The organism is Roseateles sp. DB2 (genome assembly GCF_051857535.1).
Classification (GTDB): Bacteria; Pseudomonadota; Gammaproteobacteria; order Burkholderiales; family Burkholderiaceae_C; genus Roseateles_B.
Genome location: NZ_JBPZGY010000014.1, coordinates 56,304 through 111,020, shown reverse-complemented (window position 1 = coordinate 111,020; position 54,717 = coordinate 56,304). Strand labels below are relative to the sequence as shown.

Annotated in this window: 52 protein-coding genes (2 of these 52 running past the window's edge); 21 read left to right on the top strand and 31 right to left on the bottom strand. The window is 68.6% G+C overall.

Going from position 1 to position 54,717, the window contains the following annotated elements:
* Positions 1-90, bottom strand: partial view of an FAD-binding oxidoreductase gene (locus tag ACS5PK_RS18635; protein ID WP_439441765.1) — the 5' end (the start) only. 1,341 nt of this gene lie to the left of the window's left edge; only the first 90 of its 1,431 coding nucleotides appear in the window; its start codon is at positions 88-90; its stop codon lies beyond the left edge, outside the window.
* A 176-nt stretch (positions 91-266) separates the two neighbouring features.
* Here ACS5PK_RS18635 and ACS5PK_RS18630 point away from each other — a divergent pair, with 176 nt between their 5' ends.
* Positions 267-500 carry a hypothetical protein gene (locus tag ACS5PK_RS18630; protein ID WP_439441764.1) on the top strand — a complete coding sequence of 78 codons (234 nt, stop codon included), beginning with the start codon at positions 267-269 and terminating at the stop codon, positions 498-500.
* 65 nt (positions 501-565) lie between these two features.
* Positions 566-1,159 carry a cob(I)yrinic acid a,c-diamide adenosyltransferase gene (locus ACS5PK_RS18625; RefSeq protein ID WP_439441763.1) on the top strand — a complete coding sequence of 198 codons (594 nt, stop codon included), beginning with the start codon at positions 566-568 and terminating at the stop codon, positions 1,157-1,159.
* Positions 1,160-1,266: 107 nt separating this feature from the next.
* Here ACS5PK_RS18625 and ACS5PK_RS18620 read toward each other — a convergent pair whose 3' ends face one another.
* On the bottom strand, positions 1,267-2,322 hold the full coding sequence (locus ACS5PK_RS18620; RefSeq protein ID WP_439441762.1) for a helix-turn-helix transcriptional regulator: 1,056 nt from the start codon (positions 2,320-2,322) through the stop codon (positions 1,267-1,269).
* 89 nt (positions 2,323-2,411) lie between these two features.
* On the opposite strand from ACS5PK_RS18620, the gene ACS5PK_RS18615 reads away from it, so the two are divergent.
* A complete protein-coding gene (locus ACS5PK_RS18615) occupies positions 2,412-3,455 on the top strand; it encodes a hypothetical protein (RefSeq protein ID WP_439441761.1) in 1,044 nt (347 codons plus the stop codon).
* A gap of 316 nt (positions 3,456-3,771) precedes the next feature.
* Positions 3,772-4,497 (top strand): acetoacetyl-CoA reductase, encoded by a 726-nt coding sequence (gene phbB, locus ACS5PK_RS18610; RefSeq protein ID WP_439441760.1) that lies wholly within the window; start codon positions 3,772-3,774, stop codon positions 4,495-4,497.
* A 40-nt stretch (positions 4,498-4,537) separates the two neighbouring features.
* Here phbB and ACS5PK_RS18605 read toward each other — a convergent pair whose 3' ends face one another.
* From ACS5PK_RS18605 to ACS5PK_RS18595, 3 genes are all read right to left on the bottom strand, one after another.
* On the bottom strand, positions 4,538-4,723 hold the full coding sequence (locus tag ACS5PK_RS18605; RefSeq protein WP_439441759.1) for a hypothetical protein: 186 nt from the start codon (positions 4,721-4,723) through the stop codon (positions 4,538-4,540).
* A gap of 78 nt (positions 4,724-4,801) precedes the next feature.
* Positions 4,802-5,272 (bottom strand): putative toxin-antitoxin system toxin component, PIN family, encoded by a 471-nt coding sequence (locus ACS5PK_RS18600; RefSeq protein ID WP_439441758.1) that lies wholly within the window; start codon positions 5,270-5,272, stop codon positions 4,802-4,804.
* Positions 5,269-5,940, bottom strand: a complete 672-nt coding sequence (locus tag ACS5PK_RS18595) for an AbrB/MazE/SpoVT family DNA-binding domain-containing protein (RefSeq protein WP_439441757.1) — start codon at positions 5,938-5,940, stop codon at positions 5,269-5,271. Before ACS5PK_RS18595 ends, ACS5PK_RS18600 begins: the two co-directional genes overlap by 4 nt.
* A 332-nt stretch (positions 5,941-6,272) precedes the next feature.
* Here ACS5PK_RS18595 and ACS5PK_RS18590 point away from each other — a divergent pair, with 332 nt between their 5' ends.
* Complete coding sequence (locus ACS5PK_RS18590) at positions 6,273-6,593, top strand: hypothetical protein (protein ID WP_439441756.1); 321 nt, start codon at positions 6,273-6,275, stop codon at positions 6,591-6,593.
* A gap of 72 nt (positions 6,594-6,665) precedes the next feature.
* Here the strand turns inward: ACS5PK_RS18590 and ACS5PK_RS18585 are convergent, their stop codons facing one another.
* From ACS5PK_RS18585 to ACS5PK_RS18575, 3 genes are all read right to left on the bottom strand, one after another.
* Positions 6,666-7,184 (bottom strand): GNAT family N-acetyltransferase, encoded by a 519-nt coding sequence (locus ACS5PK_RS18585; RefSeq protein WP_183102481.1) that lies wholly within the window; start codon positions 7,182-7,184, stop codon positions 6,666-6,668.
* 157 nt (positions 7,185-7,341) lie between these two features.
* Positions 7,342-8,013, bottom strand: a complete 672-nt coding sequence (locus ACS5PK_RS18580; RefSeq protein ID WP_439441755.1) for a 3'-5' exonuclease — start codon at positions 8,011-8,013, stop codon at positions 7,342-7,344.
* A 32-nt stretch (positions 8,014-8,045) separates the two neighbouring features.
* Positions 8,046-8,372, bottom strand: a complete 327-nt coding sequence (locus ACS5PK_RS18575; protein ID WP_439441790.1) for a nucleotide pyrophosphohydrolase — start codon at positions 8,370-8,372, stop codon at positions 8,046-8,048.
* A gap of 439 nt (positions 8,373-8,811) precedes the next feature.
* Here ACS5PK_RS18575 and ACS5PK_RS18570 point away from each other — a divergent pair, with 439 nt between their 5' ends.
* Positions 8,812-10,140 carry a dicarboxylate/amino acid:cation symporter gene (locus tag ACS5PK_RS18570; protein WP_439441754.1) on the top strand — a complete coding sequence of 443 codons (1,329 nt, stop codon included), beginning with the start codon at positions 8,812-8,814 and terminating at the stop codon, positions 10,138-10,140.
* A 190-nt stretch (positions 10,141-10,330) separates the two neighbouring features.
* Here the strand turns inward: ACS5PK_RS18570 and queE are convergent, their stop codons facing one another.
* Together queE and ACS5PK_RS18560 are read right to left on the bottom strand one after the other, a co-directional pair.
* Positions 10,331-10,978, bottom strand: a complete 648-nt coding sequence (gene queE, locus ACS5PK_RS18565) for a 7-carboxy-7-deazaguanine synthase (protein ID WP_439441753.1) — start codon at positions 10,976-10,978, stop codon at positions 10,331-10,333.
* Positions 10,979-10,988: 10 nt separating this feature from the next.
* Positions 10,989-12,095 carry a 6-carboxytetrahydropterin synthase gene (locus tag ACS5PK_RS18560; RefSeq protein ID WP_439441752.1) on the bottom strand — a complete coding sequence of 369 codons (1,107 nt, stop codon included), beginning with the start codon at positions 12,093-12,095 and terminating at the stop codon, positions 10,989-10,991.
* A gap of 378 nt (positions 12,096-12,473) precedes the next feature.
* Here ACS5PK_RS18560 and ACS5PK_RS18555 point away from each other — a divergent pair, with 378 nt between their 5' ends.
* The 6 genes from ACS5PK_RS18555 to ACS5PK_RS18530 all read left to right on the top strand — a co-directional run bounded on the left by ACS5PK_RS18555 (position 12,474) and on the right by ACS5PK_RS18530 (position 15,623).
* Entirely contained in the window at positions 12,474-12,620 is a 147-nt protein-coding gene (locus ACS5PK_RS18555; RefSeq protein ID WP_439441751.1) for a hypothetical protein, read from the top strand.
* A gap of 505 nt (positions 12,621-13,125) precedes the next feature.
* Positions 13,126-13,563 (top strand): hypothetical protein, encoded by a 438-nt coding sequence (locus tag ACS5PK_RS18550; protein ID WP_439441750.1) that lies wholly within the window; start codon positions 13,126-13,128, stop codon positions 13,561-13,563.
* 115 nt (positions 13,564-13,678) lie between these two features.
* Entirely contained in the window at positions 13,679-14,182 is a 504-nt protein-coding gene (locus ACS5PK_RS18545) for a hypothetical protein (RefSeq protein WP_439441749.1), read from the top strand.
* Between the two features lie 5 nt (positions 14,183-14,187).
* Complete coding sequence (locus ACS5PK_RS18540; protein ID WP_439441748.1) at positions 14,188-14,667, top strand: GFA family protein; 480 nt, start codon at positions 14,188-14,190, stop codon at positions 14,665-14,667.
* Between the two features lie 43 nt (positions 14,668-14,710).
* On the top strand, positions 14,711-15,175 hold the full coding sequence (locus ACS5PK_RS18535; RefSeq protein ID WP_439441747.1) for an SRPBCC domain-containing protein: 465 nt from the start codon (positions 14,711-14,713) through the stop codon (positions 15,173-15,175).
* A 64-nt stretch (positions 15,176-15,239) separates the two neighbouring features.
* Entirely contained in the window at positions 15,240-15,623 is a 384-nt protein-coding gene (locus ACS5PK_RS18530) for a VOC family protein (protein WP_439441746.1), read from the top strand.
* 15 nt (positions 15,624-15,638) lie between these two features.
* Here ACS5PK_RS18530 and ACS5PK_RS18525 read toward each other — a convergent pair whose 3' ends face one another.
* Complete coding sequence (locus tag ACS5PK_RS18525) at positions 15,639-17,894, bottom strand: aminotransferase class V-fold PLP-dependent enzyme (RefSeq protein WP_439441745.1); 2,256 nt, start codon at positions 17,892-17,894, stop codon at positions 15,639-15,641.
* 235 nt (positions 17,895-18,129) lie between these two features.
* On the opposite strand from ACS5PK_RS18525, the gene asd reads away from it, so the two are divergent.
* The gene (asd, locus tag ACS5PK_RS18520; RefSeq protein WP_439441744.1) at positions 18,130-18,972 is read left to right on the top strand and encodes an archaetidylserine decarboxylase; all 843 of its coding nucleotides are present in this window, start codon (positions 18,130-18,132) and stop codon (positions 18,970-18,972) included.
* Between the two features lie 18 nt (positions 18,973-18,990).
* On the opposite strand, the gene ACS5PK_RS18515 is transcribed toward asd, so the two are convergent.
* Positions 18,991-19,995 carry an aldo/keto reductase gene (locus tag ACS5PK_RS18515; protein ID WP_439441743.1) on the bottom strand — a complete coding sequence of 335 codons (1,005 nt, stop codon included), beginning with the start codon at positions 19,993-19,995 and terminating at the stop codon, positions 18,991-18,993.
* Positions 19,996-20,119: 124 nt separating this feature from the next.
* Between ACS5PK_RS18515 and ACS5PK_RS18510 the strand changes: the two genes are divergently transcribed.
* Positions 20,120-21,034 carry a LysR substrate-binding domain-containing protein gene (locus ACS5PK_RS18510; protein WP_439441742.1) on the top strand — a complete coding sequence of 305 codons (915 nt, stop codon included), beginning with the start codon at positions 20,120-20,122 and terminating at the stop codon, positions 21,032-21,034.
* Positions 21,035-21,054: 20 nt separating this feature from the next.
* Here the strand turns inward: ACS5PK_RS18510 and ACS5PK_RS18505 are convergent, their stop codons facing one another.
* Complete coding sequence (locus ACS5PK_RS18505; RefSeq protein ID WP_439441741.1) at positions 21,055-23,343, bottom strand: putative bifunctional diguanylate cyclase/phosphodiesterase; 2,289 nt, start codon at positions 23,341-23,343, stop codon at positions 21,055-21,057.
* Positions 23,344-23,565: 222 nt separating this feature from the next.
* Between ACS5PK_RS18505 and ACS5PK_RS18500 the strand changes: the two genes are divergently transcribed.
* The gene (locus tag ACS5PK_RS18500) at positions 23,566-24,870 is read left to right on the top strand and encodes a tryptophan--tRNA ligase (RefSeq protein ID WP_439441740.1); all 1,305 of its coding nucleotides are present in this window, start codon (positions 23,566-23,568) and stop codon (positions 24,868-24,870) included.
* Between the two features lie 267 nt (positions 24,871-25,137).
* Complete coding sequence (locus ACS5PK_RS18495; protein WP_439441739.1) at positions 25,138-26,826, top strand: AMP-binding protein; 1,689 nt, start codon at positions 25,138-25,140, stop codon at positions 26,824-26,826.
* Positions 26,827-26,838: 12 nt separating this feature from the next.
* Here ACS5PK_RS18495 and ACS5PK_RS18490 read toward each other — a convergent pair whose 3' ends face one another.
* The 5 genes from ACS5PK_RS18490 to ACS5PK_RS18470 form a co-directional block, all read right to left on the bottom strand.
* Entirely contained in the window at positions 26,839-27,987 is a 1,149-nt protein-coding gene (locus ACS5PK_RS18490) for an acyltransferase family protein (protein ID WP_439441738.1), read from the bottom strand.
* Positions 27,988-28,059: 72 nt separating this feature from the next.
* Positions 28,060-28,548, bottom strand: a complete 489-nt coding sequence (locus ACS5PK_RS18485; protein ID WP_439441737.1) for a GNAT family N-acetyltransferase — start codon at positions 28,546-28,548, stop codon at positions 28,060-28,062.
* Positions 28,545-28,940, bottom strand: coding sequence for a VOC family protein (locus tag ACS5PK_RS18480; RefSeq protein WP_439441736.1), 396 nt, complete (start codon positions 28,938-28,940; stop codon positions 28,545-28,547). Before ACS5PK_RS18480 ends, ACS5PK_RS18485 begins: the two co-directional genes overlap by 4 nt.
* Before the next feature lie 27 nt (positions 28,941-28,967).
* Positions 28,968-29,534 carry a GNAT family N-acetyltransferase gene (locus ACS5PK_RS18475; RefSeq protein WP_439441735.1) on the bottom strand — a complete coding sequence of 189 codons (567 nt, stop codon included), beginning with the start codon at positions 29,532-29,534 and terminating at the stop codon, positions 28,968-28,970.
* 81 nt (positions 29,535-29,615) lie between these two features.
* Entirely contained in the window at positions 29,616-29,960 is a 345-nt protein-coding gene (locus ACS5PK_RS18470; RefSeq protein ID WP_439441734.1) for a hypothetical protein, read from the bottom strand.
* Between the two features lie 187 nt (positions 29,961-30,147).
* Here ACS5PK_RS18470 and ACS5PK_RS18465 point away from each other — a divergent pair, with 187 nt between their 5' ends.
* On the top strand, positions 30,148-31,644 hold the full coding sequence (locus tag ACS5PK_RS18465; protein WP_439441733.1) for an FAD-binding oxidoreductase: 1,497 nt from the start codon (positions 30,148-30,150) through the stop codon (positions 31,642-31,644).
* 399 nt (positions 31,645-32,043) lie between these two features.
* A complete protein-coding gene (locus ACS5PK_RS18460) occupies positions 32,044-33,729 on the top strand; it encodes a hypothetical protein (RefSeq protein ID WP_439441732.1) in 1,686 nt (561 codons plus the stop codon).
* Positions 33,730-33,742: 13 nt separating this feature from the next.
* On the opposite strand, the gene ACS5PK_RS18455 is transcribed toward ACS5PK_RS18460, so the two are convergent.
* The 4 genes from ACS5PK_RS18455 to ACS5PK_RS18440 all read right to left on the bottom strand — a co-directional run bounded on the left by ACS5PK_RS18455 (position 33,743) and on the right by ACS5PK_RS18440 (position 39,296).
* Positions 33,743-34,033 carry a helix-hairpin-helix domain-containing protein gene (locus tag ACS5PK_RS18455; RefSeq protein WP_439441731.1) on the bottom strand — a complete coding sequence of 97 codons (291 nt, stop codon included), beginning with the start codon at positions 34,031-34,033 and terminating at the stop codon, positions 33,743-33,745.
* An 11-nt stretch (positions 34,034-34,044) separates the two neighbouring features.
* Complete coding sequence (locus ACS5PK_RS18450; RefSeq protein WP_439441730.1) at positions 34,045-34,578, bottom strand: GFA family protein; 534 nt, start codon at positions 34,576-34,578, stop codon at positions 34,045-34,047.
* Positions 34,579-34,651: 73 nt separating this feature from the next.
* The gene (locus ACS5PK_RS18445) at positions 34,652-35,299 is read right to left on the bottom strand and encodes a glutathione S-transferase N-terminal domain-containing protein (RefSeq protein ID WP_439441729.1); all 648 of its coding nucleotides are present in this window, start codon (positions 35,297-35,299) and stop codon (positions 34,652-34,654) included.
* Between the two features lie 22 nt (positions 35,300-35,321).
* Complete coding sequence (locus ACS5PK_RS18440; RefSeq protein WP_439441728.1) at positions 35,322-39,296, bottom strand: two-component regulator propeller domain-containing protein; 3,975 nt, start codon at positions 39,294-39,296, stop codon at positions 35,322-35,324.
* Between the two features lie 210 nt (positions 39,297-39,506).
* On the opposite strand from ACS5PK_RS18440, the gene ACS5PK_RS18435 reads away from it, so the two are divergent.
* Positions 39,507-40,166 (top strand): LysE family translocator, encoded by a 660-nt coding sequence (locus tag ACS5PK_RS18435; RefSeq protein ID WP_439441727.1) that lies wholly within the window; start codon positions 39,507-39,509, stop codon positions 40,164-40,166.
* A 15-nt stretch (positions 40,167-40,181) separates the two neighbouring features.
* Here ACS5PK_RS18435 and ACS5PK_RS18430 read toward each other — a convergent pair whose 3' ends face one another.
* The 7 genes from ACS5PK_RS18430 to ACS5PK_RS18400 form a co-directional block, all read right to left on the bottom strand.
* Positions 40,182-41,825, bottom strand: a complete 1,644-nt coding sequence (locus ACS5PK_RS18430; RefSeq protein ID WP_439441726.1) for a SulP family inorganic anion transporter — start codon at positions 41,823-41,825, stop codon at positions 40,182-40,184.
* 14 nt (positions 41,826-41,839) lie between these two features.
* A complete protein-coding gene (locus tag ACS5PK_RS18425; RefSeq protein WP_439441725.1) occupies positions 41,840-42,712 on the bottom strand; it encodes an MBL fold metallo-hydrolase in 873 nt (290 codons plus the stop codon).
* Between the two features lie 63 nt (positions 42,713-42,775).
* On the bottom strand, positions 42,776-44,857 hold the full coding sequence (locus tag ACS5PK_RS18420) for a diguanylate cyclase domain-containing protein (RefSeq protein WP_439441724.1): 2,082 nt from the start codon (positions 44,855-44,857) through the stop codon (positions 42,776-42,778).
* Entirely contained in the window at positions 44,854-46,929 is a 2,076-nt protein-coding gene (locus ACS5PK_RS18415; protein WP_439441723.1) for a diguanylate cyclase domain-containing protein, read from the bottom strand. The genes ACS5PK_RS18420 and ACS5PK_RS18415 overlap by 4 nt, the downstream gene beginning before the upstream one ends.
* A 93-nt stretch (positions 46,930-47,022) precedes the next feature.
* Positions 47,023-48,312, bottom strand: a complete 1,290-nt coding sequence (locus ACS5PK_RS18410; protein WP_439441722.1) for a solute carrier family 23 protein — start codon at positions 48,310-48,312, stop codon at positions 47,023-47,025.
* A 237-nt stretch (positions 48,313-48,549) separates the two neighbouring features.
* On the bottom strand, positions 48,550-49,434 hold the full coding sequence (locus ACS5PK_RS18405) for an alpha/beta hydrolase (protein ID WP_439441721.1): 885 nt from the start codon (positions 49,432-49,434) through the stop codon (positions 48,550-48,552).
* 211 nt (positions 49,435-49,645) lie between these two features.
* Positions 49,646-50,257 (bottom strand): TetR/AcrR family transcriptional regulator, encoded by a 612-nt coding sequence (locus ACS5PK_RS18400; protein ID WP_439441720.1) that lies wholly within the window; start codon positions 50,255-50,257, stop codon positions 49,646-49,648.
* Positions 50,258-50,354: 97 nt separating this feature from the next.
* On the opposite strand from ACS5PK_RS18400, the gene ACS5PK_RS18395 reads away from it, so the two are divergent.
* Together ACS5PK_RS18395 and ACS5PK_RS18390 are read left to right on the top strand one after the other, a co-directional pair.
* A complete protein-coding gene (locus ACS5PK_RS18395) occupies positions 50,355-50,852 on the top strand; it encodes a GrpB family protein (protein ID WP_439441719.1) in 498 nt (165 codons plus the stop codon).
* Positions 50,853-50,888: 36 nt separating this feature from the next.
* Entirely contained in the window at positions 50,889-51,359 is a 471-nt protein-coding gene (locus ACS5PK_RS18390; protein WP_439441718.1) for a carboxymuconolactone decarboxylase family protein, read from the top strand.
* Positions 51,360-51,375: 16 nt separating this feature from the next.
* Here ACS5PK_RS18390 and ACS5PK_RS18385 read toward each other — a convergent pair whose 3' ends face one another.
* The gene (locus tag ACS5PK_RS18385; protein WP_439441717.1) at positions 51,376-53,226 is read right to left on the bottom strand and encodes an ABC transporter substrate-binding protein; all 1,851 of its coding nucleotides are present in this window, start codon (positions 53,224-53,226) and stop codon (positions 51,376-51,378) included.
* Positions 53,227-53,334: 108 nt separating this feature from the next.
* Positions 53,335-54,717 carry the 3' portion of an ABC transporter substrate-binding protein gene (locus ACS5PK_RS18380; protein WP_439441716.1) on the bottom strand. The gene runs 471 nt beyond the window's last position, so the window shows 1,383 of its 1,854 coding nt (coding positions 472-1,854); the start codon falls outside the window, past its right edge — the gene reads right to left on this strand; it ends in the stop codon at positions 53,335-53,337.

Here is a 54,717-nt window from a genome sequence, read left to right as displayed (position 1 = left end):
GCCAAAGCGTTCGCGGCAGGACTGCTTCAGCGCCTGCGGCACGGCACGGCGCGGACCGTTCAGGGCAGCGGGCAAGGGGGCATGAGACATGGCGGAACTCCGGCTTGGCGTCGAGGACCATTCTAGGAAGCGGTGCTGAACGCAGCCCGAACAGCCGGAAGCCAGGATCGAACTGCACCGGACCTGCGCTGGCGCAATCACCTGGGCTTGAAGCCCCGGCGCGCCCGTGCCACCATGGTCGCACGACAGCCGCACGAGGAGCTTCCATGACCACATCGAGTTGGATCCTGCTGATCGTCGTCGTGGCCCTGGCCCTGCTGGGTCTGTGGCGGCGCGACATGCTGGCCTTGCTGGTCCAGAACATCATGAACGCCTTCCGTGCGCCCGCCACGCCCGCTGCACCGCCCGGACATGAACCCACACCCCATGGCGAAGGCGCACAGGCGCATCCGGCCCGTCCCCAGCGGCCAGACTTTCACCGCAGCGGACGCAGGGGCTAATCCGGGACCGTCGCCGGACTGAGGCAAGATGCGGGCCTCATCAACAAGACCCGCCCGCTGTCATCATGGCCAACCGACTTTCCCAGATCGCCACCCGCACCGGAGATGACGGCACCACCGGCCTGGGCGATGGCACCCGCGTGCCCAAGGACCACCTGCGCGTCCAGGCCATGGGCGATGTGGACGAGCTCAATTCCAACATCGGCGTACTGCTGGCCGAGCCCCTGCCAGAGGATGTCCGCGAACTCCTGATCACCATCCAGCACGAGCTGTTCAACCTCGGCGGCGAGTTGTGCATGCCTGGCTACAGCCTGCTGAAGGAGGACGCCGTGCTGCGCCTGGATGAGGCCCTGGCCCACTACAACGCCGCCCTGCCACGTCTCAAGGAATTCATCCTCCCCGCCGGCACCCGCAGCGCCGCCATTGCGCATGTATGCCGCACCATCGCCCGCCGTGCTGAGCGTGCGGTGGTCCATGCCCTGCACGAGGGCGAACAGATCGAGGCCGCACCCCGCCAGTACCTGAACCGCCTCTCCGACCTGCTCTTCGTGCTGGCCCGCGTACTCAACCGCGCCAACCTGGACGGCAAGGGCGGCGACGACGTCTACTGGCACAGCGAACGCCTGCAACGCCAGCAGAACGAGCCCGAGCAGGCCTGAGCACGGCCATCAGGGCCTCTGCTGCGCATCCTGCCCTTCGCCCTCGGCGCTAAGGGCTTCCGGGCCCTGCAGATCCCGGCAGGCCTGCCCAGCCTGGCCCCGTGCCCCTATTTCCTGCTGCGAGGCAGGCGCTGAAGTGCCTGACGCAGGCGTTCCTCGTAGGCTTCAGCCAGGGCCGCGGGGGCCATCACCTCCACCTCGCCGGCGTGGCGCAACAGGTCCATCAGCAGCTCCGTGGCATCCACATAGGGCACTTCCAGCTCCCAGCGACCATCGACCAACCAGCGACTCTGCTGCGCGGGATGCCATTCCTCGCGGGACACCCACTGCGCAGCCTCGGCACTGAAGACCAGACGCGCCCGCTGCGGCCGCCCCCCGGCGAAGATGCCATAGCCCTGGTCCAGCTCCGCCTCCAGCTGCTTCACCGCAACCGCGCGGGCCTTGTCCTGCGTGGCCTGCGCCGCCTCCACCGCATCCAGTGCAAAGCGACGAAGACCCTCGCTCTTGTGACACCAGGCATCCAGATACCAGGTGTTGCGATAGTGGACCAGGCGCTGCGGCGACACCACGCGCTCGCCCAGGGAACCAGCCTGGCCACCCCGCCCTCTCTTGCGGTAGGACAAGCGCAGCCGCTGGCGCTTCACCAGCGCACTGCCCACGGTCTCGAAGTGCTCGGAGGGCACACGACGACGCGCGGTTGAAATGAGCTTGACCCGCCGCGTCAGCTCGCGGGCCTCGGCCTCGTCACTGCCCAGCATGCCACTGAGCTTGTCCAGCATGGGCTGCAGGTGACGCGTCAACAGGCCGTTCTCGTCCAGGCTGGACAGCAGCTGGTTCATGGTCAACAGGGCGTGCAGCTCCTTTTCGCTGAACCAGACGCCCGGCAACTCGTGCTTCTGTCCGCGCCAGTCCTGGCTGAAGCGGTAGCCGTTGTCCAGGACGTCGTACTCGATAGGCGCATCCATGCGCTCACGCAGGTACTGCAGATCGCGCTTGAGCGTGGCCGGCGAGACTTCCAGCGCCTCCAGCAGCGCCGCAAAGCTGACGCACTCGTGAGCACGGATCAGCATTTCGATTTTGTAGAAGCGCTCGGTACGGTCCATGGCCTGCGGCCCCCCTGTCGTGGTTTTCCCCGGCTCTCGCAAGGATTCCAGGTAGCTCATGCCTTGAGCTACCTGCAACGCACACTGTGCCACAAGGTCGCTGACAGATTTGTGGCGGCCAGCACTCCCTACCTTTGCAGGAGATGACCATGGCCCAGCTCACCGTTCCGAACCCTCGCACCGCACCGGCCCAGCTTGATCTGGCCATGGACGATGCCCCCACCCTGCCTGCAGGCAAGCAGGTTGGCTTCGAACTCGGCTGGGACCACGCCCGGCACGGCCTGACTCCGGCGGTGGAGCATCTCTTCAGTGCCTCGCCCCTGCGCCAGGGCTGGCAGGCCGGTCAGGCCACCTTCGGCCGTCGAACGCTCAAGGCCGGCGCCCATACCCAGCGCTGGCTGCAGCTGCGCACCCATGCCTGGGCCCGTGGTCGCAGCTTCGAGACCACGCTGCTTACGCCCAACTACCTGCAGCAGTTGGACACGGAGCACTGCCCCATCAGCCGGCTGCCCCTCAACGATGTCCCCGGGGATCCCTGCCAGCGCAGCCTGGACCGCGTACGCGACGACGCCGGCTATGCAGCCGGCAATCTGGCCATGATGAGTCGCCAGGCCAATACGGCCAAGGGCCGACGCGACCTGGCCTCCCTGCAGGCCGCAGCACAAAGCCTGCAGCAGGGCCCCATACGTCACATGGGTGGCCTGGACGCCTCCGCCTGGCAGCGCCTGGCCCTGCTGAGCAGCTTTGTGACCCCGCTCTCCCACGAGGAAGCGGCCACCCTCCCCCTGCATGTGCTGCCACCCAATCGCCTGCGCCTCTTCAACCCCATCCAGGCCTTGCAGGCCCTGGTCACCCGCCAGTTCGCCACCGCGGGCTGGAGCCAGCGGCTCGCGCGCCTGGAGGCCCTGCTGCCCGCAGACCAGCAAGCGGACTTCAACCGCTTCGTGCTGGCCTTTGTGCCTCGCGTGATGCAACGCCAGCAGCTCCAGGCTGCGCACGAGATCCGCTGGACGCTGGAAGATGCCTGGGGCCACGACCTTGTGCAGCGACGCTGGACCCGATTTTCCCTGCGCCTGACGGCTGCGCAGGCCGAGCAACTGGTGCAGCGTGCCGCCGCCAAGCGTCTGTGCCCGGTCCACGTCCAGCAGCATGAAAACCCCGCCGCGACCGAGGGCTGGGGACTGGCGGTCTGAACCTCGCAAGCCCCGCAGACTCTGCCGACACAGCCCCTGCCTTTTCAGGGGCGTCATGTCGGCGTCATCCGATGCTGGCACAGTACTGGCCGTCGACTCACCGGTCCCGTGCCGGTGCCAGACGGAGCAACACATTCGCTCTTGCCTTCTTGGCCCTGCCCCACACATGTCGGGCGGGGCCATTTTTTTGCGCGACAGCATCGTCCCTGCTGCCCTCATGCCGGGGGGCCTCGACGGTTGACGCCCGGCGGCGTCCCGCGAATGATGACGCGTTGGCGCCCAGGCGCCATTTGCATCACACCAGGAGACACCAACTATGCAAAGAGTGGCCATCGTGACTGGCGGCACCCGCGGCATCGGCGCCGCCATCGCCCTGGGCCTGCAGGCAGCAGGCTACCGCGTGGCCAGCGTCTATGCAGACAACGAAGCCGCCGCCCAGGCCTTCCACCAGCAGAGCGGCATTCCCGTCTACCGCTGGGATGTCTCGGACTACACGGCCTGCGAGCACGGCGTGGCACAGGTCGAGGCGCAGCTGGGACCAGTGGACGTGCTGGTCAACAACGCCGGCATCACCCGCGATGGCATGCTGCACAAGATGACCCTGGCCCAATGGCAGGCAGTGATCAACACCAACCTGAATTCGGTCTTCAACATGAGCCGCCAGGTGATCAACGGTATGCGCGAGCGCAGCTTCGGCCGCATCGTGAACATCTCGTCCATCAATGCCCAGAAGGGCCAGTTGGGCCAGACCAACTACGCTGCCGCCAAGGCTGGCGAGATCGGCTTCAGCAAGGCCCTGGCCCTGGAAAACGCCAGCAAGGGCATCACGGTGAACGTGATCTGCCCTGGCTACATCGCCACGGACATGGTCAAGTCCATGAAGCCCGAGGTGGTCAGCAGCATGATCCTGCCCCAGATCCCGGTCGGCCGCCTGGGCACGCCGGAGGAAATCGCGCGTTGCGTATGCTTTCTGGTGGCAGACGAAGCCAGCTTCATTACCGGAGCCACGATCAGCGCCAACGGGGGTCAGTACCTGGCCTGAAGGTGCAAAACCGGGGACGCGTGCAAGGCGCCCCTGGCGCTCAGGCCGGCAACCCCTTGCTGAAGCGCTCCAGCGTGCCGGCGGAGTCCTGCAGGGCCACGTGGTAGCCCCGCTCCAGGAACCACAGGGCCCAGTTGCGCGCCAGCTGCTTGTCCGGCAGCCAGGGTCCGGTTCTGTCAACGTGGACACGATTCGCGCGGCGTTCATAGAACACCACGCGCCACATGCTTCCACTCGAACCAAAGTTATAGCTGCTCATAAGCGGGCGTGAATCTATCAGATCGCTCGACCCCGCATCAGCCGCTCAGCTTCTCGATTCGTCAACCCATTCACGCAGCGTGAGCACACGCAGGTCGGGATAGCGCGCTGCCTGCCTGGCCACATGGTTGCGCAGGGCCAGTGATTCACTCAGGAGCAGTCCTGCCCCCGCGGCCTGCGCCAGACTCAGAGCCAGCAAGGGTCCTAGTGGCAAGCGGGCGGGCGCCCGCTGCGCCAGCGGCTTGCAGACCTGCGCATAGGGCAGCACATCCGCCAGCAGCTCCTGCTGCTGGGCAGCCTTGAGCTTCAGTGCGGGTGCCGCCAGGCTCAGCATCAGCAACTGGGCGGTCTCTGCACAGACCAGCAAGGGCAGGCGCCCGTCCTGCCAGGCCTGTCTCAGCAAGGCGCCCTCGGCATCGTTGTGAAGCAGGGCTTGCAGCAGCAGGGCAGTGTCCAGCACGGCGCTGCGGGGTCGGGTCTTGCGCGCGCACGCCGGCACGCCTGACTTCGCCTTCATGCGGCGCGACGCGTGCCGGCAGAACCGGGTGCAACCCGGCTGCGCGCGGTGGCGGGGGTGGCCGCCTTGCTTCGCTTGGCCACGGCACTCAATGGTTTTGCAGCGGTCTTGCGCGCGGGCGTGGCAGCAGCGCCGCCCGCGGAACGGGCACTCGATGGTTTTGCACGCAGGCCGCTTGCCGATTTCTTGGGAGTCTCAGTGGCTTTGACAGCAGCCCGGGACTGCATGTTCTTGGCCCCCACCTTTCTGGCCGTCGATTTTTTCGGGCCGAGGGTACTCGATGGTTTTGCGGGCTTGGCGGCCCCCGCCTTTTTGGGGGTCTCGATGGTTTTGACAGCCCCCATCTGCGTCTCGGCCCAGTGCAGGGCGGCCTCCAGCGTTTTTTGCGACAGGGCCAGTTCGGCCAGCTTGGCGCGCAAGGCATCGCCTCGCTGGATTCGGACGGGGGTCAGCACGATCTGGCCACCCCGGGTCTGCACGTCGAAGTACTGCACGGGCCCCAAGGGCTCGGTCACGCTCTTTGGCAATGTCAGTTGATTCTTGGCGGTAATCTTCGCGAGCACTTTTTGGAAATTCTGAAAGTAAGGAACCCTTACTTTACCCTGTCTCATGCGGTGATCCACCCAAGACACAAAGACACCGCGATCGACGGAATCATCGATGAACACGTGCAACGCGCTCGTCGGTACGGATGAGTGGCGTTTGCAGGGCAAGGCTCCTCGCGAAGGTGACTCAACGCCAGTTCAAGGCGCTGCAATTGCCGCTGTTGTCACCGCTGTTGTTGCCGCTGTTGTTGCAGATGGCCCGCAGTCACGGCGAGTCCCCTCAGGCCGTGTCTCGTTGAAACGCAACAAAGCGCTGGCCCGGCAGATGGTGGCAACGGTTCAGGGCGGGTCATGCCAAGCTGCCACAGCACAGCGAATCCGACATCCGGGATGAGATCCCGCTGACTCCCGCTGGCGCAGGCCCTGCTGGAAGCTGCGGGACCCACAGGGCCGGCATGCCGCAGCCTGTTCCGCGCGCCCCGTGGTGCCGTCAGCAAGGTGGTGTAGGCGGACACACAGAGCACCAGCAATTGCGGCGGGTGCTGTGGAGTATCGATTCCCTGGTCTGGGCCGACTCTTCTGCGCCCTCCATCGTGAAGCGCGTGATGGAGGGGCCAAAGGTGGCGGGGCGCGGCATCGTCCTGATGCAGGACATCCGTGCCCATAGCGCCGAGGCGCCATCCTTGCTGATCGAATCGCTGAGGGCTCCGGGTTACCGTTTTGCCCGCAGGGATGGCCAGGGACTCAGCCTGAGCCCGGCCTGTTCATGGAACTGAGCCCCACAGGGAGCTGCAGCACCTGTCCCGGCAGCAACGCGTCTCACGACGGAGGCTGCCGGCGCTCCGGACTCAGACCAGCGAGCGATGCAGGCGCAGCTCTTCCAGGCGCACCGAGCCAACCTCGGTGGTCTTGGTGGTGTTGAGCTCGCGCTTGAAACCAGCCAGCTCGAAGAACCGCAGGGCGCGCTCGTTGCGCAGATAGGTCCACAGGGTGACCTTGGTGCAGCCTTCTTCCTGCAGGCCGTCGCGGGCCGCGTCCCACAGGGCCAGGCCCACGCCCTTCTCCCAGTGCTTGGGCGCTACGTACAGCGCCCAGATCTCGCCGGTGCTGGAGGGCGTGCCCTTGTCGCGCGAGCGATCGAAGCCGACGAAGCCCATCATCTCGTTGTCGATGTGCGCCACCATCACCTGCGGTTCGCACAGATCGATGGCTTCACGCCAGAAGGCCTGACGCTTCTGCACGGACCAGCTGTCCAGCACGGACACCGGCAGCAAGTCCTTGTAGGCGTCTTGCGCAGCGGCGACGTGGATCTCAGCAATGGCCTTGGCGTCACGCAGCGTGGCCGGACGGACCTGAATACTCGACATACAAAGAAACCAGCGGCAAAAGGAAAGACGAAGGGCGGGATTGTGGCGGGCAAATCGCTGAAACCGGCCGCTTGACAAGGCGATATTTTCGGGCCTGTTTTTGGTGCGAAGGCCGCAGCCGCGGGGCTTTGAGCTGCCCCCAGGGGCCATCGAGGACTCAGGCCTGCAGGGGCAGCACTTGCTGGGCTCGCCTGCGCCAGACATTGGCGTAGTCGCTGACGCAGCGCTTCAACGCCGTCTTGTTGGCCTTCTGCAGCCGTGCCAGCAGCTCGTGACGCACGGGAGCCAGACCCAGCTCCAACTCGAACTGCCGCTCGATGTCCCGCTCCATGCGGATCAGCAGATGGGCCGTGGTCTTGGCATCGGCCAGGGCGCGGTGGGCACGGCCCATGTCGGGCAACTCATGCCAGCGCGCGAGCTGGCCCAGCTTGCAGGAGGGCGCCTCCGGGTACAGGCGCCGCGCCAACAGCACTGTGCAGGCGAACTCGTGGGCCGGATCCGGATCGACCTCGGCCTTGCGCATCTCGAACTGCCAGAAACCACGGTCGAAGCCGGCGTTGTGCGCCACCATGGGGCAGCCGCGGGTGAACTCGGCCACCTCGCGCATCACCTGCTCTGCAGGAGGCGCGCCTTCCAGCATCTCATTGCTGATGCCAGTCAATTGCTCGATGAAGGGAGGCACATGCACCCCGGTATGCATGAGGCTCTGGTACTCGCCGACGATGCAGCCGCCCCTTACCAGCACGGCGGCGATCTCGGTCGCGCGTCCGCCATTGGCCGGGCCCAGGCCCGAGGTTTCGAAGTCGATGACGGCGACAGTCTCGCTCACGCCCAGCAATCCATTCACAGCAGGTTCAGCCTTCAATCGCCCGCGCCAGGAGCCAGGGGCGGGTACTTCTTCGCATTGAGCGCCAGTTTGCGTTCCACCGCAGCCGCCACGTCGACCTGGCAATGGTCGGCGATCTGCAGCAGGTAGAGCATCACGTCGGCAATCTCTTCACCCAGATGAACCTGCGTGGCCTCGTCCAGGGCCTGGGACTCTTCGGCGGTCTTCCATTGAAAGATCTCCACCAGCTCGGCCGCCTCCACCACCATGGCCATGGCCAGGTTCTTGGGCGTCTGGTAGGGCTCCCAGCGCCGCTCGGCGGCAAAGGCGCGCAGACGGGTCTGGAGATCGGCAATGTTCATCATGGGCCGCGAGTGTGCCCGCTGGCCTTGGCCGCGCCAAGCCTCGGCAGGGTCGTCAGAGAACGTCATGCAACAGCGCAGGATTTTTTGCCGGGCTGATATCAACAAGACAAGATAGAAATCTTTACTTGGTAGTCTTAGTAGAGGGTGCCACTTTCTGTGGATAAGTCAATTTTTCATTTGTTAATCAATAACTTGTGATCCAGACAACTGTGTGATCGGTACCCGGGTTTGCGGGCGGACGGTTTGACAACAAGTGCAACCGACCTGCCCTGCCCTGTGCATAAGCATCGCCTTGCTCAAAAGTTGTCCACAGCCTTGTGCCTTTACAGCGGCCAGCCTCCTGAGCTAGGGCCCTCGAATCTGCAATTCCACGTACAGATTTGTGAGATTTCGGGGCGCACCATGAGCGCATCAACCCGATTCACGAGGTGCTGCGATGGCGACCGTGTCCAAACCCCCCTTCTACAAGTCCCTGTACCTGCAGGTGATCCTCGCGATCCTCGTGGGTGTCTGCCTGGGTCATTTCGTGCCCGAGACGGGCGCGGCCATGAAGCCACTGGGCGACGGCTTCATCAAGCTGATCAAGATGCTGATCGCACCCATCATCTTCTGCACGGTGGTGGTGGGCATTGCGGGCATGGAGGACATGAAGAAGGTCGGCAAGACCGGCGGCCTGGCTCTGCTGTACTTCGAGATCGTTTCGACGCTGGCCCTGGTCATCGGCCTGGTGGTGGTCAATGTGTTCCAGCCTGGCGTGGGCATGAACGTGGACCCGGCCCACCTCGATACCAAGGGCATCGCCGCCTACACCGGCCCGGGCAAGATGCAGAACACGACGGAGTTCCTGCTGGCCATCATCCCCAGCAGCATGTTCGACGCCTTCGCCAAGGGCGAGATGCTGCAGGTGCTGCTGGTGGCCGTGCTGTTCGGCTTTGCCCTGCACCGCTTCGGCGGCCGCGGCACCCTGGTGTTCGACTTCATCGAGAAGAGCTCACACGTGCTCTTCGTGATCGTGGGCTACATCATGAAGCTGGCTCCCATCGGTGCCTTCGGCGCCATGGCCTTCACCATCGGCAAGTACGGCCTGGGCTCCCTGGTGCAACTGGCCAAGCTGATGGGCAGCTTCTACCTGACCTGCCTGCTCTTCATCTTCATCGTGCTGGGTGGCATCGCCCGGGTCCATGGCTTCTCCATCCTGAAGTTCATCAAGTACATCAAGGAAGAGCTGCTGATCGTGCTGGGCACCTCCTCGTCGGAATCGGTGCTGCCGCGCATGATGGCCAAGATGGAGAACCTGGGCGCCAGGAAGTCCACCGTCGGTCTGGTCATCCCCACCGGCTACTCCTTCAACCTGGACGGCACCTCGATCTACCTGACCATGGCCGCCGTCTTCATCGCGCAGGCCACCAACACGCCCATGAGCCTCACGCAGCAACTGACCCTGCTGGCCGTGCTGCTGCTGACCTCCAAGGGCGCCGCCGGCGTCACGGGCTCGGGCTTCATCGTGCTGGCGGCCACGCTGTCGGCCGTGGGCGGCGTGCCGGTGGCGGGCCTGGCGCTGATCCTGGGTATCGACCGCTTCATGAGCGAGGCCCGCGCCCTGACCAACCTGATCGGCAATGGTGTGGCCACGGTGGTCGTCGCCAAGTGGACGGGTGACCTCGATACGGCGCAGCTGCAGGCCCGCCTCAATGCCGAGACCGAGCAGGAGGCCGAATCTCCCGAAGCCGTGCTGGACCAGAAGACGGCGCATCTGTCGGCTTGACGACAAGCTGAAGAGACCGAGCGATCGCTGCGGTACGGATACTCGTGATTGCTCCGTGTCCTCCGTCCCGTTTCGCGGGTCTCCCCCTTTTACCTGCGCAATCACGGGTATCCGCACCACAGCTCAACGGCTGATGTGTCCCTGCGCAGAAGTGACAAGCCCCGCGGCCAACGGCCCGGGGCTTTTTCGTTCAGGCAATGCCGACCACCTTGTGCATCTGGACGGACAGCCGCCACTGCGGGTGGCTCATGCAGTAAGCCACCGCCTCGCGCGTGTGCTGCTTCTGCAGGAGGGAATCGAGGGGCTGCAGGAAGAAGTGCTGGAAGTCGAGCTGCTCGAAGCGCTCAGGCATGGCCAGCGGCTGAGGATAGACGAGCTTCAGCTCATGCCCCTTGGTGAGCACGAGCTCGGCGTCCGCCTTTGGGCTTACGCAGATCCAGTCCAGGCCTTCCGGCGCGGGCTGGGTGCCGTTGGTCTCGACGGCGATCTCGAAGCCGCGCGCATGCAAGACCTCGATCAGCGGCGTGTCCAGCTGCAGCAGCGGCTCGCCGCCGGTGCACACCACGTAGGGCCGGCCCAGGCGCTGGCCTTGTGTGTCGCGCGGCCAGAGGCTGTCGATGGCATCGGCCAGGGCCTCGGCCGTGGCGAACTTGCCGCCGCCCTCGCCATCAGTGCCCACGAAATCGGTATCGCAGAAATTGCAGACGGCGCTGGCGCGGTCCTGCTCACGGCCGCTCCAGAGGTTGCAGCCAGCGAAGCGGCAGAACACGGCCGGGCGCCCGGCCTGTGCGCCCTCGCCTTGCAGGGTGTAGAAGCGTTCCTTGACGGCGTAGCTCATGGCAGCGGCCTCAGACGGGAATCAGTTCATCGGCTGCCGCGGCGCTGACCAGGGCACCCGAGCCCCGGGTCTCGTAGAGGTCCACGCGGTCGATCTGGGGCAAGACCTGGCACCCTTCGCGCAGGATCCACGCGGCCAGCGAGGCCGTGTCGCTGTCGGCCAGCGAGGGGATCTCGTGCAGCGGGTGGTGGTCCAGGGCCTTGAACAGCGGGTTGAACAGCGTCTTCACGTCGCCGAAGTCCACCGTCCAGCCCATCACCGCGTCCAGCGGCGCCGAGAGATGCAGGCGCAGGGTGAAGGTGTGGCCATGGATGCCGCGCTGCGGGTGACCGTCCGGCGCGCGCTTGAGCTGCACGGCGCTGTCCAGGGTCATCTCCTTCCAGATGCGGTAGTTCGTGCCATCGAAGTTGGCGCCGCTGGAGCCCGTCTCGTAGACCGTCACCCAGGACAGCTCGGGCAGCTGCGGCCGGATGCGTTCCCACAGCCAGGCCGAGATCACCTCGCTGGTGGGATTGCGCAGGCCCTCGATCTCATTGAGGCAGTGGTAGTTGAGCTGGGCATGGAAGGGCGCCCAGATTTCGTCGAGGTGGTCGTAGTCGATGCTGAGGTCGCGCTCGCCCAGGTCCTGATTGGCATGCAGGATGACCTCGAAGCCATGGCCGTGCATGCGCCCGCACTTGTGGCCCAGCGGCACATTGGGCAGTTGGTGCGCGGCCTGAAAGCGGTAGCGGCGCCAGACATGGGCCTTGCCCGACACGTCCAGATCCACGCCCGAGTGCGTGGTGCTCTGGATGCCGACCTGCTGGATGCCCGGCACGCCGAACTCGGTTTCCAGGCGTTGACGGATCCAGCGCGCGATGTTCTCGTCCGTAGGGTTGTCGATCTGCTCATTGAGCAGGCCATGGTCCAGCGGCGTGACGCAGGCGGCCAGGCGCTCGCGCAGGGCTTCCACCTCGCCGCCCGGGAAGGGTGCCCAGCCAGCCGGCAGATCGGCCCGCACGGTGGCGAAATAGCTGTGGCCATGCAGACCATGGGCGCGATGCGTGGCCGGCAGGCCGGGAATGCAGCAGGCAGACTCGAAGCCCGCCGAGGCGCAGAAAAGCGAGGTGGTGTTCATCAGGAAGATGCCAGCAAGGCGGCAAGAAGCGGGCCGGGAGCGGTCTTGAGGCGCGCTAGAAGGCCAATCCCCGATTTTTTCACGTCCCGTCTTTCAACAACAGTAGTTAAAGATCTTTATCTGGTAGGAGTAGTAGAGGGCTGCAAGTTCTGTGGATAAGTGCTCAAAGCCCTTGACTGACAAGCACTTGCATCGCCCCAAAGCCTGTGCGCGCCACCCGGGATTGCGTCCGCGCTGTTCGACAACAACTTCTGAAAACTGGCCTGGCCTGTGGATAAACAGGCGCTTGTTCAAGAATTGTCCACAGCCTTGTGCCTTGACCCGCCTGCCCTGGCCGGGCATCGTGCCGACCGTGGCAGAACAAGAAGGGGGCGGGGCATGGCGTGGCTGGCGGAACTGATCATGGAACTGGAGGGCGAATTCCTGCTGGCGCCCTTCCGTGCGGAACCTCTGCCTGGGATCAGCCGTGCCGGCAGCCTGATGGCGCTGAGCCTGGGTTTGGTGCCTTGCCTGGACGTGCAGTGACGGGGAGTCGCCAGATGCCAGACAGGTCCCTCGATACCTTGAGCCCAGCCCGAAAGCTTGCTCTGGGCAGCGCGGTGGCGGGGATGGGCATGCTCACGGCGCTGCTGGTCCAGCTCCATCCGGAGCTGGCTGCGAGCCCCCGCCTGGGTTGCTCTCCTGGCCTGCGCCTGCTTTGTCTTTGCTGGCCTGGCAATCGCGCTTCACGCCTGGCTCTCCCGGAAGGCCTATGCCTGGATCATGGCCTTGTTGCTTTTGGTCATGACCCTGGTTCCCGCCTGGCTGGCCCTGGGTTCGGGTCCGCGGCATTGCAGCATCGCCTTGCCGTGGCTGGCCAATGAGACTGCCTGCCGTGGCGCCTTTGGGGCGGGCGCGCTGCTCCTGCTTGCCATGGTGCTTCTTGCGTTCAGGATGGCACGGGCATCGCTACCTTCGGCAAGAGCAGGATCGGCAAGCGGTATTTAGAGAAATACTGCCAGGACCTTCGAATCACCACGCTCTGCCCCTCATGACTGCACACATCCCCCTCTCCACCCTGGGCACCACGAACTACGAACGCGTCATGGGCCATGCGCCCCATGTGCTGGCGCCCTGGTCCGCCCTGGAGGAGACCTTCTTTGCACGCTCGCTGCTGCCTGCCGATCTGCTGGAGCAGGTGCGCCGCACCCTGGCCACCAGCCACGGCTGCGCCTATTGCCAGGCCAAGGCCGGACCGCCCGATCGCAGCCATGCGACCCTGCGCACCTCGCTGGCCGTGGCCTATGCAGAGGCCTTTGCCGCGGACCACAAGGCCATCGAGGCGAGCCAGATCCACATGCTTCGCGAGCACTTCAGCGACGCCGAGCTGGTGGAGCTGGTCGCCTTCGTGAGCTTCATGTGGGCGGGGGGCAGCTTTGGCCGGGTGCTGGGTGTCCAGCCACCGCCGGCCGAGGGCCTGGCCGTCTGAAGTGCCGCTGCCATTGCCGGCAGCCTGCGATGGCTGGGGACAGAGGTCCGCTAGACTTTCGGACGCGCTTTGATGGCGCTATTCGAAGAACGAATGAGGCGGCTGACCCAAGCGCATGAACACCATCAAGAAGGCGCCGGACAGCTGGGCGATCGGCCATGAAGGCGATCTTGGCGGGGGCCCAGCCGCCCCGGCGGGCCGCCAACGAGTCATGCCGGCGCTTGCCGTCGCCATCGCAGCGGCCGGTGTGCTGATCCATGTGGGTGCAATCCTGGGCGGGCCCGCCTGGTTCATCTTCTTTGGCGCTCCCCCTGCCATTGTCCGGTCCGCCGAGGTCGGCACCTGGCTGGCACCCGTGAGTTCGCTCCTCATTGCGGCGGCGATGGGGCTGTGCGGGCTCTATGCCGCGTCTGCGCTGGGCTGGGTGCGCCGTCTTCCGTTGCTGCGCATGGGCCTGGCCGCGATGGCGGCAGTCTGCCTGCTGCGCGCCGTGGTGCTGGTGCCGCTGGCCTGGCGGCATCCAGCGCTGGTCAATACCTTTGAAGTGACGGCGGCTCTGGTGTGGGGTCTGGCGGGTCTCGGCCTGGCCCAGGCCTTCCGTATCGTCCGCAAGACCTGACCCCCATGAGAGGAACAGAAAATGGCACGGTGCAATCAATGACAGGGATGACACGCTCAGGTCGCTGCCACTGCGGCGAAGTAACGCTTCATGTCAATGGCCTGTTGCGGCCCCCGATCAACTGCCATTGCGGCCTGTGCCGGCGATTGAGCGGTGCTGCCTTCACCACCTGGCTCAGCGTGCCTGTGGATGATTTCGTGCTGCAGGGCGAGGAGCAGCTCTGCTGTTACAGCCCGACGCCCCATCTGCAGCGCTTCTTCTGCCGCCATTGCGGTACCCATGTGCTGACGCGTGACGCTCGCTGCAGCCATATCGTGGGTCTGCCTGCCGGCGTGATGGCTGATGCCGACGTGCCGCCACCCAGTGGCGAGTACTTCGTCAGCCACAAGGCCTCCTGGCACACCCTGCCGGCAGCGGCGGCCTGCTTTGGGGGGGATACCGGCTTCGAGCCTATCCCTGGCCCGGCAGGCGGCCACGGCGCTTGAGGCTGGGGCTACCATCGCTGCCATGTACCCTGGCGCCAGGGCCATGGCCAGCACAGCCCCTTTCGAGGACCTCACGATGACGTCTTTCCATCACCAACGCCTGCTGCCGGCCACGCCTGCGCAGGTCTTTGCCGCCATCGCCGATCCTGCCCGCCTGGCGCGCTGGTGGGGCCCGGCCGGCTTTCGCAACAGCTTCCAGCACTTCGATTTCCGCGTCGGCGGGCGCTGGCAGTTCACCATGCACGGGCCGGACGGGCGGGACTATCCCAATGAGTCGGCCTTCCTGCACATCGCTCCGGACCTGGTGAAGCTGCGCCATGTCTGCGCCCCCGTCTTCGAACTGAGCATCGGGCTGCAGCCCCGGGGTCAGGGCACCCTGGTCGACTGGCTGCAGGTCTTTGACGATCCGCAGGTGGCGGCAGCGGTGCGGTCCATCGTCGAGCCTGCCAACGAGCAGAACCTGGACCGCCTGGCCGCTGAGCTGGTGTCTGGCCGCGCGTCCGCCTGAAGCCTTCCGTCCCCGCGCAGGCCGCTGTGGCCGCGCCCTCCATGACCTTGCCAAGGAGCATCCCATGAAACGAGTGACCGGCCTGGGCGGCCTTTTCTTCAAGGCCCAGGACCCTGCGGCCCTGGCGGCCTGGTACGAGCGCCACCTGGGCATGAAGGTGGAGCCCTGGGGCGGCGTGGTGTTTCGCTGGGGTGACGATCCCGCCGGCAACGAGGGCACCACGATCTGGAGCCCCTTCGCTGCCGACAGCGGCTACTTTGCCCCCGGCACCGCACCCTTCATGCTGAACCTGCGCGTGGCGGACCTGCACGCCCTGCTCGCCGTCCTGCGCGCCGAAGGCTGCCAGGTGGAGGACAAGCTCGACGAGTCCGAGTACGGCAAGTTCGGCTGGGTCATCGACCCGGAAGGCAACAAGGTCGAGCTGTGGGAGCCGCCCGCAGGGCGTTGAAGCGCGCTCGCTCCCTCAGACGTACAGCGCCGCCTCCAGCCCTGGCTCGCACTGCGGCCACAGGGCCAGGCCACCGGCCAGGGTGTAGGCGGCCTCGTGACCCAGGCGGCGCAGGGCGCGGGCAGCCTGCTCGCTGCGGTTGCCGCTGCGACAGAAGAAGACCACCGGCGTCTCGGCCGGCAAGGCCAGCCATTGCGGCAGGTGGTCGACGAGGATGGACAGCGGCACCGCCTGCAGCTGCACCTCGCCCAGCTCGGGCAGCAGGCTCAGGCGCTGCTCGTAGGGTTCGCGCACATCCACCAGCAGCGCCTCGGGATGCTGGCGCAGCAGCTGGCGCAGGCCCTTGGCATCCAGCTCAGGCGCGAGCTCGGGCCCGCTGCAGACCCGTGCGCCACAGGCCATGGTCTGGTACTCGGTCAGGCCCAGGCCACGTTCGAACTCGGCTTTGGCGCTGGCCAGAGCCAGGGCGTCCAGGCTGCCGTTGAGAGCGCCGGCCAGCAGCGGCTGGTGGGCGGCCTCTGTGCCCAGGGTGGTGGCGAAGCGGTTCTCGTAGTCATGGCCCGGGGCCAGCAGGGTGCCGGGCTGCAGAGCCTCGGCCAGCCGCCGCAGAGAGTCGCGCAGCGCCAGGGGCTCGCTGACGGGGAAATCCGTGCGGCCCAGGGCGCCGGGCATGACTGTGTCGCCCACGAAGGCCACGCGCACCTGGGTGCCCTGGCCCAGCAGGTAGGCGGTGGAGTCCGCCGTGTGGCCAGGCAAGGGCAGGCGTCGCAGGGTCTGGCTCCCCAGATGCAGTGTGTCCAGGCCCAGGGGCCAGCCCAGGGCATCGACCTCGGCATGCAGCAGGCGGTCCGGCAGCGCCGCCCGCAGGCCTTCCGCGGAAGAGGCGTGGTCGCCGTGGCTGTGAGTGTCCAGCGCGGCCAGCAGGCGGTAGTCCTGGCAGCGCAGCAGACGCTCCAGGCGCTCGTTCAGCTCGGGCAGGGGGTCGATGACGATGGCCGTGCGGCTGTCCGGGTCGGCCAGCAGCCAGCAGCAGGCGCCGTCGACCACATAGCGGGTGAGGGGCGTCAGCGGCGTGCCTTCCTGGGCCACGGTACCGGTGAGGCAGCTTTCGCGCAGAGCCTCGCCACAGGCACGGATGCGGGCACAGGCCTCGGTGATCAGCTGCTCGTCCGCGGCAGGGCCGAAGGACAGGCGTACCGCTGCGGCCGTCTGCCACTCGGGCAGCCCCATGGCCTGCAGCACGAAGCTGGGCTGGGCCTTGGCCGCGCTGCAGGCGGAGCCACCGCTGACGCGCACATCGGCCGCGTCGAATAGATCCAGCAGCAGCTTGGAGCTGAGGCCGGGCACGGCGAAGTTGAGGGTGGTCGGCAGGCTGAGGTCCAGGGGGGCGTTGAACACCAGGCCGGGGAAGGCCGCCTGCAGAGTCTCGGCCAGGCGGTCGCGGTAGCGGGCCAGCGTGGTCGAGTCGCGGAAGGTCTGGCCGTCTTCCAGGGCGGCAAGCACCGCGCCCAGTGCTGCGATGCCGCTCATGTTCTCAGTGCCGGAGCGCAGGGCGCCTTCCTGGCCGCCACCGGCCAGCAGCGGCGTCACCGGCGCGCCTTCGCGTACATAGAGCAGGCCGATGCCCTTGGGCGCATAGAGCTTGTGGCCGCTGAAGGGCGCGTAGTCGATGCGGCGCGTGGCCAGGCGCAGGTCCAGCTTGCCCAGGCCCTGCACACCGTCCACCATCCAGAAGGTCCGGCTCGCTCCCAGGGCCTGCTCGATGCCGTCCAGGTCGCTGATCACGCCTGTCTCATTGTTGGCGGCCATGGTGCAGACCAGGCCGGCTCGCGGCGCCTGCAGGGCGAGCCAGGCGAGGTCATGGCGGCCGTCGCGGTCCACGGGGATGGCGCGCACCTCCAGGCCCAGGCCCAGCAGTTCGTTCCAGTGTTTGAGGGCCTCGGGCACGGCCTTGTGCTCGGTGGCGCCGTACAGCAGCAAGCTGCCGATGGACTCGCCCGCGTCGCGGCGCTGGCGCAAGGCTCGCAGGGCCGACAGCACGGCCGTCTGGATACCCTCGGTGGCGCCACTGGTGAACAGCAACTGGCCGGCCCCGGCCCCCAGCAGGCGCTGGGCGCGGGCCCGCACGGCATCCATCAGGGCACGGGCCTTGAGCCCGGTGCTGTGGATGCTGCTGGGATTGCCGAAATCCTCGCTCATGGCAGCCAGGGCGGCGGCACGGGCCTGGGGCAGGACGGGCGTGGTGGCGTTGGCGTCTAGATAGATTTCCATGGGCACGTGAGCAGGGCTGGGCCGAAGGCGATGGGCACCGATTCTCCGCGAAGCGCGGCCGGCTTGACATGGCTCATTTGGCGGGAGGGTCTCCACACCGCCCTGGAGAGGGCTCTCCAGCGGGCCGTGAAACCGGGGCCGGGCTCCTACAATCCGGCCCGCTCCTGGCGCCGCGCTTGCCCGAAGGCGGGCGAGGAGGGCCATACTTCTCCTGCCATATTCACCGGAATCCGCCGTGTCCGACCGCCTTGCCGTTCTGCTCCAGTACCTGCTGCCCAAGCAGGCCCTGACCTCCCTGGCCGGCGGGGTGGCCAATGCGCGTTGGGGCGGGCTGACCACTGCGGTGATCCGCCGCTTCATACGGCGCTACGGCGTGAACATGGCCGAGGCGGCCCATCCCGATCCGGCGGCATATCCGAGCTTCAACGAGTTCTTCACCCGCGCACTGCGCCCGGGTGCACGCCCGCTGGCGGTGGCTGATCTGCTCTGCCCGGTGGACGGCGCGATCAGCCAGTTCGGCCGCATCGAGCGCGACCAGATCCTCCAGGCCAAGGGCCACCACTTCAGCACCACGGCCCTGGTGGGCGGGGATGCGGCCATGGCTGCACGCTACGAGGACGGCTACTTCGCCAACATCTACCTCAGCCCCAAGGACTACCACCGCATCCACATGCCCTGCGCTGGCCGCCTGCTGCGCATGATCCATGTGCCGGGGGCGCTGTTCTCGGTGAACCCGGTGACGGCGCGCGGCGTGCCGGGCCTGTTTGCCCGCAACGAGCGGGTGGTGTGCGAGTTCGAGCGCCCCGACGGCGAGCGCTTCGTGATGGTGCTCGTGGGCGCGACCATCGTCGGCTCCATGGCCACGGTCTGGCACGGCGTGGTGAATCCGCCGCGGCCCGGCAAGGTGCGCGAGTGGCGCTACGAAGACCAGCGCATCGAGCTTGCGCAGGGTGCCGAGATGGGCCGCTTCCTGCTGGGCTCTACCGTGGTGATGCTCTTTCCCAAGGGCCCGCTGAAGTTCAACCCCGCCTGGCTGCCGGCCGGTCTGGTGCGCCTGGGCGAAGTCATGGCCGACTGAGGCGGACGCCGGCCTGGCTCAGCGTTGCGCGGACTCGATCCCCACATAGCCCAGTGGGGTGTAACGGGCACCCTGCACCGCCTGCGGCGTGAACAGCCGGTCGAGTTCGGCCAGCTGCGCGGCCTCCAGGGTCTGGCGTGCGCCGTTCCAGTTGGCCTGCAGATGGGTCTCGCGGCGCATGCCCGGAATCACATGGGCGTGCGGCTGCCTGCTCAGGATCCAGGCCAGCGCCACCTGGGCCGGCTTCATCTGCCAGCCTTCGGCCAAGGCAGAAAATGCGGCCACCAGCGCGCGGTTGTGAGCGCCTGCTTCGCCGCTGAAGCGCGGCAGCTGGCGGCGAAAGTCCTTGGCGTCCAGCTGATCGGTGGGCGGCAGCTCGGCGCTCAGCAGGGCACGACCCAGGGGGCTGTAGGCCACGAAGGCCACGCCGAGTTGCTGGCACAGGGGCAGCATCTCGGCCTCGGCGCCGCGTTCCCACAGCGAGTATTCGCTCTGCAAGGCCGCTACCGGATGCACGGCATGGGCGCGGCGCAGGGTGTCTGCGGACACCTCGGACAGGCCGATCGCCGCGATCTTCCCGGCCGTCTTGAGGGCCACGAGAGACGCCATCAACGCCTCGATGGGCACGGCTGGATCGCGCCTATGCACGTAGAACAGCGGCAGACAGTCCAGTCCCAGGCGGCGCAGGCTGGCCTCGCAGGCGCTTCTCACGTAGTCCGCCGCGTTGTTGATGTGGCGCTCGTAGGTGCCGGGCGTGCGCTGGATGCCGAACTTGGTGGCCACGCAGATCCCGGCGCGCTCTGCGGGGCTGAAGCCTGCCAGGAAGCGACCCAGCAGGGTCTCGTTGTGCCCGGAGCCGTAGGTGTCAGCCGTATCGAAATGCCGCACGCCGCGCTCATGGGCTGCGCGCAGGGTGCGCAGCGACTGTTCGTCGTCGCTGGGGCCGTAGAACTCGCTCATGCCCATGCAACCCAGGCCCATGGCGGGCAGCTGAAATCCGGCGAGGGGGCGAAGCCATGTCATGACGGGGTCCTTTGAAGAAAGAAGTGGAGGGGTGATGGTGTGCCGGCATCTTCCTTCCCGGTGATTGTTCAGACAATCCATCCATTGCTTCACGCCATGTTCACTTTCGATGAACAATCCGACGATGAATGCCGCCACCCCTGACCTGAGCCAGATCCGCCTGCTGCTGGCGGTGGCCGATGCCCCAGGCTTTCGCCGCGCCGCCCTGCAGCTGGGCCTCAGCCCTTCGGCCCTGAGCCAGGCCATCAAGCGTCTGGAGGCCCGGCTGGGCCAGCCCCTGCTCCTGCGCAGTACTCGCAGCGTGCGACTCACCGAGGCTGGGGAGCGGCTGTGTGCAGCTGCTCGCGAGGCCCTGGGCCAGCTGGACCGAGCCTGGCAAGACCTGACCCCCAACGCCCTGGGACCGATCAGCCTGCAGGGCCGGCTGCGCCTCTCGGTGCCCCGCAGCGTGGCCCGCCTGCTGATGGCGCCGCTGCTGGCCGCCTACTGCCGCCGGCATCCTGGCGTCCAACTGGAGCTGTGCACCGACGACGCCCTGCTGGACATCGTGGCAGCGGGCTTCGATGCCGGCGTGCGCTTCAGCGAGCGTCTGCCCCGCGGCATGGTGGCCCTGCCCCTGAGCGCGCCGCAGCGTTTCGTGGTGGTGGGCTGCCCGGCGCTGATTGCCACGGCTGCACCGCCCACGCAGCCCGAGGACCTCGCGCGTTGGCCCGGCATACGCCAGCGCTTTGCCAGCGGTGCGCTGTTCGAGTGGGAGTTCCAGCGCGGCGGCGAGCATCGGCGCTTCCTGCCTGGCGGGCCGCTGACGGTCGATGACCAGGCCGTGGCCCTGGCGGCGGCGATGGAGGGCGCGGGCCTGGCCTATGTCTACGAGCAGCTTGCCCGCGAGGCCCTGGCCCAGGGCCGTCTGCAGTGCCTGCTGCCGGACTGGTGCATGCCCGGGACTGCCGTGGAGCTCTACTACCCGGGCCGGCGCCAGGCCAGCCCGGCCTTGCGGGCCTTGATCGAGCTGGTTCGGGAGACAGCGCTCCTGTCCTGAGCGAGGACCCGCCCCGGGCTTCAGTGCAGCGCAGGGCTGTGCCGCGGGCTGTCCTTGCCGCTGGCCTGCAACAGGGTCGTCGCGGCCGCGGGTTCCAGCGGCCGGCCCAGCAGATAGCCCTGAAGGTGCGTGGCGCCCAGGCGCTCCAGGGCATCGGCCTGCTCTTCGGTCTCGACCCCCTCGGCCACGATCTCCAGGTTCAGGCTGCGACCCAGGGCGCAGGTGGCCTCGACGATGGCCGCGGCCTCTGGCCGGGGCAGGGGCTCGACCATGCTGCGGTCCAGCTTGAGGGTGCGTATGGGCAGCTTGCGCAGCATGGTCAGCGAGGATTGGCCGGTGCCGAAGTCGTCCATGGCGCAGGGCACGCCGGCCGCGCCCAGTTGCTCCAGCTGGCGCAGCACCTCGTCCAGCTGCGTCATGGCGGCGGACTCGGTGATCTCGATCTCCAGCAGGCCGCGCGGCAGGCCGGTCTGGGCCAGGCGCTCCAGCAGGTGCTCTGCGAAGCGCGGCTGGGTGAACTGCACCGGCGAGACATTGATGGCCACAGGCAAGACCTGACCCTGCGCATGCCAGCGCTGCAGCTGCTGCAGGGCGATGTCGATGATGAGTTCGCCCAGTTGCAGGATCTGCCCGGTGCGCTCGGCCGCGGGGATGAAGTCCGCCGGGCTGATGCGCTGGCCGTCCGGCCGCTGCCACCGGACCAGGGCCTCGAAGCCGCTGAGCCGCCGGCTGCCGCAGCGGAACTTGGGCTGGTAGACCAGCTGGAACTCGCGTTCGCGCACGGCCTTGTTCAGCAGCTGCTCGGCCTGCAGCATGGAGCTGGCGCGGCGGTCCAGGGTCGGGTCGAAGAGGGCGTGGGCACTGCCCGGGATCTGCTTGGCGCGGTGCATGGCGGACTCCGCGGCGCGCAGCAGGGTGGCCGCATCGCAGCCGTCGCGCGGCGACAGGGCCAGGCCTACGGACAGGTGCACGGTCAGCTCCTGCTCATCCAGACGCAGGGGCTGCCGGATTGCCTCCAGCAGCCGGTGGGCCAGGGACTCTGCCTGCTCGGCCAGCTCCAGACCTTCCACGAGCACGAGGAACTGATCCTCGCCCAGGCGGCTGACGCTGGCGGGCTGTCCGTACTGCTGCATGTGCTCCAGCAGGCGCTGGCCCAGGGCGTGCAGCAGGCGGTCGCCGAACTCGGGGCCCAGGGTCTCGTTGATCAGCTGGAAGCGGTCCACGTCGGCCGACAGCAGCAGCAGGGGCGTGCCGGCTGCGGTCAGCCGGCCCAGGGTCTCCACGGCGTGGTTGCGGTTGGGCAGGCCGGTCAGCTCATCGAAGAGGGCCTGGCGGCGCAGGGCCTCCAGGGCCTCGTGGCGGGCCGTGTCGTCCAGCATCACGATCAGCTCAGCCGGGGCACCGTCCCAGACCAACTGGCTGGAGAGGCCGCGCAGATACAGCAGGCGTCCATCCTGGGTGAGGCGGGGCCCTTCCCATTCGATGCGCGCCTCGGGGTCGGCCAGCACCCGGGCATGGCGGCTCTGCGAAGCCTCGGCCTGCTCCGGCAGGACCAGCTCCTGCAGCACATCGCTGTGCTGGGCCTGGGCCAGGCTGGGGAATCCGAACATCTGCAGCGCGGCGGGGTTGGCGTAGAGCAGCCGGTGCTCACGCATCACGGCCAGGCCCTGCAGCGAGTGCTCGGCCAGGCGCGTGAAGCGCAGGGCCTGGTCGCTGGCCTCCCGCTGCGCGCCCGCGGCGGCGACGATGATGAGCGTCAGGCACAGCAGGGTCTGAACGATCAGGCCGCTGGCATGGGTGAAGGCAGACTGGCTCAGCGGATGCAGGAGCGGCCCGCTGGCATGCACGGCGGCCGAAGCCACGAAGAGCAAGGCCATCACCCGCTCAGCCAGCCGCGGCGTCCAGCCTATCCAGACGGCGCAGCGCAGATTGCCCAGACACAGCACCGCGCCGGCAAAGGCCACACCCCAGGGCTTGTGCTGCAGGGCCAGGGCGGCAATTGCCAAGCTCATGGCGATCAGCAGGCTCCCCCAGAAGCGCCCTGACCAAGGGCGACGGCGGTACAGCGCGCTGCCCTTCATCAGCAGGTACAGGGAGCTCATCACCGCCGCCGCGGCCAGGCCGGCCAGCAGGTCCAGCCAGGGGCCGGGGCCCACCACCGGCGCCAGGCCCACGCCCAGCGCCAGGCCCATGCCCAGCAGCACCGCGCTGCGGCCCCACAGGCGCACATGCTCATGCCGCGGGTTCAGGCGCCACAGGGCCATCAGGGTGACGCCCAGCATCAGCTCCAGGAAAGAACTCAGCAGCACCAGCAAATTCATTGGCGCAAGCTCCCTGAGCCCCACGTCGTGCAGGGCGGCTTTGCCTGATGCTACCGTCTGCCGTGAGGCTTGAATCACATGGTTGAGGGGACTGTTGCGGCACAGTGCCAGGGCGCAGGGGCCGGGGTGATGGCCATGTCGCGGCAAGCGGTGACAATAGCCCCCTCCCGGGGCCGCTGCGCCCCCGCATGACAGCAACAGCCGCCCATCATGACCCAGCGCGTTCTCACTGGCATCACCACCACCGGCACCCTGCACCTCGGCAACTACGTCGGTGCGGTGCGCCCGGCCATCGCGGCCAGCCGCGAGCCCGGCACCGAGAGCTTCTTCTTCATGGCCGACTACCACGCACTGATCAAGTGCGACGAGCCGGACCGCATCGAGCGCTCGCGCCTGCAGATTGCCGCCACCTGGCTGGCCGCCGGCCTGGACACCCAGCGCGTGGTCTTCTACCGCCAGAGCGACATCCCCGAGATCCCCGAGCTGACCTGGCTGCTGACCTGCGTCACCTCCAAGGGCCAGATGAACCGCGCCCATGCCTACAAGGCCTCTGTCGACGCCAACGTGGCCGCGGGCGAGGATCCTGACGCCGGCGTCACCATGGGCCTGTACAGCTATCCCATCCTGATGGCGGCGGACATTCTCATGTTCAACGCCCACCGTGTGCCCGTGGGCAAGGACCAGGTCCAGCACATCGAAATGGCCCGCGACGTCGCGCAGCGCTTCAACCACCTCTTCGGCAAGGGCGAGGACTTCTTCGTGCTGCCCGAGGCGCAGGTCGACGCCGAGATGGAGCTGCTGCCGGGCCTGGACGGCCGCAAGATGAGCAAGAGCTACGACAACGTGGTGCCGCTCTTCGAGGGCGGAGCCAAGGGCCTCAAGGACGCCATCGCCCGCATCGTTACCGACTCCCGCCTGCCGGGCGAGCCCAAGGAGCCCGAGGGCACGGCTCTGGTCCAGCTGTTCGACGCCTTCTCGACGCCCGAGCAGCGTGCCGCCTTCCGTGCCGAGCTGAGGGCCGGCCTGGGCTGGGGCGAGGCCAAGCAGCGCCTCTTCGCCCAGATCGACGCCGAGATCGGCCCCATGCGCGAACGCTATGAGCAGCTGATGGCCAATCCCGAGCGCATCGAGCAGATCCTGCAGGAGGGCGCTGCCCGGGCCCGCGCCATCGCGGCCCCGCTGCTGGCCCGCCTGCGCGAGGCCGTGGGCCTGCGCCGCTTCCAGCCCCTGCAGGCCGTGGCGGCGCCGATGGCCAAGGCGAAGTCGGCCCTTCCCGTCTTCAAGCAGTACCGCGAGCCGGACGGCCAGTTCTACTTCAAACTCAATGCGGCCGACGGCCAGCTGCTGCTGCAGAGCCAGGGCTTTGCCCAGGGCAAGGAGGCCGGCCAGTGGGTGGCCCGCCTCAAGCGCGAGGGCGCTGCAGCCCTGGCCGAGGCGCCGGTGCAGCGCGGCGAGGTGGATGAGGCCCTGCTGCTGGAGGCCCTGGCCGCCCTGCAGGCTGCCGAGAACGCCTGAGTCCGGCCAGGGCGCCGGGAAGCCGGGGCGGCCCTTGTGTGGCTGTTGTTGCAGGGCCGTCTGTTGGCCGTGCGTCGGGCCTGCGTCGGCGGTGTGGCTGTCTTGTGGCGGCGTCGCCGCACACGGTGTGCACCAGGCAGCACAAGCCTGCAATTTCGAGCGGTGCGTCCAGAACAAGTGCGAGCAAACCCGCTAGGCTGTTTGGGGCCCGGTGGCTAGTCTTTGCTATCGAGCTCGACAAGTCGATCAATAGCAGGAGACAAACCCATGAGCGCCATCGCCCCTGACACCCTGGCCCTTCAGTGCCTCTACCGCTGGGAGCGCGAAGCCGCGTCCCGCGTGGCATTGACCCAACCCATGGGCGGCGGCGAGCTGAAGGATTTCACCTGGGCCGAGGTGGCGGATCAAGTCCGTCGCATGGCCGCCCACCTGAAGTCGCAAGGCTGGCCCGAGGGCTCCAAGGTCGCCATCCTGTCCAAGAACTGCGCCTGGTGGCTGATGAGCGACCTGGCCATCTGGATGGCCGGCTACGTCTCCGTGCCCCTGTACCCGACGCTGGCGGCCGAGACCGTGCAGCAGATCCTCTCCCACAGCGAGGCTCGCGCCTGCTTCATAGGCAAGCTGGACGGCTGGGAAGGCATGAAGCCCGGCGTGCCAGCCGGCATGCCTTGCATCAGCTATGCCCTCTCGCCCGATGATGCCCGCAAGAGCTACGAGGGCTGGGATGCCATCGTGGCGCGCACCGCGCCGATGCAGGGTCAGGTCTTGCGCGAGGCCACCGAGCTGGCCACCCTGATCTACACCTCTGGCACCACGGGCCAGCCCAAGGGCGTGATGCACAGCTTCGGCAACTTCGCCTGGGCGCTGACCGCGGCGCTGGGCCGCTTCCCGATGTCGGCCTCGGACCGCCTGCTGTCCTACCTGCCCCTGGCCCACGTGGTCGAGCGGGTGCTGGTGGAGCACGGCTGGCTGCGCACGGGCATGCATGTCTTCTTCGCCGAATCCCTGGACACCTTCAACGCCGACGTCTGCCGCGCGCGGCCGACCATCTTCTTCTCCGTGCCCCGCCTGTGGGTGAAGTTCCAGCAGGGCGTGCTGGCCAAGATGCCCGAGCACAAGCTGGAGCGCCTGCTGCGCCTGCCGCTTATCGGCGGTCTGGTGCGCAAGAAGCTGCGCAAGGCCCTGGGCCTGGACCAGTGCCGCATCGCTGCCGGCGGCGCCGCGCCCATGCCTGTGGCCCTGCTGAACTGGTTCCGCCACATCGGCCTGCCGGTCAACGAGGGCTATGGCATGACCGAGAACCTTGCGATCAGCAACATCACCAAGCCCGGCGTCGACATGACCGGCACCGTGGGCCCGGCCTATGACGGCGTGCAGCTGCGCATCGACCCCGCCAACGGCGAGCTGCTGATGCGCAGCCCCGCGGTGATGATGGGCTACTACAAGGAACCGGCGATGACCGCCGAGGTGCTGGACAAGGACGGCTGGCTGCACACCGGCGACAAGGCCAGCATCGACGCCCAGGGCCTGGTGCGCATCACCGGCCGGGTGAAGGACCTGTTCAAGACCAGCAAGGGCAAGTACGTGGCGCCGGCCCCCATCGAGGACCGTCTCACCATGCACCATGCTGTCGAGGCCTGCGCCGTCACCGGCGCCAACCTGGGTCAGCCGGTGGGCATTGTCATGCTCTCGCCGGATGCCGCCCAGCGCACCGGCAGCGACGCCGACCGCCAGCAGCTGATGGCCCAGCTGACCCAGCACCTGGACGACATCAACGCCCGCCTGGACCCGCACGAGCAACTGGACTGCCTGATCCTGGTGAAGACGCCCTGGACGGTGGACAACGGCTTCATCACCCCGACCTTCAAGGTGCGCCGCAACCGCGTGGACGAGGTCTTCGGTCCCAAGCTGGAAGCCTGGGTGGAAGAGCGTCGCAAGATCATCTTCGGCGACTGAGTCCCGCCGGCTTCATGCAGGCTGTGCTGCTGCAGGTGCGGCCGGCCTGAACTGGCCAGGCCAGCGCCGCTGGCGCCAGCGCAGCAGCGGGCGCTCGATCGCGTGGTACAGCAGCCCGCCCAGGGCCACGCTGGCCACGGCCGTGACCAGGAAGGCGGCCCAGCCTGGCAGGTGCTGCAGCGCCGGCTTCATCACATGAGCCAGGGGCTTGTGCGTCAGGTAGATGGCGTAGGACCACAGGGCCAGCGAGCGCGCGCCTGGCAGCGAGCGGCGTGACAGCGCATGTCCTGGCGCCAGGCAGGCCAGTAGCAGCAGGGCATAGGCCCAGGCCATGGCGCTGTAGCCGATGGCGCTCATGAACCAGCCCCAGCTGTCGTCCGGCAGCACGTAGTTGTGCACGGCCACGGTCCACAGCAGGGCCACTGCGCCCAGCCCCAGGGCCAGCAGGAGGCGCCCGTGTCGCATCAGCCCTGTCCACAGTCGTGGATGGCCATGCTGCAGCAGGGCCACGGCCAGGCCGGGCAGGAACTCGTCGGCGCGGCTCAGGGTGGCGTAGTAGAGGTTCTGGTAGTAGCCCACCACGTCCGCACCCGGGCCGCCGTACAGCGTCCACAGATGGTGGCGCCAGGTCATGGCCGCCAGCGTGAGGGCGGCGATGCCCAGCCAGGCCTGGCGCCGGCTCAGGCGCAGCGCGCGGGCGGCCAGCAGGGCCAGGGGCAGGATCAGGTAGAACTGCTCCTCCACGCACAGGGACCAGGCATGGGAGAAGGCCGTGCCTGGCGTCAGCTGGATGTTCTGCGTGAAGCTGAGAAAGCGCCACAGCGGCGGCGGCTCGCGGCCGCCGAGCACCCCCGGCAGCAGGAAGAAGGCGGCCAGCACCAGCCAGTAAAGCGGCCAGGTCCGCATGGCGCGGCGCGAGTAGAAGCTGGTCAGGGAGAGCTGCTCGCCCCGGGCCAGGCCGGCCATCAACTGCTCGCCGATCAGGTAGCCGCTCAGCACGAAGAAGAGGTCCACCCCACTCCATCCGACATTCGACAGCCAGCCGAGATCCGGTGCACTGTTGACGAAGACGCGGTAGTGGAAGCAGAAGACGAGCAGGATGGCCATGGCACGCAAGGTGTCCAGGCCGGGGGCGCGGTTTGTGGCGCGGTGCGGGGTCATGGGGCCTTCGAGTGGGGCTGCGAGGCTGCGGATTGTGCGCAGCCCCGCCCCTGAAGACAGACCCTGGGCGCGTTACGCTTGTTGCAGCATCGGCCTGGGCGTGCCGGGATATCGCTGGTAGGCCAGGAAGACCTGGTCCAGCACCCAGCCCTCGGATTCGTACAGGGCCTGCGCCCGGGCATTGCTGCGGGCAGTGGTCAGGTCCAGCCTGGCCACGCCCCGCTCCAGGGCCAGATCTTCGGCTGCGCGCAGCAGGGACCGGCCCACGCCCAGGCGTCTGGCCTCGGGCTGCACGAAAAGGTCGTACAGGCTGAAGATGGGCTGAGCCTCCACTGAGCAGAAGGTGGGGTAGAGCTGGCAGAAGCCCAGGACCATCCCGTCCTTTCCCTCAGCCTCGGCCAGCAGGACCACGGACTCGCCGCGCCGCAGGCGTTCGTCCAGAAAGCTGCGGGCCAGGGCCAGGTCGTCCGGCTGCTGATAGAACTGCCGGTAGGCGTTGAACAGCGGGGCCAGGCGGTCGAGATCCGACCGCTCGGCCAGGCGGATGCGAACCGGGCTCACGCCCCCTGCTCCGGCGCATGGCAGACGGCCTCGATGTTGTGGCCGTCGGGGTCGCGCACGAAGGCGCCGTAGTAGTCCGGGTGGTAGTGCGGGCGCAGGCCCGGGGCGCCATTGTCCGTGCCGCCGGCCTGCAGGGCGGCGTGGTGGAAGGCGTCCACCTCGGCTCGCGTCCCCACCCGGAAGGCGATGTGGATGGGCGGCTGGTTGGGCGTGCCGCGGCTGATCCAGAAATCGGGCTTGGGCGGCTCGCCGAAGCCGGCGACGTCCGTGTGGCCCGTGACGGCGGCCGAGAACTCCAGCAGGAGCTGGTAGCCGATGGGGGCCAGGGCCTCGCGGTAGAAGGCCTTGCTGCGGTCGAAGTCACTGACGACGACGCCGGTGTGGTCGATCATGGGAAGCTCCCTGTGGTTGGATGTGATCTAGAGCGAGCGACGCATGAAGCGCCAGTGCCCCTGCAACGGCTGCGGCACCTCGGTGCCGGCATAGGGCGGGCAGTTCTGGAAGCCCAGGCGGGCATAGAGCGCCTGCGCCTCGTGCATGAAGGGGGCGGAATCCAGGCACAGCTCCCGGTAGCCGAAGGCGCGGGCGTCGGCCAGCAGACGCTGCATCAGTGCGGTGGCCAGGCCCTGGCCGCGGCAGCCCGGCTGCAGGTAGACGCGCTTGATCTCCGCCCGCTGCGCGTCCAGGCGGCGCAGGCCGCCCATGCCCACGAAGCGTTCAGCTTCGCCGCTCGGGCCCGGCAGGGCCAGCAGGTAGAAGCAGCCGGCGGGTGGCGCATCGCCGCAGACCTTGTCCAGCATGCCGGCGGCATAGTCGGCCACGGGGCGTTCCGCCAGAGGGGCAGGCAGGGCGCCGAAGTGCTGAGCGATGCCGGCGAAGACCCAGGCCATGTACTCGGTGTTCAGTGTGAGCAGTGCGGGGGCGTGGCGATCCAGCCTGGCGGGGATGAGCCGGGGTGGGGAGTCGGGCGCGGCGCTGCTGTTCATGGGCGCGCAGACTACGGCATGCGTTGACTCAGCAGCAAGCGCGACCGGGTCTTGCGGCCGCACAGCGCACGGCTGTCCGGATCACGCCCGCTTGCGCATCGCCAGCCACAGGCCCAGCCAGCAGCTCAGTGGCCAGCTCAGCAGCCAGGACAGCCAATACCAGTGCGGCCAGCCCTTGCTCCAGTTCGGCACGGTGGCCGCAATGCCCATCAGCTCGCCCAGCACCATGAACCACAGCACATGGCGGCCCGGGCGGCCCGGCGCATGGCGGGCGCACAGCCAGGCGCACAGCACGGAAATGGCGATGAACAGGCCGGTGCTGGCCAGCAGCGCCGTCTCGGAGGGGATGCGCCCGGCGACGAAGTCACCGGGGAACAGGGCCGACAGCAAGGGGTCGGTGGCCAGGACCAGCAGCACCGACAGCACGTAGCAGCCAAGGACCAGGGCCAGGGACTTCAGCAGGGGGCCTCCTCAGGCAGACGGGACGCCAGGCCCCGCAACGGACATGACGATAGCAAACGTCCCCTGTCGCACACCCTCGGGTCTAACCCCCGCATGAGATGCCTTGTTGGTACTAGACTGGTATTAAATTGGCTACAAAGGAGGAGATGCCATGCAAAGGCGCCAGACCTTGACCTGGGCCGCCGCTTCGGCCGCCGCCCTGTTCCTGCCAGGTTGTGGCGGTGGCGGGGGCAGCCGCTCCCCGACCCCCACACCGACCCCCATGCCCGCCGAATGGCAGGCCTTGGGCCGCCAGGTCCAGGGGCAACTGCTCCTGCCCGGCCAGGCGGCCTACGAGCAGGGGCGCCGAGCCGCCAATGCCCGCTATGACGACCGCCTGCCCCAGGCTGTGCTGCGCTGTGCCGTGGCGGCTGACGTGCAGGCGGGGCTGGCTCACGCCTTGAGCCAGGGTCTGCCTTTCAGTCTGCGCAGCGGTGGGCACAGCTATGTGGGGTCGTCCGTTGGCTCGGGGCTGGTGATCGACCTCGGGCCCATGAGCAGCGTGCAGCTGCAGGGCGAGGAGGTGGTGGTCGGGGCCGGGGCCACGCTGGCCGATGTCTATGGCACGCTGATCCCGCAGGGGCGTTGCGTGGCCTCGGGCAGCTGCCTCAGCGTGGGCATCACCGGCATCACGCTGGGTGGCGGCTTCGGCGTCGTCGACCGTTCCCAGGGCCTGGGCTGCGACCAGCTCCTGGGCGTGCAGCTGGTGACGGCCGACGGCCGCCTGCTGGACTGCGATGCTCAGCGCAATCCCGACCTGTTCTGGGCCCTGCGCGGCGGCGGCGGCGGGCACTTTGGCGTGGTGACGCAACTGCGCCTGCGCACCCATGCCACCGGACCGCTGCAGCAGTTCGGGGCGGATTTCCCGCTCGAGGCCCTGCCCGCCGCCCTGGCCGCCTGGCAGGACTGGCCCGCCCAGGGCCTGCCCGACGCGATCTGGTCCCAGTTCGTTCTGCCCGCCGGGAGCGCGCAGTTCCGCCTCTGGGGCGTGGCCGCGGGTGAGTCCGCCGCCCTGCAGCCCCACTGGACCGCCCTGCTGCAGCGCATCGGTCGCGCCCCGCTGTTCCAGCAGTGGCAGGCCAGCAGCCACGGCTCGGTGATGATGGGCGCCTGCCAGGGCTACAGCCTGCCGCAGTGCCATCTGCCCAGTCAGCGAGACGGTGGGCTGCTGGGCCGTGTCTCGATGACAGCCAGCTCTGACTTCTTCGACAGGCCGCTGGACACCGCGGGCATGGCGGCCCTGTCTGCCGGCGTGGCCTCGCGCCAGGGCGCGGGTGTGGCGGTGCTGAACCTGATGGGCGGCGCCATCGCGCGCGTGGCCCCGCAGGACACGGCCTTCGTCCACCGCCAGGCCCTGTTCAGTGCGCAGTACCTTTGCGAGTACCCCGCCGGCACGGCGGAAGGCAGCCTGGTCGGCGCCGAGCAGTGGGCGCAGGGCATGCGCGACCGCATGCAGCCCTGGAGCAGCGGCGGGGCCTACGTGAACTACCCGGGCACCTTGCTCCAGCGGTCCGCACCGGCCTTCTACGGAGCCGGACTGGCACGCCTGCAGGCCGTCAAGGCGTCCGTGGATCCGAAGGGCGTGTTCGCGCCGCTTGATCGGGCGTGATGATCGGGCGTGATCGGGCTTGATCGGACTTGATCGAAGGCCGCCCTGCTGCACCCTTGCATCGTTCTTTTTTACCGCTCGTGTGTACTTGCGCACCGCGCGACGAAGGGCATCTGCAAGGTCTGCTGAGGGCCAGCATCTGATATGTTATGACGCTGCGGCCACTTGCCTGATGAGCTTGCTGATCGCACAGGCAATTGGCGGCGGCCCTGCGTTGACGGTCATGATCCGGCCCTGCCGCGCCATCGGCCGCTTGGCAGCGGTCCGAGCTGCGTGCAGATGAAACGGCATGACACCCCGGCAGGAACCGGGCTTCGCTCCATGCGATCGAGGCACCCGACATGGATGACGCTGATGGATCGAGCGAAATGAAAGCGAAGTGAGAGCGGTGAGAGCGAAATGAGCAAGCTGTACAGAGGATTTCTCGCAGGGGTGCTGCTGTGCGCGGGGGCGGCCGCCGCCATGGCTGACTGCACAGCCCGCCCGGTGGGCGATGCCGACGTTCGCGTCAGCCTGCGGGAGGGGCAGCTGCAGCTGGTCTACGCGCTGCCTGAGGCCGTCTCCTGCCTGCGCTTCAAGGCGGGCGGCGTTCTGCGCCGGGCCAGTTGGAAGATCCAGGGGTCCGGGCGTCTCTCCGATGCCGGGGACGTGCTGCAGTGGGAGCAGCCACAGCGGTCTTTCGAGGTGCGCATCTCCCCCACGGCCGTCAGGGATGGGCAGTTCGACCGGGCCTACACGCCCGTGATGCCCTTGGAAGACGGCCGTGCGCTGGCGGTCTACACCGACTACCTGCTGCTGGATCCATCCCTCGGTCGCACGACGATCGAGTTCGAAGGCCTGCCTGCCCGCGGAGGCCTGATGCAGGTAGGGCTCCACCAGCTGCGCTCAGAGGACCCGCCCGGTTACTTCTTGCTGGGACATCCCGTGGTCGAACGCTATGGCGATGACGCCCTGATCGTGGACCAATCGCTGCCCGAGCCGCTGATACGGCGCGTCCGCAGCCTGCTGGACCAAGCGCGGCGGCACCTGGCCTCGGTGCCTCGGCCCGGAGGCCCCATCAGCATCCTGGCCATGGGGGGCGGACGGCTGGGCAAGCCGTCCTGGCGCGGCGATGTCAGTCCTGGCCTGATACGTCTGGGCTTTTACGGCCAGGGCTGGGACGACGTTCAGCCAGACCTGGCGCGCAGGCTCTCGGCCTATGTGCTGCACGAGACCTTCCACCTCCACAATCTGCGCTTGCGCCCGGGCTCGCAGGGTGGTGTGTTCCTGCTGGAAGGCGGGGCCGACGCCGTGGCCATCGGCCTCCAGCATCGACTGGGCCAGCTGGATGACACGGCCTACCTGGCCAGGCAGAACCTCGCGCTGCGGCAGTGCCTGCTGAGTTCCGGCGCCACGCTGCGTGAGAAGGAAGCGCTGGGTGGCGATGTGCCTTACGACTGCGGCTTCGTCCTGCTGTCACTGGCCTCCTGGGCGGTCTCCGGCACGATGCAGGACGATCGCCAGCCCATCGAGCTATGGCGGGCGGCGTTGACGCAAGCGGGAGACGGACCCTACGACTGGCGCGAGTTCCTGGCGGCCACGCGCGGCAGGACGCCCGCTCAGCGCCAGGAGGTCGTCGATCTTCTGGAGCAGCTGCTGTACAGCCGGATCGATTGGGACACCGCCCTCTCCTCGCCCGCCCTGCAAGGCCTGCTGGAGCCTGCGCCCTTGCAGGACTACGAGACGACCGAGGTGTCTTCCCAGCTGGGCAGCCGTGCATTGATGAGTCTGCTGGCCAGCCAGTGCACCGGCCCTTACGGCTTTCATATGAATGGCGGCATCTTTACCCTGGATACCGCGCAGGGCCAGTGCAAGGCTGCATGGCCCGACAAGTTCCCGGTGGCACGCCTGAATGGCTTTGACTTTGTCCATCAAGGCTTGCAGGCGGCGCAGTCGGCCCGGCGATCCTGCACGGAGCAGGGGCAGGTGCTGGTCGCCGACGAGTCGCAGGCCCGTCCCTTCCCCATGCCCTGCAGTGACTTCGGTGCCGTCCCGCGCCTGTACAAGTTCAGGGAGCCCGCCCTGCAGATCGGCCGGGCACGCTGACGCGGCCCCTGGTTCAGCCCCTGGCCAGGCGCGCCTTGCGCTCCGCCGTGTAGTCCCACCACGGCTGCGGCTCGTCCCCGTCCATGAAGCGGGTGACGGAGATGAACACGTCGATCACACAGGGATCGTGGCGCTGGCCGGTGCGCTGGCACAGGGCCTCGTAGAGCTGGTAGGGGTCACGGCCCTGCAGCTGCGCAGGCTGCTGGATGCCCAGCAGCAGCAGGTCGGCCGCCATGGCTGGTCCGATATTGGGCAGGTCGGTGAGGCGGCGCAGGCGCTGACGGTCGACTTTGGCAGGATGCATGGGCGTGTGCTTCAGACGAGGGTGTCCGGATCGCCCCACAGGGCCTTCTGGTAGGCCTTGATGCGGGGGACCAGCAGCTCGGCGCGGGCCAGGCTGTCCGCCGGCCAGTACCGGCTGCGGTCATAGTACTCGGGCACTGCCACCGCGCCTGGCGGCAAGGGGAACCAGGGCTGCTTGCTGCTGGTGAAGATGTGGATGTCAGGCGGCAGGAGGTCGGGGTCGTCCAGGGTGCCCACACGCAGGAACTTCACCAGGGGGCCGGAACCGGCGTAATGGCTCCAGACGGCAACGCGGCATTTCGGGCAGCGGGCGATCTGCTGGCCTGCACCGCTTTCCGAGGGCGTGGCCACCAACTCGGGCTCCAGCCCCAGGGTCTGGACGCGCTCGGCCTCGAGCAGGGCATTGAGCGCGAAGGCGCTGCCGCTTTCGCGCTGGCACCAGCGGCAGTGGCAGCAGTGCACGAACAGCGGGGCACCGAGCACGCGGTAGCGCACGGCACGGCAGTCGCAGCCGCCCTCGACGGGATAGGCAGGTTGGGAATTCACGGCGTTTGCTCCTGGGCCATCGCTGTCCTGCTGCTGATATCGGCCATGCGGGTGCTTGCTTCAGGGGAAGGGCTCAAGGCTGGGCTGGCCAGTGCCGCTCGAAGACGGCACGCACCGACGCATGCCGCTCGATGCGCTGCAGCTGCGCCAGAAAGCCAGGCCGCTGCCGGGCCAGGCTCGCCCGGGTGCCCGACCATCGGGACACCACGGTGGCCAGCAGGGCCAGGGCATCGGGACGCTGCTGCGGGCCGGCGTCCGCCGCTGGCAGCAGCGCGCCGAAGGTGTCGGCGAAGAGGTCCCAGTGGGCGTGCAGGCGCGCCTTCGTGCCGTCGCGCAGGCGCTCGCAGCTGCCGGGGTCCGGATCGCGCAGCCAGCGCTCGGGGTAGTCGCTGATGCTGATGGCCGCATAGCAGTTGGCCGCGATGTAGACCAGGCCGCGCATCGCCTGCGCACGCGCCGAGACCTCCGCCGGCAGCAGCCTGGAGTCCGGGTGGGTCAGCCCCAGGTGGATCAGGATGGCTGCGCTTTCGCTGAGCACGCTGCCGTCGGGCAGGACCAGGGTGGGGATCTGCTGCAGCGGGTTCACGCGGGCCAGCGCCTCGCGATCGGACTGCGGGTCCCAGGACGCGGCCCGCCGCTGCTCGAAGGGCAGGTCGGCCAGGGCCAGGGCGCATTCGATGGCCGCGGAGCCTGAACCGGGGTAGCCGAAAAGAACGTGCATGGCCTCTCCTTGGGCAGGTCGCTCAGACCCCGCCGCCCTGCTCCCAGCCCTCGTCCAGGGGCAGGGTACGGCCGGTGGGGCTGAGCTTGCCATCGACGGGTGCCACCCGCGGCAGATCGATGACGAAGCGCGTGCCCTCACCCATCACGCTCTGCACGCGGATGCTGCCGCCCAGCAGGGTATGGACGATGTTGTAGCAGATGTGCAACCCCAGCCCCGAGCCGCCCTGGCCCAGGCGGGTGGTGAAGAAGGGCTCGAAGATGCGGCGCAGGTGCTCAGGCGGGATGCCGCCGCCGTTGTCCGTGAACTCGATCAGCACGCGGTCCGGCCCCTGGGCCTGGGTCAGCAGCCGCATGTGCCCGCCCTTGAAGCCCTCGAAGCCATGCAGCATGGCATTGAGCACCAGGTTGCTGAGCACCTGGCCCAGGGGGCCGGGGAAGCTGTCCATGTGCAGGCCGGGCTGCAGCTGCAGGCTGATCTCGTGCTCCTCGCGACGGATGCGGCTGGACAGCGTCATCACCACCTCCTCGACCGTCTGGGCCAGGTCGAAGCTGCGGCGCTGGTCCGAGGTCTGGTCCACGGCCAGCTGCTTGAAGCTGGCGATCAGGTTGGCGGCCTGCTCCAGGCTGCGCAGCAGCAGCGAGGTCGAGGCTTCGCTGCCCTCGCAGAAGCTCTGCAGCTCGCTGCGCCGCAGGCCGCCGTCCTGGACGCGCCGCAGGAAGTCCTTGCTGGCATCGCGCAGGGTGCTGGCCATCAGCAGGCTGTTGCCGATGGGCGTGTTGAGCTCATGGGCCACGCCAGCCACCAGCGAGCCCAGGGCCGCGAGCTTTTCCTGCTCGACCAGGCGGTCCTGCGCGAGCTGCAGCCGCCGGTAGGCCTCCGCATTGTCGTAGGCGACCGCGGCATAGGCGCCCAGGGTGCGCAGGATGTCCAGGTCAGCCAGTCCGAAGGCCTTGGGCACCTCGCTGAGCACGGCGATCACGCCCATCACCCGACCCTTGAGCTGCATGGGCACGTAGAGGCCGGAGCGCGCCTTCTTGACCGGCCGGCCGTCAGCCAGTCGCGTGTCCTCCTGCCCGCTGAGCTGGCGCACATGGCTGTCCAGGCGGCGGATGTCCTGCGGGAACTCGTCGATCATCAGCTCGCGGGCCTCCAGCACGCACTGGGTGGAGGGCTGGTCCTGGGCCGCGAGGCTGCGCTGGTAGGGCATGAAGGGCTGGCCGTCCTGCATCACGAAGTCGAAGTCGATCACGCCGACGTCCCAGTTCACCCGGCCTACGCCGAACACATTGGCATTCATCAGCTCGCTGACATGGGCATACAGCGTCTGCTGGATGGTGGGGAGGTCGCGCGTGGCGGTGATGTCGCGGCCGATTTCGCTGAGCAGGGTGATGCTGCGCCGCGCCTTCTCCGCAGCCTCGCGTTGAGCATCGGCCTGCTGCTTCTCGATCTGCAGCTGCCGGCCCTGCTCCACCACCTCTTCTGTGCGCTGGGCCACCTTGGCTTCCAGGCGCAAGCGGGCTGCATGCAGCGTCGCGGTGCGCCAGCGATAGGCCCAGGCCATCAGGGCCAGCAGCGTCAGCATCACGGCGCTGCGCCACCACCAGGTGCGCCAGAAAGGCGGCAGGACCTCGATCTCGATCAGGGCCTGGGCCTGGCTCCACACGCCGTCAGGATTGGCTGCACGCGCCAGCAGCCGGTAGCGGCCGGGGTCGAGGTTGGTGTACGTGGCCATGGCCTGCTCGCCCCGGCCCTGGATCCAGTCCCGGTCGAAGCCTTCGAGGAACCAGGCATAGCGGTTGCGGCGCGGGTCGGCGAAATGCAGGGCCGAGAGCTCGAAGCTGACCATGGCCTCCTCGTGGCCCAGCTGCATGCGGCGCGCCGCGTGCAGGGGCCCGGTGATGCCCACATCGCGCAGGCTGAGGCTGGCGCTGGAGCCCACGCCCTGCGCGCGGCTGGCAGCGCCGGCGTCTGGCAGCAGGCTCTGGTTGTACAGGCGCAGGTCCGACAGCACCACGCTGGGCGCCTGGGGGTTGTCGCGCAACTGGCCGGGATGGAAACGGATCACGCCCGTGCTGCCGAAGAAGAGGCTGCCATCCGGCCCACGTGCCGCCGCGCCGAAGTTGATGCCGCCGCCAAAGCGCGAGCGGCCGGGATAGCGGCGGGCACGCTGCTGGTCGGGCAGCAGCTGCACCAGACCGTCCTCGGCACCCAGCCAGATCTCGCCGTCCAGGCTGTCCTGCAGCGCCTCGTAGGAGCCGCGGCCCAGGCCCGGCGTGCCGGACCAGTCCCGCAGCCGCCAGCCCGCTGCCTCCTGGCGCAGCTCGTGCACGCCCTGGTTGCTGGCCAGCCAGAGCCGTCCGCGCGCATCCTGGCGCAGGGCGTGCACGGCCAGCTTCTCGGGCTGGCGCAGGGTCTCGTCGGGGGCCAGCACGAATTCGAAGTCGTCGGTCTCGGGCCGGTGCAGGTAGAGCCCGCCCTTGGTGCCTATCCACAGCCGGCCCTCGCGGTCTTCCAGCAGGCAGTCGATGGTGTCGTGCTGCAGGGCATGGGCCACGCCGGGCCGGGCGCTGTAGCGGCGCGCCTGCAGCTCGCCGGCTTCGATGCGGTAGAGCCCCGCGGCACTGCTGGCCCACAGCCGGCCTTGCCGGTCCTGCACCAGAGCGCTGATGGAGCCCTCGGCCGGCGAGCGGGCCTGAAGCGCGACGACCTGGCTGCGCCGCTGGCGGGTGTTGTAGCGCACCAAGCCGCCGTCACCGCCGACCCACAGCAGGCCGTCGCGGTCACGCAGGAGGGTTTTGATGTTGCGCAGAGGCAATTGGGCGGGCGGTATGCGCTCCACGTCGCCGCTGGCCAGGTGCAGGCGGTTGAGACCGCCGCCGTAGATGCCCACCCAGAGATGCTCGGCATCGTCCGGGGCGAAGGCCATGGGCGAGTCGCCGCTCAGGCTGTAGTCGTCGCCGGGCACATGGTGATAGCGGAGAAATCCGCCGGAGCGCAGATCGGCCAGGCTCACGCCCTTGCCCCAGCTGCCCGCCCACAGCACGCCGTCACGGTCAATCATCAGCGAGGCCACGCTGTCCGAGGCCAGGCTGTCAGGCACGGCGGGCTGATGCCGGTAGCGGCGCAGGCCCTGGCCGTCGTCCCGCCACTGGAAGAGGCCCTGGTGGTCGCCCATGCCTATCCAGACGCCGCCTTCGCGGTCCTGCACCAGGGCGAAGACCGTGCTGCGCGGCAGCGCCAGCGTGGACAGCCTGGTATCGGGGTGGCCTGTGCGCCCGTCGGCATCCAGGGCCCAGACCTGGATGCCGCCGCTGAGGCCTACCCACAGCCGGCCGCCCTGATCCAGCAGCAGACTGCGGGGCAGCAGCTCCGCAGCGGGGCGGCCCTGCGCCATGGGATGGGATGCGACCTGCAAGCGATGGCGAAGCTGGCCCCGGGCGTCCACATGAAGCACCCAGCCGTCCTGGGCAAACCAGGCACCGCCCTGCCCGTCACCCTGGAAGGCGCGCACCCGGCCCGTGGGCGCGGGCAGGTCGGCTGGCGGATCCCAGCGGCTGAACTGCTCGCTTTGCCGGTCCAGCAGGTACAGGCCGCCGGCCAGGGCTGTCCACAGCTGTGTGCCCGAGCGCGGCGCGATGCCCACCACGCGGCGCTGCTGGAGGGCCAGGCCGGGCGGCAGCGTCAGGCGATGGATCTTCTCGGTGGCCAGCTCCAGCCGGTCCACGCCGTCGCTGGTGCCCACCCACAGGCTGCCCTGGCCGTCGTCCAGCAAGGCATGGATGAAGGGATGGCTGAGGGTATCCGGCTGCTCGGGGCGTGCCGCGAAGGCCTGGACGTGGCGGCCATCGAAGCGGGCCAGCCCGCTGGTGGTGCCCAGCCAGACGAAGCCGCGCTGGTCCTGGAAGCTGACCATGACTGCATCGCTGGGCAGGCCGTTGCCGGAGTTGAGCGCCGTGAAAGGCAGCGCCTGCAGGGAGGCCGGGGACGCGAGCATGGGCAGAAGGGCAGCCGCCATCCCGGCCAAGGCCAGCCGGGCAGCCTTCCATTCCAGACTCGCAAGCCATGAAGTCACGCGTCAACCTCTGCAGCCATCAGCCCCCAGGGTAACGAATGCCCGCGCCACTGACCAGCAGGCACAACACGCCCCCCGTCGAACAGGTGGGCCCGGCCGCTGGGCTATGCTGGCTGTTTCCAGGAGCCAGCCATGCTTGCCACCAGTCTCGGTATCCACGATCTGGGCCTTTTCATCGTCTCGGGTCTGCTGCTCAACATCACGCCGGGGCCGGATTCGCTGCTGATCATGAGCCGCAGTGCCACCCAGGGCTGGCGCGCGGGCTCGGCAGCGGCACTGGGCATAGGCACCGGCACGCTGGTCCATGTGCTCGCCGGAGCCCTGGGGCTCTCGGCCCTCCTGGCGGCCTCGGCCACGGCCTTTGTCGTGGTCAAGCTGTTGGGCGCCGCCTACCTCGTCTGGCTGGGGCTGGGCATGCTGTGGCAGCGCCGTCCGGCGGCCGCGCCAGACGCGGGCGAAGCGACACCGCGCCCGGCAGCGCTGGCGCTGTGGGCCGTCTTCCGCCAGGGCCTGCTGACCAATGTGCTCAATCCCAAGGTGGCGCTTTTCTTCCTGGCCTTCGTGCCCCAGTTCATCAGCGCGGAGGCGCCGCACAAGGGCTTGGCCTTCGTGCTGCTGGGTCTGATCTTCAATCTCAATGGCATGCTGTGGTGCCATGCGCTGGCCTGGTTCACTGCCGGTGCGAGCCGGCGCATCCGCGTGCCCGCGGCATTGCTGAGCCTGCTGAATCGCAGCATGGGCGCCCTCTTCCTGGCTTTCGGCGTTCGCCTGGCGATGTCCGAGTCGGCATGAGGCGGGCCGGCTGGCTCAGGGGCTGATCCAGTCCTGGGTCTGCCCGGCCGTCATGCCCTGGTGATGGCTCAGGTGGACCTGGCCGCGGAACCAGCGCTCCCAGCATGCAGCGCGCAGGCGGTCCAGCACGGGGCCCTTGAGCTCGCTCAGGTCCAGGCGCACGCCCTGGCGCAGCAGGCTCTCATGCAGCTCACGCAGGGCTTCCAGGCCGCTGTAGTCGATGCTGTTGACCGGCGACATCTGCAGCACCACGCGACGGGTGCCCGGGTGCAGCGCGAGCTGGGCCTGGACCACGTCGGCCAGGCTGCGGGCGTTGGTGAAGAGCAGGCTCTCGTCGATGCGCAGGCCCATCACCTCGGGCAGGCACTCGACCTCATGGCGGTCGACGTTGCGGTAGTGCTCAGTGCCGGGCACCCGGCCTACCAGGGCCACATGCGGGCGCGCCGTGCGCTGCAGCAGCAGGGCGATGGAGCCCAGCACGCCCAGACCCAGGGCCGCAGCCACGCTGACGTTGAGTACCAGCAGGGTCACGGCCAACATCAGCAGGCCTTCGCCCCGGGCATAGCGCCAGGCTTCCAGATAGGGCCGCCATTGCAGGCCCGAGAGCACCGCCACGAGGATGCTGGCCGCCAGCACGCTGCGCGGCAGCCAGGCCAGGGCGGGCGCCAGGCTCAGGGCGGCGGCGCCCATCAGCAGGGCTGCCATGACGCTGCTCATGCGACTGCGGCTCCCGGCCTCGTACAGCAGGGCGCTGCGCGAGAAGCTGCCGGCCACCGGCATGCCCGCGCTGAAGGCCGCGGCGAGGTTGGCGCCGGCCAGGCCCATCAGCTCGCGCCGCGGGTCCACCCGCTCGCCACGGCGTCGCGCCAGGGCCTCGGCGACGACCAGGCTGCTGACGTAGGCGATGAGTGCGATCAGCAGCGCGCCGGGCAGCAGGGCCAGCCACAGGGCGGGGTCCAGCGGTGGCCATTGCAGACGCGGATGCAGCGCCGGCAGCTCGCCCACCAGGGGCACGCCCAGGCCCCGGGCCTGCACCAGCCAGGCCATGCCCAGGGTCAGCAGCAGGACGGCCAGGGGCGCCAGCCGTGCCCAGAGCCCGTGCAGCAGGCGCCGGCCCAGCAGCAGCAGCAGCACCGCCGCCAGGCCGAAACCCAGGGTGGGCGCGTGCCAGCGCCAGCCGCTGTCCGCCGCACTGCTGATCAGGGCAGGCAGCTCGGAGCCTTGGGCGGGGCTGCCCAACAGGGCGGGCAGTTGGCTCAGCGCAATGGCCAGCGTGGCGCCGGTCTCGAAGCCATGCAGCACCGGCACGCTCATCAATGCCGCCAGCGCATCCAGGCGCAGGGCGGCTGCCGCAGCCATCAGCAGGGCCGACTCGGCGGCGAGCACCAGGGCGGCCTGGCTGGCGCTGTAGCCCGCCGGAGCGGCGGCCGTGGCCTGGGCCACCATCAGCGCGACGATGGCCACGGGGCCTACGCCCAGATAGGGACTGGAGCCCAGCAGGGCATAGGCCAGCAGGGGCAGCAGGCTGGCGTAGATGCCCACCTCGGCGGGCAGGCCGGCCAGCACGGCATAGGCCAGGCTCTGTGGGATCAACAGCACGCTGACCACCGCCGCGGCCACCAGGTCGTCTCTCCAGTGGCCTCGGGCGTAGGCAAGCAAGGCCTGTAGCGGTTTCACAGGGCGTTGAGGGGAATCTTCAGGTAATGGATGCCGTTGGCCTCGGCCGCCGGCAGCTGCCCGGCTCGCACATTGACCTGCACGGAGGGCAGCAGCAGCAGGGGCATGGCCAGGCTGCGGTCGCGGGCCTGGCGCATGGCAATGAAGGCGGCCTCGCTGACGCCCTGGTGCAGGTGCACGTTGTGGGCACGCTGTTCGGCCACCGTGCTGACCCAGCAGGCCGGGCGGCTGGCCGGCGGGTAGTCGTGGCATAGATGCAGGCGTGTGTGCCCGGGCAGGCTCAGCAGGCGTTGCACGGAGCGGTAGAGCGTGGCGGCGTCCCCGCCGGGGAAGTCGCAGCGGGCGCTGCCGTAGTCGGGCATGAAGAGGGTGTCGCCGATGAAGACATCGTCACCGACCTTGTAGCTGATGCAGGCGGGCGTGTGGCCGGGCGTGTGCAGCACCTCGACCTCCAGCTCGCCGATGGCGAAGCGGTCGCCGTCCTCGAAGAGCCGGTCAAAAGGGCTGCCGTCGACGGGAATGCCAGGGTCGTTGAACAACTGGCGGAAGACCTGCTGGACCTCGGTGATGCGGGCGCCAATGCCCAGGCGTCCGCCCAGGCGCTGCTTCAGGTAGGGCGCTGCGCTGAGGTGGTCAGCGTGGCAGTGCGTCTCCAGCAGCCAGTCCACGGTGAGCCCCTGTTCATGCACCCAGGCCACGATGAGATCGGCGCTGAGCTCGCTGCTGCGGCCGGACTTGGGGTCGTAGTCCAGCACGGGGTCGATGATGGCGCAGCGCCGGCTGGCCTGGTCGGCCACCACATAGCTCACGGTGTGGGTGGCCGCGTCGAAGAAGGCATGGATCTGGGCCTGGATCTGGGGGTGAGGCATGGCGGCTCCTGCATGAGCCCGGGCAGTATAGGCGCGGGGCCGCAGCGGCAGCCCCCATGCCGGCTATGGCGCTGTCGGGCCCAGTACCTGCAGCAGCTGCACGCGGGAGGAGATGCAGGCCGCGTCGAAGTCGGCCTGGATCTGCGTCAGGGCCTCTGTGTCGTGGGCATCGATGGTGGCGATGCCAATGGCGCGGTTGCGGCCCTGGGCCTTGGCGGTGTAGAGCACCATGTCGGCCCAGTTGACGGCCTGCTCCCAGTGCAGGGAGAGGCCCGTGGGCGGCAGCGGGAAATGCGCAAAGCCGACCGAGACCGTCACATGCAGGGGGCCGTCGGGCGTCTGCACGGTCTCGCCGCCCACGGCGAAGAGGATGCGCTCGGCCATCTGCTGCAGCTGTGCCGGCGGTACGCCGGGCACGAAGACCAGGAACTCTTCTCCGCCCCAACGCACCACGAGGTCTTCCTCGCGCACGGCCTGGCTGATGCGGCGGGACACCTCGCAGATCACCGCGTCGCCGGCCGAGTGGCCGTGCTCATCGTTGACGTGCTTGAAGTGATCGATGTCCACCATGAGCAGCGCGCCGTTGAAGGTGTTGGCGGCATGCTGCTCCATCACCGCCATGAAGTGGCGGCGGTTGGCGAGGTTGGTCAGCGGGTCGCGCTCGCTCTGGGCGCGCAGCAGGGCCTCGTTGGCCTTGAGCTGGCGGTTGGCCTGGCGCACCTTCGTCAGCATCATCACCAGCAGGGGCAGCAGCAGGGCCGTCAGCAGGGCCAGGGCCATGCCCACGCGCTGGGCCAGCACGCTGTTGGAGACTTGGCGCGCCTTGAGTTCGCCGTCGCGCTGCAGCAGGGTCAGCTCGGCGCTCTTGCGGTCGCTGTCATAGCGCAGCTTGAGTTCGTCCAGCTGGGCCTTGCGGGAGGCCTCCTGCAGCTGCTGGCTCTGTTCGCGCTCGGCGACCAGGGCCTTGAGGGCCTCGGCCCACTGGCCGGCCTCGGTCCAGGCGTCGGCCAGCTCTTCCAGCTCATGGCTGCGTTCCGCGGCACCGACCAGGTCCGGTCGCATGGCGTCCAGGCGGCGGCGCTCCTGGCGTGCGGCATCGAACTGGCGCAGCTGGATCAGGGCCAGGCTCATGTTGTGGCGCACGATGCGCTCCATGCGGCGGTCCTGGAACTCCTCCAGCGCGGGCAGGGCCAGGCGGGCCGCGGCCAGGGCGCGCTCGGCTTGCTTGGCGCTCAGATAGAAGTCCGCCAGATTGCTGCGCACCACGGCTTCCACCCGGCGCGCGCCAGCGCTGTGGGCCAGGCTCACGGCTTCTTCCAGGGCGCGCAACTGGCCGCTGCGGTCCTTGCGGGCGACGGCTATGCCGCCTTCGTAGACCTTGATGCGGGCCAGGGTCGGCAGGTCCGCCTGGGCTGCCTGCAGAGCCTGGGCCAGGTGCTGCCGGCCGGCTTCGACCTGGTCCTGCTGGTGCTCGGCCACGGCCAGGCGGCCCAGGCTCAGGGCCAGCAGGCCGGGCAGCTTGAGCAGCCGCGCCAGGGTGACATGGCGTTCGAGCACCGTGATGGCGCTGGCGCCGGCCCCTGTGGCTTCCTGGCTCAAGGCCAGCAGGCGCAGGCCCAGCCAGGTGGCACTGGCATCGCAGCCGGCTTCCACGCTGTCCTTGAGTTCGCTCTCCTTGTGTTCCCACTGGCAGGGCGGATGCAGCAGCTCCAAGCCCTTGCGGGCCAGTTCGCTGGCGGCCTGGGGATGGTCCTGCCTTTCGGCCACCATGGCACGGATCAGCAGGGCATGGCCGGGGAAGTCCTTGTCCAGCTGGCGGGCCAGTTCCTCGGCCTCGCTGGCACCTTGACCCGAGGTCAGCGCCGCGGCCAGGGTCAGGGTCAACTCGGCCTTGAGGGCGGCATCGCCCGTGGATTCGGCCAGCTGGACCATGGGTCGCAGGGCCTTGGCCGCCTCCACGGGGTGGTCATAGGCCAGCAGGGTGAGCATCAAGGCCTCGCGGCGCAGCTCGGTACGGCTGGGCGCGCCGCCGCCGCTTGGCGCAGGCGCGGCCAGGGGGCCAGCCGCGGGGATGACTGCGGTCCCGGGCGCACCGCCTACGAGGCCGGCGGCCAGTGCCAGCAGCAGGGGCAGCAGGCGCTTCATGTGCGAGGCTCCGTCCATTGGGCCGGGCCGGCCTGGGTCGAGAGCCGGACCTTGCCGTCATGCCAGGCGGCTTCCATCTGTTCAGCCAGCTGCAGCAGGCCCTCGCCGTCCGCTGCATCGGCCCATTGCAGACCATAGGCCTTGTTGCGGCCGTGGGCCTTGGCCATGTACATGAGGGTGTCGACCATGTCGATGGCGCGCTCCCAGTGCAGCGAGACGCTGTGCGGCTCGATGGGCAGGCTGGCAAAGCCGATGGAGGCCGTCACAGGGACCGTGTGGCGCTCGTGGGTCACGGGCTGGCCGCCGATGGCCTCCAGCAGGCGCTGGCCCAGGTGCTGGGCAAAGACCGGGTCGCAGGACTTGATCACGATGAGGAATTCCTCGCCGCCCCAGCGCACCACGAGGTCATCCTCTCGCAGGGCCTGGCGCAGGCGGCGTGAGACCTCCACCAGCACGGTGTCGCCAGCGGCATGGCCGTACTGGTCATTGATGCGCTTGAAGTGGTCGATGTCGATCAGGAACAGGCTCCCGCGCAGCAGGTCCTGCTCCTCGCGCTGGCGGATGGCTGCCTGGAAGTGGCGGCGGTTGGCCAGGCCGGTGAGCGGGTCGCGCTCGCTTTGCACCTTGAGCCGTTCATTCGTGCTTTGCAGCGCCATATTGGTCCGGCGCACGCGGCGGTAGGCCAGCAGCAGCAGCGCCCCAGCGGCCAGCACGCAGCCACCCATCAACAGCCACAGGCGGAATTCCAGCTGGCTGGCGCGCAGCTGCTCGTTCTTGAGGCTCATGTCGCGGTTGAGCAGCTCGAATTCGCGGCTGCGGCGGTCGGCCTCCAGGGCTTCCTGGGCTTCCAGCACGGTCTTGCGCAGATCGTCGCGATAGAGCTGGCGGCGGTACTGGCGCTCCTGCAGGTAGGCTTGAACGGCTTCCTGAGTCAGGCCTACGTCCTGCAGGGCGCGGCCGTACTCCTCGTACAGGGCGTCCATGCCGGTTGCGGAGCCGGCATCGTTGGCCAACTTGAAGCCGGTCTCCACCTCCTGCCGGCCCTGGGCCACCTGCCCGGTGTGCATCAGCGCAATGCCCAGGTTGTGCCGCGCCAGCGATTCCGCGAATCCGTCCTTGCGCTTCTGCGCCAGGCGTATGGCCTCGGTGGTCAGGGCAATGGCGCCGGCCCACTCCCGCTTGCGAAGGAAGTCGTCGGCACGGTTGGCCAGGGCATTGGAGATCAGGTCTTCGAGGCCGGTCTCGCGCGCCGCGTCCAGGGCGGCCTGCGAGGACCGCTCGGTAATGGCGCGATCGCGGTCCTGGAACAGGGAGCCGCGGTTGACCTCGATGAAGTAGCGCATCAGCGGGTTCTTGTCATTGGCCGCGAGCTGCTCCGCCTCTTCCTGCGCCTTCACCGCCTGCTCGAACTGCTGGGCAGCGGCATAGGTGCCGGCCAGCTGCAGGCGCGCGAACACGCGGCGCGAGGGGGACGCGGCCGGCCCGTCAGACAGCTCCAGGACCCGGTGGGCGGCGCGCAGGGCGCGGTCGAACTCGCCCTGGTCGGTGAACATGCCCGCCTGCATCGAATACAGCGTCAGCAGCAGGCGCGGGGGCTGGCCGGCCTCGTCGAGCTTGTCCAGGACCGACAGGATCTTCTTGAGCTTCTGGCCCTGGCCCGACAGTGCCGCGCGGCGGGCCTCGATCACGGCCAGGGTCAGCCGCACCGTGGTGGCGATGCGCGGATCTTCGCGGCCCGGCCACTGCTCCAGCTGCTGGCGCAGCTCTTCGTAGCGCTCGGCTTCGTCGACCCGTGCCACGACCACTGCGCGCAGGCCCAGCACTTCCAGCCGGGCAGCGCTGCCGGGCGGAAGCTTGGCGGCCATGTCGCGCAGCTCGTCGTCCGTCTGGCGCGGATGCATGCGGATGGTGAGTTCCATCTCGTCCAGGCGGGCCAGCAGCTCGGGCGAGGGGGCGTCGGCCGGCGAGGCCGGGCGGCCGTCCGGCTGGCAGGCGGCCAGCCCGAGCACGAGAAGACCCGTCGCCAGGCCAAGGCGCCAGCGCGGGGGGGCAGAGCGTGAGCGTGTTCTCATCGACTGGGCGTTGAGTCGATTTGACGCTGAGTGCAGGACTTCGACGAGGGCCGGCATCGCGTTTTAGTCAAAAAAGTACGCAGACATCGCCATTCATTGCCTCGGGCGGCCTGGCGCCAGCAGCAGGTTCAGCAGCAGGGCGCCGAAGGTCGCGGTGCCGATGCCGCCCAAGGCAAAGCCGCCCATGCGCAGGGTGTAGTCCCCGGTGCCCAGGATCAGGGTGATCGCGGCCAGCATCAGGTTGCGTTGCTGGCTGAAGTCCACGCGGTTGTCGACCCAGATCTTGGCGCCAGCCACCGCGATCAGGCCGAAGACCACGATGCTCACGCCGCCCATCACCGGCAGCGGGATGGTCTGGATCAGGGCGCCGAACTTGGGCGAGAAACCCAGTACGACAGCCAGCAGGCCCGCCACCACGAAGACGGCGCTGGAGTAGATGCGGTTGGCGGCCATCACGCCGATGTTCTCGGCGTAGGTGGTGACCCCCGTGCCGCCGGCCGCACCGCTGAGCATGGTGGCCAGACCGTCGCCCATGAAGGCGCGGCCCATGTCGCGGTCGATGTCGCGGCCGGTCATGGCGCCCACGGCCTTGAGGTGGCCCAGGTTTTCGGCCACCAGGATCAGTGCCACCGGCGCGATCAGCAGCATGGCGCCGGCCTCGAAGCGCGGGCTCGCGAAGTGCGGCAGGCCGAACCAGGCGGCCTGCGCGACAGCGCTGAAGTCCATGGGCTTGCCCAGGCCCAGGCCATTGGTGAGCAGGGCGTACAGCGCGCTGGCGATCAGCAGGCCCGCCAGGATCAGCAGGCGCTGCAGCAGGCCGCGGCTGCGCACGGCGACCAGGGCCACGCAGAGAAAGGTCAGGGCCTGAACCCAGGCGTCAAAGGGCGTGGGCGCCATGTTCTTGATGGGCACGCTGGCCAGGTTCAGACCGATCACGGCCACGATCGCGCCGGTCACCACCGGCGGCATCAGCCGCTCGACCCAGCCCGTGCCCAGCCGCTGGACCAGGGCACCGATCAGGAAATAGAGGGCGCCGCAGGCCACGATGCCACCCAGGGCCAGGCCGATCTGGGCATTGGGTCCGCTGCCGCCATAGCCCGTGGCGCTGATCACCACGCCGATGAAGGCAAAGCTGGAGCCCAGAAAGCTGGGCACGCGTCCGCCCACCATGAAGAAGAAGAGCAGGGTGCCGATGCCGCTCATGAGGATGGCGACATTGGGGTCGAAACCCATCAGCAGGGGTGCCAGCACGGTGGCGCCGAACATGGCCACCACGTGCTGGAGGCCCAGGGCGATGGTCTGTGGCCAGGCCAGGCGTTCGTCGGGTGCGACGGCCTGCCCGTCCAGGGCGGCGACCTCACGCCATTGGGGGATCCAGCTCACAGCGCGCTCCTCTCAGGCTGCTTTTGACTTCTGAAGCTCGGAATTTCCCGGCCCCCTGATTCAGGGGAGCATGGCTTCCGGCACCTGTGCGCGCAGTGTAGTGAGCGGGGGAGCGCCCCTGGCTCGGGCTATATCCCTATATGGGGTGACCCCCGCCGCGGAAAGTTGCACATTTTGTAACGATTTTGGCGGTGGGCCTTGGATTCATGCTGGGGATATATCAGCGGAGCCCGGCGATCAGGCGGCTGCGGCCAGCCAGGCGGCCACCTGTTGCTGAACGCTCGCGTCATCGAGGAGGCGGCGGTGGCCCAGGCCCTCGGTGAGCCGCAGCGTTGCCTGCGGCAGGGCTGCGGCCAAGGCTTCGCTGTAGGCGGCCGGCACGGCGCGGTCCTGGCGGTCATGCACCAGCAGCACGGGCAACTGCAGATGCTGGCCCAGCCAGGCCGGTTCGAAGCCGGCCAGACCCGGCCGTGCGCGCGCTTCCAAAGCCTGGCGCAGGCGTTCCCGCACGGCCGTGCCAAGACCAAAGCTGGCCACAAAGCCCTCCAGCAGATGACGGGGCGGCGCCGAGCAGGCCAGCAGCGCCAGGCGCTGCACCGGCAAGCCGCGGGCAACGCCGTGAGCGGCAGCCAGGGCGCCGATGGAATGGGCGGCAATCCCCACCCAGGGCCCCTGCTCGACAGTCAGCACCTGCAGGGCGCGCTGCCACTGGGCGATGTCGGTGCGCCAGCCGCTGCTATGGCCGTGGGCCGGCCAGTCCAGCACATAGGGTGACAGCCCAGCGTTCCAGCAGGCCTGGGCCAGGCCACGCAGCTGCGTGGCCTGCCCGCTCCAGCCATGCAGCAGCAGCACGCGCGGGCGCTGCGCGCCGTCCGGCCGGTGCCACAGCTGCAGGCGGCGGGTCTCGAAGGGCAGGGTCAGTCCTTGCCAAGGCGCCATCGGAGGACGGTGCTGCAGCAGGCGCGGCGGCAGGGGGGTGTCGAAGAGACGCAGGGCCAGCCGCGCTGCCTGGGCGGGTGCATGGCGCTGCAGCAGCGCTAGGCTCAGGCGCAGGCCTTGCAGCACACGGCCCTGGGCATAGAAGCGATCGACGGCGGGACGGGTCTGGCGAAGCTCGCTCATGGGCTCACCCCAGAAAGAAATCGCGGTTGCGGGAAGGTATGGCGCGCCAAAGGCGTAGCAGGCCTTGCCAGCCCCGCCACAGGAGGCCGGCCAGCCCGCACAGGGCGAGGATCAGAAGAGGGCTGAACATGATGATGGCCTTTCGGTGTATTTCGCACGATCGTGCGAAGTTGGGGTAAATGAAGCGGGCTTCATGAGGTGGCGAGGCGGCTCAGGGGTGGGCGGGGCGCAGGCCCTGCATCAGGCGCTGGTAGGCATTCCAGCCGCGCTCGGCGGCCAGGGGGTCGCGCAGAAAGCGGGTTTCACGCACGACGGCGGTGAAAACAGCGTCAAGGTCGAAGACCAGCTGGTCGGGGTCCAGGTCTGCATGCAGGTGGCCGCATTCCACGGCCTGCAGCACGCTGCGCCTGAGCACCTGGCGCCAGCGCTTGACGCCGGCCAGCAGCAGGTCGCGCAAGGGGCCCTCGCGGTCATCGAACTCGAAGGCGCCTGCGGCATAGAGGCAGCTGCCGCGATGGCCGGCCTGGCAGGCCCGGGCCAGCCAGGCGCGCATGATGGCGTCCAAGCGTGGCAGGCCGCGAGGCTCGCGCAGGGCGGGCACGAGGATGTCCTGCTGGAAGCGGCGGTCGAACTCGTCCAGCACCGCCTTCTGCAGGGCCTCCCGGGAGCCGATGCGCGAGAACACGCCGCTCTTGGACAGGTTCAGGCGCTTGGCGATCTCGCCGATGGACAGGCTCTCCAGGCCTTCCAGTGCGGCCATCTCCAGCGCCATGTCCACGATGGCGGTCTGGGTCAGCTCGCTGCGCTCGGTCTTGGCTTTCATGTCAGCAATTTAGCACGATCGTGCGAAGTTGCAAGCATCCGGGTCTCCGTGGGGCTTTGAGACACTCGGGCCTTCGCCGCTCCCTGCCCGCCCCGTCATGCCCCTTCTGGCCGCCGCCGACTACCAGCCAGCCATGCAGGCCTTGTTTGACCGCAGTGCCGCTGCGCTCCAGACATTGCTGCCGATGGCCCGCGTGGAGCATGTGGGCGCCTCCTCCATTCCCGGCGCCTGCTCCAAGGGTGACCTGGACATCTGCGTGATCGTGCCGCCCGAGATGCATGCCCAGGTGGTGGACCTGCTGTGCGGCGCGGGCTTCGAGATCAAACAGGACACCCTGCGCACGCCCGCGCTGTGCATGCTGCTGGCGCCGCCGGACTGGGCGCAGGGGCATGACCTGGCCCTGCAGCTCGTGGCGCAGGGCTCGCCCTTCGAGGACTTCCTGCGCTTTCGCGACGCCCTGCGCCGCGAGCCGGCCCTGGTCGCTGCCTACGACGCCGTCAAGCGGGCGCACTGGGAGCAGGGCGAGGACGCTTATCGTGCGGCGAAGGCCCGATTCATTGAATCCGTGCTGGCGCGGCCTGGCGACTGCCTATAGTCCGCCCCGCGCCGGTCGTTCGGCGGGATGGATGCCATGAGTGAAGTACATGCGGTGGAGCCGCGCCTGGACTGGGCGGCCTTCGAGAAGGACGCCGGCGGCGTGGTGCTGGCCCTGCGCGAACTGGGCCGCGCCGTGGACGCCTCGGGCCTGGACAAGGGCCTCAGCGAACTGCTCAAGGTACGTGTCTCCCAGATCAATGGCTGCGCCTTCTGCCTGCAGTACCACCTGAACCTGGGCCGCAAGCTGGGCCTGCCCGCTCTGCAGCTGGACCAACTCGCCTGCTGGTCGGACTCGCCCGCCTTCGCGCCCCGCGAGCGGGCCGCCCTGGCCTGGGCCGAGGTGCTGACGCTGCAGGCCTCGCGTCCGGATACAGACGCCGCCTATGCCGCACTGCAGGTGCAGTTCAGTGCCGCGGAGATCGCCAACCTGACCGCCGCCATCGGGCACATCAATGCCTGGAACCGCATCGCGGGCGGCCTGCGCTTCACGCCGCCGTCGGCCTGAATCCAGTCTGCCGGCCTCAGGCGGGTGGCGCGGGTGGCGCACCCTCGATGTCCACGCACTCCCACCAGTGCAGCCAGAACAGCGGCCGCCGGTAGCCTTGCACCCAGGGTTGGGCGAGGTCGGTGACGTAGCGGTGGCCGCGGTACTTGTAGGGCATGTAGGCCGTGGCCAGGCGCTTGCTTTCCCTGAACAGGGCCTGGCGCTGCGGGCCGTCGGGCAGGCCGCCGGCCTGGTCGAAGAGGCGGTCCATGGCCTCCAGGCGGAAGCGTGCGAAATTGGAGGCGCCGATGTGGCCGCTGTGGAAGCTGGCCAGCGCGTCCTGTGAGTCGGGCTTGGCGGCCGAGAGGGCCAGGCTCCAGATCATGTAGTGCCCGGCGCGCAGGGCCTTGAAGTTCTCGGGCCACTTGCCGGTGCGGAACTGCACGCGCAGGCCCACGGCGGCCAGGTTCTTCTGCCAGAGTTCGTCGATCTGGCGCTGGAAGCCGTCGGGCGTGGTGAGGCTTTCCAGCACCAGCTGGCGGCCGTCCGGGTCCTCGCGCCAGCCGTCGCCGTCGCGGTCTCGGTAGCCGTAGAGGTCCAGCAGGGCCTTGGCGCGGGCGGGGTCGAAGTCGCCCATCTCGCTCTTGTAGTCGGGGTCGTAGGCCGTGGTGTGCGGGATGTAGGGCGACTGCGCGGGAATGGCCTGGCCGCGGCGCGCCAGGCTGATCTCGCGCCGGCAGTCCGTGGCCAGGCCGATGGCGCGGCGCAGGGCCACGCGTGCCGGCGTGTAGCCGCCTACCACCGGGTCGTCCATGTTGAAGACGGTGAACAGCACGTCGGCCAGCAGGGCGCGGTAGGCCTGGATGCCCTGGCGTGCCAGGTTGGGGGCGAGGCGGCCCTGGGGCAGGATCTGCTGGATGAAGTCCTCGGGCGTGCGCTCCAGGAAGTCGAACTGGCGGTTGAGGAAGGACAGCCAGCGCGGCTGGTTCTCCTCGATGATGGCCACCTGCACCTGATCGACCATGGGCAGGCGCCGGCCCTTGTAGCGGGCTAGCAAGACCTGACCCTCCTTGTCGTCCGGGGCGGGCTGGGCGTCGTAGTAGCGCTCGCGGTAGCCCGGGTTTCGGTCCAGGGTGATCAGGGAGCTGCGCCGCCAGGCGCTCAGCACGAAGGGGCCGGTGCCCACCGGATGCTCCATGGCCTGGCCCGGATAGGCCTCGATCACCTCTCGGGCCACCGCGCCGTAGGTGTCGATCTGGGCGAAGACCTCCATCAGCCGCGGCCGCGTTTCCTTGAGACGGATCTGCAGGGTGTAGCGGTCCAGGGTGCGCAGGCCTTCGATGGGCCTGTCGTAGTCGAAGGGCGTCTTGCTCCGGAGCAGGCTGGCACGGTACTCGGCCAGGCCCAGGATGCCCAGTTCGTCCACCTCGGACCAGGATGGCGAGGCCAGCTCCGGATCGGCGAAGCGCTTCCAGCTGTAGACGAAGTCCTCGGCCACCAGCTCGCGGCGCTGGCCCTTGAAGGCGGGGTCGGCTGCGAAGTAGATGCCGGGGCGCACCCGCATGGTCCAGACGCGGAAGTCCTCGGAAACCTCCGGCATGCCCTCGGCCACCAGGGGCTTGAGCCGGGCCGGGCGGGCCAGGTGGTCGTAGGTGTAGAGGCCCTCGAAGATGTGGGCGGTGATGATGCGTGAGTAGAGGTCGCTGATGCGAGCGGGGTCGAAGCCGGTCTCGGCGACGCGGAAGGCATAGCGCAGGACCTTGGCAGGTCCTGCGGCCGGGGTGCCAGGCTGGGGGACGGCCTGTACCGGCAAGCCCAGGCTGCCCAGGCTGGCCAGGGCCAGGAGTTCACGGCGGGAGGGGCCGCCCGCTGGAGCGCGGAAAGTCATGGGCGCAGTGTCGCGGAAGGCCTGGCTTCCAAGAGCACGTATTCACCCCTAGAGCGCCCCGATCCCCGGGGGGCATGCCTGCGGGTTGTCACGGATGGGCGGGCCGACTCAGGGGCGGGCACGGGCCTGCTGTTCGAGGTCGATGTCCACGAAGGCCCAGAAGTCGCGCATGTAGATGTTGCGGTCATAGCCGATGACCCAGGGCTGGGCCATGTCGGTGTAGATGCGGTGCACCTCGGCCTTGAAGGGCATGTAGGCCACCAGCAGGCGTTGCGCCTCGGCCATGAGGGCCTGGCGCTCGGGGCCGTTGGGCAGGCGCTTCTGTTTGGCATAGATCGCGTTGTAGGCCGGCAGGTCGAAGCGCGATTTGTTGGACTGGCCCTTGTTGGGCCCATAGCCCAGGCCCAGGAAGGAGTCACCATCCGGCGCCGTGGCACTCCAGCCCACGCCCCACATCTGCAGCTTGCCGGCATTGGACGCCTTGAGGTTCTCCGGCCACTTGCCGAAGCGGAACTTGAGGCGCACCTGGATGGCGTCCAGCGCTTTCTGCCAGAGTTCGGCCAGTGCGCGCTTTTCGCCGTCAGGCTCGGTGGTGTACTCGATGACCAGGGGCGACCCGTCGGGCTGGTCGCGCCAGCCGTCGCCGTCCTTGTCCACGTAGCCGTAGAGGTCCAGCAGAGCACGGGCGCGGCCGATGTCGTGCTGGCTCATCTCGGAGCGGAAGGCGGGGTCGTAGCCGAAGGTGCCGGGCGGCACAGGCCCCTGCGCCGGGATGGCCTGGCCGCGGCGTGGCAGGCGGATCACCTTGTCCAGGTCCACGGCCAGGGCGATGGCGCGGCGCAGGGCGACCTTGTCCGGCGTGTAGCCGCCCACCACCGGGTCTTCCATGTTGAAGTAGGAGAGGTAGAGGTCCGCCCGCGCATAGCGCACCGCCTGCATGCCCCGCTTGGCGAGGTTGGGCGCGAGCTTGTTCTTGGGCATCACCTGGGGCATGAACTCCTGGGGCACGTCGTCCACCAGGTCGAACTCATTGCGCAGGAAGGACAGCCAGCGCGGCTGGTTTTCCTCGATGACGGCGATCTCCACCCGGTCCACCATGGGCAGCTTGCGGCCCTTGAGTCGGGCGGCGGCCTCGACCATGCGCCTGTCGGCGGGGTCAGGTGTTTCCTCGTAGAAAACGTCCCGGAAATTGGGGTTCTTCTCCAGCACGATCAGGGAGCTGCGCCGCCAGTCGGCCAGGCGCCAGGGGCCGGTGCCCACCGGATGCTCCATGGTCTTTCCGGGATAGGCCTCGACCACCTCGCGGGCCACCGCGCCCAGCATGGCGTCGGCGAAGTTGTTGACGAAGCGCGGGTCGCCCAGCTCGGTGCGGACCTGGAAGGTGTAGCGGTCCAGCAGCTTGAGTGCGGCCACCTCGCGGTCGTAGTCGAAGGGTTTCTTTCGCTTGATTGCTTCCTGGCGCAGCTCGGAGAGGCCCGGCAGCAGGGCGTT

What these genes read in the sequence shown, in the direction of transcription:
- ACS5PK_RS18585 (WP_183102481.1), bottom strand. Translation starts at nt 7,184, where the DNA reads ATGTCGAGTATTCAGGTCCGTCCGGCCACGCTGCGTGACGCCAAGGCC.
- ACS5PK_RS18545 (WP_439441749.1), top strand. Translation starts at nt 13,679, where the DNA reads ATGAACACCATCAAGAAGGCGCCGGACAGCTGGGCGATCGGCCATGAA.
- ACS5PK_RS18385 (WP_439441717.1), bottom strand. Translation starts at nt 53,226, where the DNA reads ATGACTTTCCGCGCTCCAGCGGGCGGCCCCTCCCGCCGTGAACTCCTG.
- ACS5PK_RS18435 (WP_439441727.1), top strand. Translation starts at nt 39,507, where the DNA reads ATGCTTGCCACCAGTCTCGGTATCCACGATCTGGGCCTTTTCATCGTC.
- ACS5PK_RS18390 (WP_439441718.1), top strand. Translation starts at nt 50,889, where the DNA reads ATGAGTGAAGTACATGCGGTGGAGCCGCGCCTGGACTGGGCGGCCTTC.
- ACS5PK_RS18630 (WP_439441764.1), top strand. Translation starts at nt 267, where the DNA reads ATGACCACATCGAGTTGGATCCTGCTGATCGTCGTCGTGGCCCTGGCC.
- ACS5PK_RS18540 (WP_439441748.1), top strand. Translation starts at nt 14,188, where the DNA reads ATGAGAGGAACAGAAAATGGCACGGTGCAATCAATGACAGGGATGACA.
- ACS5PK_RS18625 (WP_439441763.1), top strand. Translation starts at nt 566, where the DNA reads ATGGCCAACCGACTTTCCCAGATCGCCACCCGCACCGGAGATGACGGC.
- ACS5PK_RS18460 (WP_439441732.1), top strand. Translation starts at nt 32,044, where the DNA reads ATGAGCAAGCTGTACAGAGGATTTCTCGCAGGGGTGCTGCTGTGCGCG.
- ACS5PK_RS18510 (WP_439441742.1), top strand. Translation starts at nt 20,120, where the DNA reads ATGAATGCCGCCACCCCTGACCTGAGCCAGATCCGCCTGCTGCTGGCG.
- ACS5PK_RS18445 (WP_439441729.1), bottom strand. Translation starts at nt 35,299, where the DNA reads ATGCACGTTCTTTTCGGCTACCCCGGTTCAGGCTCCGCGGCCATCGAA.
- ACS5PK_RS18555 (WP_439441751.1), top strand. Translation starts at nt 12,474, where the DNA reads ATGGCGTGGCTGGCGGAACTGATCATGGAACTGGAGGGCGAATTCCTG.
- ACS5PK_RS18495 (WP_439441739.1), top strand. Translation starts at nt 25,138, where the DNA reads ATGAGCGCCATCGCCCCTGACACCCTGGCCCTTCAGTGCCTCTACCGC.
- ACS5PK_RS18455 (WP_439441731.1), bottom strand. Translation starts at nt 34,033, where the DNA reads ATGCATCCTGCCAAAGTCGACCGTCAGCGCCTGCGCCGCCTCACCGAC.
- ACS5PK_RS18405 (WP_439441721.1), bottom strand. Translation starts at nt 49,434, where the DNA reads ATGAGCGAGCTTCGCCAGACCCGTCCCGCCGTCGATCGCTTCTATGCC.
- ACS5PK_RS18575 (WP_439441790.1), bottom strand. Translation starts at nt 8,372, where the DNA reads ATGAACATTGCCGATCTCCAGACCCGTCTGCGCGCCTTTGCCGCCGAG.
- ACS5PK_RS18440 (WP_439441728.1), bottom strand. Translation starts at nt 39,296, where the DNA reads ATGCTCGCGTCCCCGGCCTCCCTGCAGGCGCTGCCTTTCACGGCGCTC.
- ACS5PK_RS18500 (WP_439441740.1), top strand. Translation starts at nt 23,566, where the DNA reads ATGACCCAGCGCGTTCTCACTGGCATCACCACCACCGGCACCCTGCAC.
- ACS5PK_RS18615 (WP_439441761.1), top strand. Translation starts at nt 2,412, where the DNA reads ATGGCCCAGCTCACCGTTCCGAACCCTCGCACCGCACCGGCCCAGCTT.
- queE (WP_439441753.1), bottom strand. Translation starts at nt 10,978, where the DNA reads ATGAGCTACGCCGTCAAGGAACGCTTCTACACCCTGCAAGGCGAGGGC.
- ACS5PK_RS18395 (WP_439441719.1), top strand. Translation starts at nt 50,355, where the DNA reads ATGCCCCTTCTGGCCGCCGCCGACTACCAGCCAGCCATGCAGGCCTTG.
- ACS5PK_RS18525 (WP_439441745.1), bottom strand. Translation starts at nt 17,894, where the DNA reads ATGGAAATCTATCTAGACGCCAACGCCACCACGCCCGTCCTGCCCCAG.
- ACS5PK_RS18620 (WP_439441762.1), bottom strand. Translation starts at nt 2,322, where the DNA reads ATGAGCTACCTGGAATCCTTGCGAGAGCCGGGGAAAACCACGACAGGG.
- ACS5PK_RS18550 (WP_439441750.1), top strand. Translation starts at nt 13,126, where the DNA reads ATGACTGCACACATCCCCCTCTCCACCCTGGGCACCACGAACTACGAA.
- ACS5PK_RS18465 (WP_439441733.1), top strand. Translation starts at nt 30,148, where the DNA reads ATGCAAAGGCGCCAGACCTTGACCTGGGCCGCCGCTTCGGCCGCCGCC.
- phbB (WP_439441760.1), top strand. Translation starts at nt 3,772, where the DNA reads ATGCAAAGAGTGGCCATCGTGACTGGCGGCACCCGCGGCATCGGCGCC.
- ACS5PK_RS18570 (WP_439441754.1), top strand. Translation starts at nt 8,812, where the DNA reads ATGGCGACCGTGTCCAAACCCCCCTTCTACAAGTCCCTGTACCTGCAG.
- ACS5PK_RS18535 (WP_439441747.1), top strand. Translation starts at nt 14,711, where the DNA reads ATGGCCAGCACAGCCCCTTTCGAGGACCTCACGATGACGTCTTTCCAT.
- ACS5PK_RS18480 (WP_439441736.1), bottom strand. Translation starts at nt 28,940, where the DNA reads ATGATCGACCACACCGGCGTCGTCGTCAGTGACTTCGACCGCAGCAAG.
- ACS5PK_RS18605 (WP_439441759.1), bottom strand. Translation starts at nt 4,723, where the DNA reads ATGTGGCGCGTGGTGTTCTATGAACGCCGCGCGAATCGTGTCCACGTT.
- ACS5PK_RS18530 (WP_439441746.1), top strand. Translation starts at nt 15,240, where the DNA reads ATGAAACGAGTGACCGGCCTGGGCGGCCTTTTCTTCAAGGCCCAGGAC.
- ACS5PK_RS18560 (WP_439441752.1), bottom strand. Translation starts at nt 12,095, where the DNA reads ATGAACACCACCTCGCTTTTCTGCGCCTCGGCGGGCTTCGAGTCTGCC.
- ACS5PK_RS18490 (WP_439441738.1), bottom strand. Translation starts at nt 27,987, where the DNA reads ATGACCCCGCACCGCGCCACAAACCGCGCCCCCGGCCTGGACACCTTG.
- ACS5PK_RS18475 (WP_439441735.1), bottom strand. Translation starts at nt 29,534, where the DNA reads ATGAACAGCAGCGCCGCGCCCGACTCCCCACCCCGGCTCATCCCCGCC.
- ACS5PK_RS18400 (WP_439441720.1), bottom strand. Translation starts at nt 50,257, where the DNA reads ATGAAAGCCAAGACCGAGCGCAGCGAGCTGACCCAGACCGCCATCGTG.
- ACS5PK_RS18425 (WP_439441725.1), bottom strand. Translation starts at nt 42,712, where the DNA reads ATGCCTCACCCCCAGATCCAGGCCCAGATCCATGCCTTCTTCGACGCG.
- ACS5PK_RS18515 (WP_439441743.1), bottom strand. Translation starts at nt 19,995, where the DNA reads ATGACATGGCTTCGCCCCCTCGCCGGATTTCAGCTGCCCGCCATGGGC.
- ACS5PK_RS18420 (WP_439441724.1), bottom strand. Translation starts at nt 44,857, where the DNA reads ATGAAGCGCCTGCTGCCCCTGCTGCTGGCACTGGCCGCCGGCCTCGTA.
- ACS5PK_RS18590 (WP_439441756.1), top strand. Translation starts at nt 6,273, where the DNA reads ATGCCGCAGCCTGTTCCGCGCGCCCCGTGGTGCCGTCAGCAAGGTGGT.
- ACS5PK_RS18600 (WP_439441758.1), bottom strand. Translation starts at nt 5,272, where the DNA reads ATGAAGGCGAAGTCAGGCGTGCCGGCGTGCGCGCGCAAGACCCGACCC.
- ACS5PK_RS18415 (WP_439441723.1), bottom strand. Translation starts at nt 46,929, where the DNA reads ATGAGAACACGCTCACGCTCTGCCCCCCCGCGCTGGCGCCTTGGCCTG.